General features: G+C 54.6%; 52 protein-coding genes, 1 tRNA gene and 1 pseudogene (2 of these 54 cut by a window edge). 48 read left to right on the top strand and 6 right to left on the bottom strand.

What is annotated here, in order from left to right; genetic code table 11:
- From uvrB to eno, 13 genes are all read left to right on the top strand, one after another.
- Positions 1–248 carry the end of an excinuclease ABC subunit UvrB gene (gene uvrB, locus FD19_RS03490; protein WP_054750894.1) on the top strand. The gene continues 1,756 nt to the left of window position 1, outside the view, so 248 of the gene's 2,004 nt are visible here — the last part of the coding sequence; its start codon lies off the left edge, out of view; its stop codon occupies positions 246–248.
- Positions 249–298: 50 nt separating this feature from the next.
- A complete protein-coding gene (gene uvrA, locus FD19_RS03485; protein WP_056969128.1) occupies positions 299–3,154 on the top strand; it encodes an excinuclease ABC subunit UvrA in 2,856 nt (951 codons plus the stop codon).
- A 69-nt stretch (positions 3,155–3,223) separates the two neighbouring features.
- The gene (locus tag FD19_RS03480) at positions 3,224–3,766 is read left to right on the top strand and encodes an HdeD family acid-resistance protein (RefSeq protein ID WP_235804135.1); all 543 of its coding nucleotides are present in this window, start codon (positions 3,224–3,226) and stop codon (positions 3,764–3,766) included.
- Between the two features lie 134 nt (positions 3,767–3,900).
- A complete protein-coding gene (gene rapZ / locus FD19_RS03475) occupies positions 3,901–4,785 on the top strand; it encodes an RNase adapter RapZ (RefSeq protein ID WP_056969127.1) in 885 nt (294 codons plus the stop codon).
- Positions 4,782–5,816, top strand: a complete 1,035-nt coding sequence (locus tag FD19_RS03470; RefSeq protein WP_054750896.1) for a gluconeogenesis factor YvcK family protein — start codon at positions 4,782–4,784, stop codon at positions 5,814–5,816. The genes rapZ and FD19_RS03470 overlap by 4 nt, the downstream gene beginning before the upstream one ends.
- A 4-nt stretch (positions 5,817–5,820) precedes the next feature.
- Entirely contained in the window at positions 5,821–6,765 is a 945-nt protein-coding gene (whiA, locus tag FD19_RS03465) for a DNA-binding protein WhiA (protein ID WP_056969126.1), read from the top strand.
- 102 nt (positions 6,766–6,867) lie between these two features.
- Positions 6,868–6,939: transfer RNA gene (locus FD19_RS03460), tRNA-Arg, on the top strand.
- A gap of 391 nt (positions 6,940–7,330) precedes the next feature.
- Positions 7,331–7,921 carry an ATP-dependent Clp endopeptidase proteolytic subunit ClpP gene (clpP, locus tag FD19_RS03455; protein WP_054750897.1) on the top strand — a complete coding sequence of 197 codons (591 nt, stop codon included), beginning with the start codon at positions 7,331–7,333 and terminating at the stop codon, positions 7,919–7,921.
- A gap of 437 nt (positions 7,922–8,358) precedes the next feature.
- Entirely contained in the window at positions 8,359–9,387 is a 1,029-nt protein-coding gene (locus tag FD19_RS03450; protein WP_056969125.1) for a sugar-binding transcriptional regulator, read from the top strand.
- Between the two features lie 50 nt (positions 9,388–9,437).
- Positions 9,438–10,463, top strand: coding sequence for a type I glyceraldehyde-3-phosphate dehydrogenase (gap, locus tag FD19_RS03445; RefSeq protein WP_054750898.1), 1,026 nt, complete (start codon positions 9,438–9,440; stop codon positions 10,461–10,463).
- Between the two features lie 169 nt (positions 10,464–10,632).
- Complete coding sequence (locus tag FD19_RS03440) at positions 10,633–11,823, top strand: phosphoglycerate kinase (RefSeq protein WP_054750899.1); 1,191 nt, start codon at positions 10,633–10,635, stop codon at positions 11,821–11,823.
- 64 nt (positions 11,824–11,887) lie between these two features.
- Complete coding sequence (tpiA, locus tag FD19_RS03435; protein WP_056969124.1) at positions 11,888–12,643, top strand: triose-phosphate isomerase; 756 nt, start codon at positions 11,888–11,890, stop codon at positions 12,641–12,643.
- Between the two features lie 87 nt (positions 12,644–12,730).
- Positions 12,731–14,041, top strand: coding sequence for a phosphopyruvate hydratase (eno, locus tag FD19_RS03430; protein ID WP_054750900.1), 1,311 nt, complete (start codon positions 12,731–12,733; stop codon positions 14,039–14,041).
- 364 nt (positions 14,042–14,405) lie between these two features.
- Here eno and FD19_RS09685 read toward each other — a convergent pair whose 3' ends face one another.
- Entirely contained in the window at positions 14,406–16,001 is a 1,596-nt protein-coding gene (locus FD19_RS09685; protein WP_056969123.1) for a glucosaminidase domain-containing protein, read from the bottom strand.
- A gap of 19 nt (positions 16,002–16,020) precedes the next feature.
- Between FD19_RS09685 and FD19_RS09925 the strand changes: the two genes are divergently transcribed.
- Positions 16,021–16,149: a hypothetical protein gene (locus tag FD19_RS09925; RefSeq protein ID WP_268872336.1), complete on the top strand. Its 129-nt coding sequence runs from the start codon at positions 16,021–16,023 to the stop codon at positions 16,147–16,149.
- Between the two features lie 3 nt (positions 16,150–16,152).
- A complete protein-coding gene (locus tag FD19_RS09680; RefSeq protein ID WP_056969122.1) occupies positions 16,153–16,881 on the top strand; it encodes a hypothetical protein in 729 nt (242 codons plus the stop codon).
- Between the two features lie 748 nt (positions 16,882–17,629).
- On the opposite strand, the gene FD19_RS03415 is transcribed toward FD19_RS09680, so the two are convergent.
- A complete protein-coding gene (locus FD19_RS03415) occupies positions 17,630–19,843 on the bottom strand; it encodes a LysM peptidoglycan-binding domain-containing protein (RefSeq protein WP_156639596.1) in 2,214 nt (737 codons plus the stop codon).
- Positions 19,844–20,169: 326 nt separating this feature from the next.
- Here FD19_RS03415 and FD19_RS03405 point away from each other — a divergent pair, with 326 nt between their 5' ends.
- The 7 genes from FD19_RS03405 (at position 20,170) to FD19_RS03375 (ending at position 27,965) form a co-directional block, all read left to right on the top strand.
- Positions 20,170–20,820, top strand: a complete 651-nt coding sequence (locus FD19_RS03405) for an MIP/aquaporin family protein (RefSeq protein WP_054750905.1) — start codon at positions 20,170–20,172, stop codon at positions 20,818–20,820.
- Between the two features lie 158 nt (positions 20,821–20,978).
- Positions 20,979–22,520: a ClC family H(+)/Cl(-) exchange transporter gene (locus tag FD19_RS03400; RefSeq protein WP_056969120.1), complete on the top strand. Its 1,542-nt coding sequence runs from the start codon at positions 20,979–20,981 to the stop codon at positions 22,518–22,520.
- A gap of 94 nt (positions 22,521–22,614) precedes the next feature.
- A complete protein-coding gene (secG, locus tag FD19_RS03395) occupies positions 22,615–22,851 on the top strand; it encodes a preprotein translocase subunit SecG (RefSeq protein ID WP_056969119.1) in 237 nt (78 codons plus the stop codon).
- Between the two features lie 215 nt (positions 22,852–23,066).
- Positions 23,067–23,792, top strand: coding sequence for an alpha/beta hydrolase (locus FD19_RS03390; protein WP_054750906.1), 726 nt, complete (start codon positions 23,067–23,069; stop codon positions 23,790–23,792).
- 72 nt (positions 23,793–23,864) lie between these two features.
- Positions 23,865–26,228, top strand: a complete 2,364-nt coding sequence (gene rnr / locus FD19_RS03385) for a ribonuclease R (protein WP_056969118.1) — start codon at positions 23,865–23,867, stop codon at positions 26,226–26,228.
- Positions 26,229–26,258: 30 nt separating this feature from the next.
- Entirely contained in the window at positions 26,259–26,732 is a 474-nt protein-coding gene (gene smpB / locus FD19_RS03380; protein WP_054750993.1) for an SsrA-binding protein SmpB, read from the top strand.
- 369 nt (positions 26,733–27,101) lie between these two features.
- Positions 27,102–27,965: a GRP family sugar transporter gene (locus FD19_RS03375; RefSeq protein WP_056969117.1), complete on the top strand. Its 864-nt coding sequence runs from the start codon at positions 27,102–27,104 to the stop codon at positions 27,963–27,965.
- 87 nt (positions 27,966–28,052) lie between these two features.
- Here FD19_RS03375 and FD19_RS03370 read toward each other — a convergent pair whose 3' ends face one another.
- Together FD19_RS03370 and pfkB are read right to left on the bottom strand one after the other, a co-directional pair.
- Entirely contained in the window at positions 28,053–30,008 is a 1,956-nt protein-coding gene (locus tag FD19_RS03370) for a fructose-specific PTS transporter subunit EIIC (protein WP_056969116.1), read from the bottom strand.
- Positions 30,009–30,025: 17 nt separating this feature from the next.
- Positions 30,026–30,961 carry a 1-phosphofructokinase gene (pfkB, locus tag FD19_RS03365; protein ID WP_056969115.1) on the bottom strand — a complete coding sequence of 312 codons (936 nt, stop codon included), beginning with the start codon at positions 30,959–30,961 and terminating at the stop codon, positions 30,026–30,028.
- A 111-nt stretch (positions 30,962–31,072) separates the two neighbouring features.
- Between pfkB and FD19_RS03360 the strand changes: the two genes are divergently transcribed.
- The 10 genes from FD19_RS03360 (at position 31,073) to FD19_RS03315 (ending at position 39,648) form a co-directional block, all read left to right on the top strand.
- Positions 31,073–31,834, top strand: a complete 762-nt coding sequence (locus FD19_RS03360) for a MurR/RpiR family transcriptional regulator (RefSeq protein ID WP_054750994.1) — start codon at positions 31,073–31,075, stop codon at positions 31,832–31,834.
- Positions 31,835–31,905: 71 nt separating this feature from the next.
- Positions 31,906–32,391, top strand: coding sequence for a YbaK/EbsC family protein (locus FD19_RS03355; RefSeq protein ID WP_054750995.1), 486 nt, complete (start codon positions 31,906–31,908; stop codon positions 32,389–32,391).
- Between the two features lie 7 nt (positions 32,392–32,398).
- Positions 32,399–33,010, top strand: a complete 612-nt coding sequence (locus FD19_RS03350) for a GNAT family N-acetyltransferase (protein WP_054750996.1) — start codon at positions 32,399–32,401, stop codon at positions 33,008–33,010.
- A 65-nt stretch (positions 33,011–33,075) separates the two neighbouring features.
- Positions 33,076–33,963: a Cof-type HAD-IIB family hydrolase gene (locus tag FD19_RS03345; protein ID WP_056969114.1), complete on the top strand. Its 888-nt coding sequence runs from the start codon at positions 33,076–33,078 to the stop codon at positions 33,961–33,963.
- 30 nt (positions 33,964–33,993) lie between these two features.
- Positions 33,994–34,503 carry a hypothetical protein gene (locus FD19_RS03340; RefSeq protein ID WP_056969113.1) on the top strand — a complete coding sequence of 170 codons (510 nt, stop codon included), beginning with the start codon at positions 33,994–33,996 and terminating at the stop codon, positions 34,501–34,503.
- Positions 34,504–34,593: 90 nt separating this feature from the next.
- Entirely contained in the window at positions 34,594–35,286 is a 693-nt protein-coding gene (locus FD19_RS03335; protein WP_054750998.1) for a uracil-DNA glycosylase, read from the top strand.
- Positions 35,287–35,350: 64 nt separating this feature from the next.
- The gene (gene pta, locus FD19_RS03330) at positions 35,351–36,334 is read left to right on the top strand and encodes a phosphate acetyltransferase (protein ID WP_056969112.1); all 984 of its coding nucleotides are present in this window, start codon (positions 35,351–35,353) and stop codon (positions 36,332–36,334) included.
- A complete protein-coding gene (gene tsaE / locus FD19_RS03325; protein ID WP_054750999.1) occupies positions 36,327–36,800 on the top strand; it encodes a tRNA (adenosine(37)-N6)-threonylcarbamoyltransferase complex ATPase subunit type 1 TsaE in 474 nt (157 codons plus the stop codon). The genes pta and tsaE overlap by 8 nt, the downstream gene beginning before the upstream one ends.
- A 50-nt stretch (positions 36,801–36,850) precedes the next feature.
- Entirely contained in the window at positions 36,851–37,681 is an 831-nt protein-coding gene (locus FD19_RS03320) for an aldo/keto reductase (protein ID WP_056969111.1), read from the top strand.
- A 62-nt stretch (positions 37,682–37,743) separates the two neighbouring features.
- Positions 37,744–39,648 (top strand): M13-type metalloendopeptidase, encoded by a 1,905-nt coding sequence (locus FD19_RS03315; RefSeq protein WP_054751000.1) that lies wholly within the window; start codon positions 37,744–37,746, stop codon positions 39,646–39,648.
- A gap of 61 nt (positions 39,649–39,709) precedes the next feature.
- Here FD19_RS03315 and FD19_RS03310 read toward each other — a convergent pair whose 3' ends face one another.
- Both FD19_RS03310 and FD19_RS03305 read right to left on the bottom strand, forming a co-directional pair.
- Positions 39,710–40,243 (bottom strand): 3'-5' exonuclease, encoded by a 534-nt coding sequence (locus FD19_RS03310; RefSeq protein ID WP_054751001.1) that lies wholly within the window; start codon positions 40,241–40,243, stop codon positions 39,710–39,712.
- Positions 40,244–40,245: 2 nt separating this feature from the next.
- On the bottom strand, positions 40,246–41,013 hold the full coding sequence (locus FD19_RS03305; RefSeq protein ID WP_056969110.1) for an exodeoxyribonuclease III: 768 nt from the start codon (positions 41,011–41,013) through the stop codon (positions 40,246–40,248).
- 471 nt (positions 41,014–41,484) lie between these two features.
- Between FD19_RS03305 and murB the strand changes: the two genes are divergently transcribed.
- The 16 genes and pseudogenes from murB to purH all read left to right on the top strand — a co-directional run.
- Positions 41,485–42,420 (top strand): UDP-N-acetylmuramate dehydrogenase, encoded by a 936-nt coding sequence (murB, locus tag FD19_RS03300; protein ID WP_056969153.1) that lies wholly within the window; start codon positions 41,485–41,487, stop codon positions 42,418–42,420.
- Positions 42,421–42,445: 25 nt separating this feature from the next.
- Complete coding sequence (locus tag FD19_RS03295) at positions 42,446–44,590, top strand: cation:proton antiporter (protein WP_056969109.1); 2,145 nt, start codon at positions 42,446–42,448, stop codon at positions 44,588–44,590.
- Positions 44,591–44,652: 62 nt separating this feature from the next.
- The gene (locus tag FD19_RS03290) at positions 44,653–45,741 is read left to right on the top strand and encodes an ABC transporter ATP-binding protein (RefSeq protein WP_056969152.1); all 1,089 of its coding nucleotides are present in this window, start codon (positions 44,653–44,655) and stop codon (positions 45,739–45,741) included.
- A 3-nt stretch (positions 45,742–45,744) separates the two neighbouring features.
- Entirely contained in the window at positions 45,745–46,569 is an 825-nt protein-coding gene (locus FD19_RS03285; RefSeq protein ID WP_056969108.1) for an ABC transporter permease, read from the top strand.
- Positions 46,562–47,368: an ABC transporter permease gene (locus tag FD19_RS03280; protein ID WP_056969107.1), complete on the top strand. Its 807-nt coding sequence runs from the start codon at positions 46,562–46,564 to the stop codon at positions 47,366–47,368. Before FD19_RS03285 ends, FD19_RS03280 begins: the two co-directional genes overlap by 8 nt.
- Position 47,369: 1 nt before the next feature.
- Positions 47,370–48,418: pseudogene (locus FD19_RS03275) on the top strand (ABC transporter substrate-binding protein).
- A gap of 197 nt (positions 48,419–48,615) precedes the next feature.
- On the top strand, positions 48,616–49,104 hold the full coding sequence (gene purE, locus FD19_RS03270) for a 5-(carboxyamino)imidazole ribonucleotide mutase (protein ID WP_056969106.1): 489 nt from the start codon (positions 48,616–48,618) through the stop codon (positions 49,102–49,104).
- Complete coding sequence (gene purK / locus FD19_RS03265) at positions 49,097–50,224, top strand: 5-(carboxyamino)imidazole ribonucleotide synthase (protein WP_054751002.1); 1,128 nt, start codon at positions 49,097–49,099, stop codon at positions 50,222–50,224. Before purE ends, purK begins: the two co-directional genes overlap by 8 nt.
- A gap of 1 nt (position 50,225) precedes the next feature.
- Positions 50,226–50,969: a phosphoribosylaminoimidazolesuccinocarboxamide synthase gene (locus FD19_RS03260; protein ID WP_054751003.1), complete on the top strand. Its 744-nt coding sequence runs from the start codon at positions 50,226–50,228 to the stop codon at positions 50,967–50,969.
- Positions 50,962–51,225, top strand: a complete 264-nt coding sequence (gene purS, locus FD19_RS03255; RefSeq protein ID WP_054751004.1) for a phosphoribosylformylglycinamidine synthase subunit PurS — start codon at positions 50,962–50,964, stop codon at positions 51,223–51,225. Before FD19_RS03260 ends, purS begins: the two co-directional genes overlap by 8 nt.
- Positions 51,222–51,905 carry a phosphoribosylformylglycinamidine synthase subunit PurQ gene (gene purQ / locus FD19_RS03250; RefSeq protein ID WP_056969105.1) on the top strand — a complete coding sequence of 228 codons (684 nt, stop codon included), beginning with the start codon at positions 51,222–51,224 and terminating at the stop codon, positions 51,903–51,905. Before purS ends, purQ begins: the two co-directional genes overlap by 4 nt.
- Positions 51,892–54,102, top strand: a complete 2,211-nt coding sequence (gene purL / locus FD19_RS03245; protein ID WP_056969104.1) for a phosphoribosylformylglycinamidine synthase subunit PurL — start codon at positions 51,892–51,894, stop codon at positions 54,100–54,102. The genes purQ and purL overlap by 14 nt, the downstream gene beginning before the upstream one ends.
- Positions 54,087–55,544, top strand: a complete 1,458-nt coding sequence (gene purF, locus FD19_RS03240) for an amidophosphoribosyltransferase (protein ID WP_054751005.1) — start codon at positions 54,087–54,089, stop codon at positions 55,542–55,544. Before purL ends, purF begins: the two co-directional genes overlap by 16 nt.
- Positions 55,541–56,560: a phosphoribosylformylglycinamidine cyclo-ligase gene (gene purM, locus FD19_RS03235; RefSeq protein ID WP_054751006.1), complete on the top strand. Its 1,020-nt coding sequence runs from the start codon at positions 55,541–55,543 to the stop codon at positions 56,558–56,560. The genes purF and purM overlap by 4 nt, the downstream gene beginning before the upstream one ends.
- Positions 56,553–57,122, top strand: a complete 570-nt coding sequence (gene purN, locus FD19_RS03230; protein WP_054751007.1) for a phosphoribosylglycinamide formyltransferase — start codon at positions 56,553–56,555, stop codon at positions 57,120–57,122. The genes purM and purN overlap by 8 nt, the downstream gene beginning before the upstream one ends.
- A 1-nt stretch (position 57,123) precedes the next feature.
- Positions 57,124–57,671: the beginning of a bifunctional phosphoribosylaminoimidazolecarboxamide formyltransferase/IMP cyclohydrolase gene (gene purH / locus FD19_RS03225; RefSeq protein WP_054751008.1), read on the top strand. It continues 982 nt past the right edge of the window; 548 of the gene's 1,530 nt are visible here — the first part of the coding sequence; its start codon is at positions 57,124–57,126; the stop codon falls past the right edge of the window.

The following is a 57,671-nucleotide window of genomic DNA, read 5'->3' as shown; positions in this document are numbered from 1 at the left end:
ATCATGGCATTACCCCTAAGACGATCGTCAAGCCAATCCGCGACGCCATCAGTGCGGTGGAGAAGTCGACGGACGATGATGCGGGTAAGAGTGTCACCCAGGTAGACATGGAGGATATGTCCAAAGAGGATCGGGCTGAGTTGGTCAAGAACCTGCGCGAGCAGATGCAGCAGGCCGCCAAGAAGCTCGACTTTGAGCAGGCTGCGAGCCTGCGGGATACGATCCTGGAACTGGAAGCAGCCAAGTAATCCAGAGGGCCATGCGTTGTGGTGTGGTTAGTTTGTAGAGGTAAAGGAATTTGTCAAATAATCAGATTGTTATTCACGGTGCACGTAGCCATAACTTGAAGGATATCGACGTCACGATTCCCCGGGATAAGCTGGTGGTGATGACCGGCCTGTCCGGTTCGGGTAAAAGCTCATTGGCCTTTGATACGCTGTACGCTGAAGGACAGCGGCGGTACGTTGAAAGCTTATCGTCATATGCCCGGCAATTCTTAGGGCAAATGGACAAGCCGGACTTGGACTCTATTGATGGGTTGTCGCCCGCTATTTCCATTGACCAAAAAACAACGTCCAAGAACCCCCGTAGTACGGTGGGGACGGTGACTGAAATCAACGACTACCTGCGGCTGTTGTGGGCACGTGTCGGTACGCCTATCTGTCCTAATGACGGTACCAAGATTGAGAGTCAATCGGTAGAACAGATGGTCAACCGCGTGATGAAGTTACCGGACCACAGTCGTATTCAGGTGATGAGTCCAGTCGTGCGGCACAAAAAGGGTGCACACAAGAAAGTGTTCGCCAAGATTCAGCGTGAAGGCTACGTGCGAATGCGGGTTGACGGCGAAATTGTCGATGTTGACCCCAAGTACGAGCTGGATAAGAACAAGTTTCACGACATCGATATCGTCGTGGACCGCATCGTGGTGAAGCCCGAAGTCCGTTCCCGTCTCTTCGATTCTGTCGAATCCGCCCTGCGGTTGTCCGATGGTTACGCCAACGTGGACGTGATCGGTGGGGAACCGCTGATCTTCTCCGAACACTATTCGTGCCCTATTTGTGGCTTTTCGGTGGGTGAAGTTGAACCGCGGTTGTTTAGTTTCAACGCGCCGTTTGGGGCCTGCCCGGTTTGCGATGGTCTAGGTGAGAAACTCAACGTCGATGTGGACCTGGTCGTACCCGACCGCACTCTGACGCTTGCACAGGGGGCCATTGCGCCGTGGAACTCCATCAGTACGCAATACTACCCGAGCTTACTGGAACAAGCTTGCAACGCGTTTGGCATTCCCATGGACGTGCCGTTTGCGGACCTGACCAAGGCGCAACAGAACATCGTGTTGTACGGTAACGGCCAGCACAAGTTCCACTTTCACTACAACAGCGACTTTGGTGGGGTGCGCGATCTGGACACGACCTTTGAGGGGGTCGTGAACAACGTTGACCGGCGCTACCACGCGGATAACAGCATGTTTAATACGGAACGGATGCGGATGTTCATGACCGCGTTACCATGTCCCGCTTGCCACGGCAAACGGCTTAACCGTGCCGCGCTGTCTGTAAAGGTTGAAGGCCAGGACATTGCTGAAGTGAGTGACTTGTCAATCAAGGACGCCCTCCCGTTCTTTAAGCACATTAAGCTGGGAGAGCAGAACACGGTCATTGCACAGCCCATTGTTAAAGAGGTGGTGGACCGCTTGACCTTCATGATCAACGTGGGGTTGGATTACCTCACGCTGTCCCGGGCGGCGGGGACGCTATCTGGTGGTGAAGCGCAGCGTATTCGGTTGGCTACCCAGATTGGGTCTAACCTGTCCGGGGTGCTATACGTCCTGGACGAACCATCCATCGGGTTGCACCAGCGGGACAACGACCGGCTGATTCGTTCACTGAAAAAGATGCGCGACCTGGGCAACACCTTGGTCGTTGTTGAACACGATGAAGATACTATGCGTGCTTCGGACTACATCATCGATATTGGTCCGGGTGCCGGTGAAAAGGGTGGTCGCGTCATGGCCGCCGGGACGCCGGCCGAAGTGGCCGCTAACCCTAATTCATTGACGGGCCAATACTTGTCCGGCAAGAAGTTTATTCTGGTGCCGACTGAGCGTCGCAAAGGTAACGGTAAACAGCTTGTTCTCAAAGGGGCCAAGGAGCACAACCTCAAGAACATCAACGTCAACTTTCCGCTGGGTAAGTTAGTGGCGGTCACCGGCGTTTCTGGTTCGGGCAAGTCGACACTGGTCAACAACATCCTGAAGCGGGTGCTGAAGCAGAAGCTGAACCGCAATTCCAACAAGCCTGGTGCATACCGGTCCCTTTCCGGTTGGGAAAACCTCGACAAAGTGGTGGACGTGGACCAGTCGCCAATTGGCCGCACTCCGCGGAGTAACCCGGCGACCTACACGGGTGTCTTTGACGATATTCGCGGTCTCTTTGCCCAAACGAACGAGGCGAAGTTGCGTGGCTACAAGAAGGGCCGCTTCAGCTTCAACATTAAGGGCGGTCGCTGTGAAAACTGTAAGGGTGATGGGATCATCAAGATTGAGATGAATTTCTTGCCTGACGTTTATGTGCCTTGTGAGGTCTGCCATGGACGGCGTTACAATTCCGAAACGCTCGAAGTGACCTATAAAGGCAAGAACATTTCTGAAGTGTTGGACATGACCGTCAATGAGGCCGTGAAGTTTTTTGCCCCAATTCCTAAGATTGCACGGAAATTGCAGACCATTGTCGACGTTGGCTTGGGTTACGTCTCCCTAGGTCAATCCGCTACCACTTTGTCTGGTGGTGAAGCGCAGCGGATGAAGCTCGCTAGTGAGCTGCAGAAAAAGAGTACGGGTAAGAACTTCTACATTTTGGATGAACCCACCACGGGGCTCCACACTGATGACATTGGCCGGTTAATGGGCGTTTTACAGCGCTTGGTCGATGAGGGCAACACCGTGCTGGTCATCGAGCACAACCTGGACGTCATTAAGTGTGCCGACTGGGTCATCGACCTCGGTCCCGAGGGTGGCGATGGCGGTGGTACCGTCGTGGCTACGGGGACGCCGGAGCAGATCGCCGCGGTGCCGGCAAGTTACACGGGCCAGTACTTGGGCCCCATGCTTAAGCGTGACAAAGCGCGGGCGGCAGCGCAGGCGAAAAAATAACGGAATGCGCTTGCATTTCAGCGGTTAGACGGGCACAATGCCAGTAAAGGCAAATTGGAGGTATTGACCATGATGTTTAACACGCGCAGGGCCTGGGGCTTCGACTGGGGCGAATTACTGACGGGAGTGCTGTTCATTGTCGCTGGTATTTTCTTCATCCGGCATCCGCAGATCGGTTTGGTGACGTTGACGCTACTATTCGCGAGCGTGGCGATTATCCGGGGAATCACCGTTCTGGCGGGATTCTCGCACTTACGTGAGTTTAACCGGCGCCTGTCCTGGTTGTCACTGCTTTCAGGGCTCGTGGATTTAGTCCTTGGTGTGTTGTTCCTATTCAACGTACCAGCAGGCATTGCGGGTCTGACGGCACTGTTTGCGGTGTGGTTCCTAATCGATTCGGTGGCCAACCTGCTAAACGTCGGGCACCTGCGCAACTTTGGTACTGGGTGGATGCTGGTCTCAATCGTGTTGGACGTCCTGACCTTGCTGGTCGCACTCCTGCTGTTCATGCAGCCGGTGCTGGCCGCAGTATCCTTGGCCAGCATCGTCTCCATCTACCTGATTTTGTTTGGCATTAACGCCATCCTGGTCGCGTTTGCGCGGGCACAGTAGGCGATTTCTGTTACGTATATGTATGCGCCATTACTACGGTCAGTGGTAATGGCTTTTCTTTGCACTGAGTTGGGCCCTTGGACGCGGCGTCAATTTGGTATACTGTTATACGGATAGGACGGAGGAAACTGACAATGGCGGAAAAAATGGAAATTGTCATTATTTCGGGAATGTCTGGCGCCGGCAAAACGGTTGCCATGCAGTCTTTTGAAGACCTAGGTTATTTCTGTGTCGATAACATGCCCCCGGCACTGATGCCAAAATTTTGGGAACTCATGCAGCAAACGGGTAAGGTCAGCAAAGTTGCCCTGGTAGTTGACCTGCGTAGCCGTGCTTTTTACGACCAGATGGGTGATATTCTGGTCGATATGCGCGACAAGCCGGGGTTGACCCTCCGCATTCTCTTTCTAGATGCCACCGATTCTGAACTGGTTTCCCGGTATAAAGAGACGCGGCGTGCTCATCCGTTAGCGATGGATGGTCGGCTCATGGACGGCATCACTAAGGAACGGGACCTGTTGGGCGACTTGAAGCGCCACGCTGACCTAGTGATCGACACCACCACGTTGACGCCGCGCGCATTGCGTGAACGGCTGTTTGCCGAGTTCAAGACCCAGAAGCAAACTACATTCCATGTCGAAGTCATGAGCTTTGGCTTTAAGTACGGGTTGCCAATCGACGCGGATATCGTAATGGACGTACGGTTCTTACCCAATCCCTTCTATATTCCGGAACTGAAGCAAGAAACTGGTCTGGACAAGGGTGTGTATGATTACGTCATGGGTAACCCGCTAGCCGCAAAGTTTTATCAGCAATATATTACGATGCTGGATACGATTATGCCGGCGTACGTAAAGGAAGGCAAGACTAGCCTGACGATTGCCATTGGTTGTACTGGTGGGCAGCACCGGAGCGTCGCCTTTGCCCGGCGGATTGGCGAACACCTGCGCAAGCACTACACGGTCGATATTTCGCACCGGGACGTCAATAAGCATAAAGAAGGGGTGAACCGGTCATGAGCGATTTGGAGGAGATTAAGTTGGTTCATGCGCGGCGCCCGAAAGTTGTGGTTATTGGTGGGGGTACCGGCCTACCTGTCATTGTGAAGAGTCTGCATGAGCAGGATGCTGACGTCACTGCGGTGGTAACCGTCGCCGATGACGGGGGTTCTAGTGGTATCATCCGCAATTACATTAACGTGGTCCCACCTGGTGATATTCGCAACGTCTTGGTGGCTCTGTCAGACCAGCCGCAGTTATACCGGGATCTTTTTCAGTACCGGTTTAATAGTGACGATTCGTTTTTCAGCGGTCATGCACTGGGTAATCTGGTAATCGCGGCTTTGGCCGAAATGCGCGGTGGGGTGTTTGCGGCCGTGCAGGAGCTGAGCAAGATACTCAAAGTTGATGGGCACGTCTACCCGGCGAGCAACACGCCGTTGACCCTGAACGCGCAGTTCAGTGACGGGTCGACCCTGGCTGGTGAGGCGGAAATTACGGCGGCCGGTAAGCATATCCAGCGAGTGTGGGTCACGCCTAACGATGGGGATGCTTCGCAAGGAGCGTTGCCGATGGCTGAACCCCAGGTGATTAGTGCCATTATGGATGCGGACGTGGTGGTTTTAGGCCCGGGGAGTTTGTTTACCAGCATTTTGCCGAACCTGATGATCCATAATCTGGGCCAGACGGTTTTAAAGACCAAAGCAGAAGTGATTTACATCGTTAACATCATGACCCAAAAGGGCGAGACTGAGGGCTTCACTGATGCCGACCACGTACGGGTATTGGAACGGCATTTGGGGCAAAAGTTTGTGGATACCGTCCTGGTCAACATCGAGCCGGTACCGGCTGACTATTTGGACCGTGACCGTTACGTGGAAATTTCCACACCGGTGCAGTCCGACTACGCTAGCCTCCGGGCGATGGGGTGTCGGGTGATTTCATCTGACTTCCTGAAGCTCCGCGACGGTGGGGTGTTCCACGATGGACAAAAGGTAGCACGAGAAATTTTGAACCTGGAGTTACAGGTGGGTTCACAGCGAAGGGGTTGATCCCGTGGCGAGTTTTGCCAGTTTGGTCAAAAAAGAACTAACGCAGTTAGAGGTGCACCCAGAACACGCGAAGGCCGAACTGTCGGCGTTGATCCGGATGAATGGTACGTTGACTATCATTCGCCACCAGCTGGGGTTAGACGTGGTCACGGAAAATCCGGCGATTGCGCGCCGCATTTACTCGCTAATTAAGCAGGTCTACCATCAGGAAGCTACTTTGAGCGTGCGGCGCAAAATGAAGCTGAAGAAGAATAATCAGTACGTGGTGCGGCTGGTCCAGGGCGTGCAGCCCATGCTGCAGGATATGGATATTTTGGCCGCCACGGGGTTGACGATCAACACGTCGATCTCAGACGCCATCATGTCAGAGCCACAGCGGATGCGTTCGTATTTGCGCGGTGCGTTTTTAGCGGGCGGTTCGGTCAACAACCCCGAGACCAGTAGCTACCATCTGGAGATTTATTCCCTGTATGAGGACCACAACGCCGACATTTTGACCATGATGAACCACTTTCATTTGAATGCCCGGGCGGTCCAACGCCGCAGTGGGTTCATTGCCTACCTTAAAGAGGCGGAAAAAATTGCCGATTTTCTCAACGTTATTGGTGCTACGAGTGCCATGTTGAAGTTTGAGGATGTCCGCATCATTCGCGATATGCGTAATTCGGTTAACCGGCTGGTGAATAGCGAAACGGCCAACTTGAACAAGACCATTGACGCGGCACAGCGCCAAATCGAAAACATTAACTTCCTTGCCGAGACGGTGGGATTAGACAACCTCCCACCACGGTTACGGGAGACCGCGACTTTGCGGTTGGCCCATCCCGATGTGTCACTGCAGGAGCTGGGGGAAATGGCCCCCGGCGGCGTCATTTCCAAGTCGGGTATTAACCACCGGCTGCGCAAGCTCAACGAAATGGCGGACCGGGTTCGTCATGAGGGAACGTAGACTGCGGTACGTGGTCACCAACAAAATCACGTTTGTGGAAAGTTATTCATAATACATGGTTGCATTTTTCTTGCCAGTTCGATAATATAGTTAAGTACTTTTGCGCGGTTAGTGTAATGGATCGCACGTGAGATTCCGGTTCTCGAAATCCGGGTTCGACTCCCGGGCTGCGCAGTATAGAGGTATTTAACGCAAAGTACCGCAAAGAAAAGTCTGAGCAATCAGGCTTTTTTTAGCGCAAAAAAAGTGTTTGCCTATCGTTAACGGTTTTTAGGGGACTTTCAACGCCGTTGTTTGCATGCTACCAGGGGTGGGGTCGTTTTTGCTAATCTTAGTCCTAGTTCGGTAGGTACAAAGTAGTGACAGTAAGAGTTGAGATTACCACGAGTAAAGCATTGTTTAATGAGAATGACGGATGACGGTAGAGACGCAAATATTTTGGGGCCGGGTAACGTAGGTGAGGTTTATGCCAAATTAGTTTGACCTTTGCTGACGTTTAGTGTACTCTTAGCACTGTAACCTAAATAGTGCTAAAATTAATGTATCAACCAAAGGGGGACAAACCATGCTTGTACCTACAGTTATTGAGCAAACAAGTCGGGGCGAACGTGCTTACGACATCTATTCCCGTCTGTTAAAGGACCGGATCATCATGCTGTCTGGTGAAATCAACGACCAGATGGCTAATTCCATCATTGCACAGTTGCTGTTCTTGGACGCGCAGGACAACACTAAGGACATTTACCTCTACATCAATTCTCCAGGTGGGGTCATTACTTCCGGCCTGGCGATCTTGGACACGATGAACTTCATCAAGTCCGATGTGCAGACGATTGCCATTGGTATGGCTGCCTCCATGGCCAGTGTGCTGTTGGCATGTGGGACGAAGGGCAAGCGGTTTGCTTTGCCTAACTCCGAAGTTTTGATTCACCAGCCACTTGGTGGTGCCCAGGGCCAGCAGACTGAAATCGAAATTGCTGCCAAGCAAATTCTGAAGGCTCGTGAGAAGCTGACGAAGATGCTGGCTGATGCTTCTGGCCAAGACATTGAGAAGGTCCGTGCAGATACTGAACGTGACCACTACTTGTCTGCCCAGGAAGCTAAGGATTATGGCTTGATCGATGACATTCTGGTTAACAAGAACAAGGATCAGTAATCGGATCGTTTTGATTAAGAGTAAAAGCATCGCCATTCGTTGGGCGATGCTTTTTTGTTTGCCCATTACGGCTTCAGTGATGGATGGCGGAGGGACAATTTCCGACCCATGGGGCAAGAATTGACCAATTATTAAAGTAGAATTAGTCGGTCGACGAACTTCGAACTGGCCAAGTGGGGGTAAATGGCCCTCCCTACGAGCAAAAACACGAACTTTGTTTGTGAAATGGACAGATAGTCTACGTAAAGCCGAATTTTTGGGCGCTTTTGCGCGCGTTTAACCGGTAAAAGGTTGATTATGGCGGTTGCCGTGCTATAATTATAACCGTTGGTAAGGAGAGCGGATACAGACCGGTAATCCTTAATTTTTTTGTTGACGATGGGTCACTATGTGGGCCTGTTGGCCGCATAATGTCCCACTCGAAGAAGGAACAAACGATGAACTCAGAGTTCGCATGGCTGGGATCGATCGCGCCCGATATGGTCGCGGTAGTGACGAAACGCTATCAGATTCTTCAGTACGTTAGTTGGATGGAACCGGTGGGAAGACGTTCACTTGCCGACCAAATGCACGTGTCGGAACGGATTATGCGTACGGACATTGATTTTCTGCGGCAGCAAGGATTGCTCGACAGCTCCAAAAGTGGGGTGGTGCTGACTGCGCGGGGACGGGATGTTTTCACCAGTATGGATCAGTTCATGAACGAGATGCTTGGTGTTCAGGATAGTGAGAAACAACTAGCTGAACGTTTGGGAATCGATCATGTGTTGATCGTACCTGGTGATGCCGATCAAAGTGCACGGGTTTTGGATGACATGGGTACGGCGTTAGCACAAACCATGCAAGTGATGTTGCCGTTAGGTGAGCAAATTATCGCGGTCATGGGTGGTACGACGTTAGCACGAGCTGCTAGTCGGATGAACTTCCAGTTGTCTGCCGGCCGAGAACTGACCTTTGTCCCCGCACGGGGCGGGGTTGGTGAGACGGTCGCCATTCAAGCCAACTCAGTGGCGGCGGCGATGGCCCAGTCGACCGGGGGCACTTACCGGGTGTTGTACATTCCGGAAAATGTCAGCGAGGAGACTTACCAGCCGTTACTCAATGAGCCGAGCGTTAAGGAAGTCTTAGCACTCATTGACAAGAGCTCGGTAGTCATTCATAGTGTAGGGGAAGCGTTAGCAATGGCAGAACGCCGACGGATGTCGGATGATATTTTGCAATTGCTGCGCGACCATCACGCGGTGGCCGAAGCGTTTGGTACGTTTTTTGACGCGGCGGGCAACGTGGTGTATAAGATCCCGAAAATCGGTTTGAGGATTAAGGATCTTGATCAAATTCCGTATGTCTTTGCAATTGCGGGTGGCCAGAGCAAGGCCCAAGCAATTCAGGCGTACATGCAACACGCACCTAAGCAAACGTGGTTGATCACGGATGCGGGTGCTGCACAATCGATTTTAATGGGTTAGACGCCCTTTAAAATAAAACTTTTTTATTTCCTAAAGGAGGAAATTTTAGCATGACTGTTAAGATTGGTATCAACGGTTTCGGCCGTATCGGTCGTTTGGCTTTCCGTCGGATTCACGAATTGGGTGCTAAGTCCAGCGACATTGAAGTTGTCGCTATCAACGACTTGACTACTCCAGCATTGTTGGCACACCTTCTTAAGTACGACTCAACCCACGGTACTTTCCCTGGCGAAGTTAGTGCTACTGACCACTCCATCGTTGTTGATGGTAAGGAATACCCTGTTTACGCTGAACCAGACGCAAACAACATTCCTTGGGTTAAGAACGACGGTGTTGACTACGTCCTTGAATGCACTGGCTTCTACACTTCCGAAGAAAAGGCCCAGGCTCACATCAACGCTGGCGCAAAGCGTGTTCTGATTTCTGCTCCTGCCGGCAAGATCAAGACCATCGTTTACAACGTTAACCACGACAGCTTGGATGCAAATGACCGCATTGTTTCTGCTGGTTCTTGCACGACCAACTGCTTGGCACCTATGGCTTACTTCCTGAACAAGGAATTCGGTCTTGAAGTAGGTACCATGACTACTGTTCACGCATACACTGGTACTCAGAAGTTGCTGGATGCCCCTGTACGTGGTGGCAACAAGCGTTCTGCACGTTCTGCTGCTTACAACACTATTCCTCACAGCACTGGTGCTGCCAAGGCTATTGGCCTGGTTATCCCAGAACTGCAGGGTAAGCTGCAGGGTCACGCACAGCGTGTCAGCGTTCCTGATGGTTCCCTGACTGAATTGGTATCTATCCTTAAGACTAAGGTTACTGCCGACGAAGTTAACGAAGCTATCAAGAAGCACACCGTTGACAACCCATCATTCGGTTACAACGAAGACGAAATCGTATCTTCCGATGTTATCGGTACGACGTTCGGTTCCATCTTTGACCCAACCCAGACTGAAGTTACTACTGCAGGTGACTACCAGTTGGTTAAGACGGTTGCTTGGTACGACAACGAATACGGCTTTACTTGCCAGATGGTTCGTACCCTGCTTGCCTTCGCAAAGCTTGCTGACTAATTTCGATTAGTGGCACGTTGCGTTAATAAGCAACACCGCACTGCCGAGAGCGGAGGGAGGTTTACTCCCTCCGCTTTCTTTTTTTCGGGGTGCGGGGTGTACCAACGCCCGTGTTACGCGCGGGCGGTACTTAAAACAGTTAACTAAAATATTTAGGAGGCATTATCTCGTGGCAAAATTGATTGTTTCTGACCTTGATGTCAAGGACAAGAAGGTCCTGATCCGCGTTGACTTCAACGTGCCGATCAAGGACGGTAAGATTGGTGACGACAACCGTGTTGTTGCCGCACTGCCAACCATCAAGTACGTAATCGAGCACGGTGGCAAGGCCATCCTGCTTTCCCACTTGGGTCGTGTTAAGACTGAAGAAGACAAGGCTAAGTTGAGCTTGCGTCCAGTCGCAGAGCACCTGAGCGACCTGCTGAAGAAGGACGTGACCTTCGTCCCAGCCACTCGTGGCAAGCAGTTGGAAGATGCCATCAACAACATGAACGATGGCGACGTTCTGGTTATGGAAAACACCCGTTTCGAAGACCTGGACGGCAAGAAGGAATCCGGCAACAATCCTGAATTGGGCAAGTACTGGGCTAGCCTTGGCGACCTGTTCGTTAACGACGCCTTTGGTACTGCACACCGTTCCCACGCTTCCAACGTTGGGATTGCCTCCAACATGGCACAGACGGCTGCTGGCTTCCTGATGGAAAAGGAAATCAAGTTCTTGGGCGACGCCGTTGAGAACCCGAAGCACCCATTTGTTGCTATCCTGGGTGGTGCCAAGGTTTCTGATAAGATTGGTGTTATCCGTAACCTTGTACCAAAGGCTGACAAGATCATCGTCGGTGGTGGTATGACCTACACGTTCTACGCAGCTAAGGGCCTGAAGATTGGTAACTCCCTGGTTGAAAGGGACAAGATCGACCTCGCTAAGCAGATCATGGACGAAGCTGGCGATAAGCTGGTTCTGCCTGTTGACAACGTGGTTGTGCAGGAATTCAAGAATGATTCTCCAGCCAAGACGGTTGAAGGCGACATTCCTGATGGCTACATGGCCGTTGATATTGGTGCTAAGTCCATCGAACTGTTCAAGAAGACCCTGGATGGTGCCAAGACGGTTGTTTGGAACGGCCCAATGGGTGTGTTCGAAATGAGCAACTTTGCTAAGGGTACTTACGAAGTTGGTAAGGCACTCGGTGCATTGAAGGATGCTACGACCATCATTGGTGGTGGTGATTCCACTGCTGCGGCCAAGGAATTGGGCGTTGCTGACCAGATCACCCACATTTCCACTGGTGGTGGTGCTAGCCTTGAATACCTGGAAGGTAAGGAACTGCCAGGGATCGCCGCTATTTCCAACAAGTAAGTGACATTGCGCCGCAATAACGGTGCATTGTCGGTAAACGTTAGTGAAAGGAAGTAATACATCCATGCGTACCCCAATTATTGCCGGTAACTGGAAGATGAACAAGAACCCTGAAGAAACCCAAAAGTTTCTGGATGGGGTCAAGGGCAAGCTGCCAGATGCTAGCAAGGTAGAAACTGTCATTGCTGCTCCGGCCATTGACCTGAGCACCTTGGTTGCTGGTGCTAAGGGCGAACCCCTGAAGACCGCAGCTGAGAACTCCTACTTTGAAGATGCTGGTGCCTTCACCGGTGAGACTAGTCCGAAGGCTTTGTCCGAAATGGGCATTGACTACGTTGTGATTGGTCACTCCGAACGTCGCCAGTACTTCAAGGAAACGGACGAAGACATCAACAAGAAGGCTAAGGCCATCTTCCGCAACAACATGCTGCCAATCATTTGCTGTGGCGAAACGCTGGAACAGCGTGAAGCCGGCGAAGCTGAGAGCTGGGTTGCAGGTCAGATCAAGGCTGCTCTGGACGGCTTAACTGCTGAACAGGTTAGCTCCCTGGTTATTGCCTACGAACCAATCTGGGCAATTGGTACTGGTAAGACCGCTACGGCCGACCAGGCAGAAGAGATGTGTGCACACATCCGTAAGACCGTTGCTTCTCTTTACAACGAACAGACTGCCGAGAACGTCCGCATTCAATACGGTGGTTCCGTCAAGCCTGCCAACGTTAAGGAATTGATGAGCAAAGAAGACATCGACGGTGGTTTGGTCGGTGGTGCTTCCATGGACCCAGAAAGCTTCTTGGCCCTGGCTCACTTCCAAGACTAATTTTTGGTAACGCACTGGTAGCACCTCGACTAAGTGTTGCTAGTTAGTTTAAAATGTAGTCATACTCAGAAAAAGGAGACAATATACATGTCTATCATTACAGATGTTTATGCTCGCGAAGTCTTGGACTCTCGTGGCAACCCAACTGTTGAAACTGAATTGTACACGGAAGACGGTGGCTTTGGCCGCGGCATGGTTCCTTCCGGTGCTTCCACCGGTGAACACGAAGCCGTTGAGCTGCGTGACGGTGACAAGGATCGTTTCGGCGGCAAGGGTGTGCTGAAGGCCGTTGCTAACGTTAACGACAAGATTGCCAAGGCTGTTATCGGTATGGATGTTACCGACCAGCGTGCTATCGACCAGGCTATGATCGACCTGGACGGTACCCCTAACAAGGGCAAGTTGGGTGCGAACGCCATCTTGAGTGTTTCTCTGGCTGCTGCACGTGCAGCTGCTGATGAACTGGGTCTGCCACTGTACGAATACCTTGGCGGTCCTAACAGCTACGTGCTGCCAACGCCAATGATGAACGTTATCAACGGTGGTGCACACTCCACTAACACGATTGACTTCCAGGAATTCATGATTATGCCTGTTGGTGCCAAGACTGTTCGCGAAGCCATCCGTATGGGTTCCGAAACGTTCCACGCACTCCAGGCACTCCTGAAGTCCAAGGGTGACATCACTTCCGTCGGTGACGAAGGTGGCTTTGCCCCTAACTTGAAGGACAACGAAGAAGCCTTTGAAATCTTGGTTGAAGCTATCAAGAACGCCGGCTACAAGCCTGGTGAAGATGTTGCTTTGGCCTTTGACGTTGCTTCCTCCGAACTGTACGATGCCGAGACTGGCACTTACGTTCTTCGTTGGAGCGACCCAGACAAGCACTACACCACTGACGAATTCATCGACTTGATCGCTAGTTTCGTTGACAAGTACCCAATCGTTTCCATCGAGGACCCATTGGATGAAAACAACTGGGAAGACTGGCAGAAGATCACCGCTAAGCTCGGTGACAAGGTCCAGTTGGTCGGCGATGACCTGTTCGTAACGAACACTGACTACCTGAAGAAGGGTATCGACATGGGCGTTGCTAACTCCATCCTGATCAAGCTGAACCAAATCGGTACTTTGACTGAAACCTTCGAAGCTATCGAAATGGCTAAGGAAGCCGGCTACAGCGCCGTTGTTTCCCACCGTTCCGGTGAAACTGAAGACTCCACGATTGCTGACCTGGTTGTTGCTACTAACGCTGGCCAGATCAAGACCGGTTCCATGAGCCGGACTGACCGTATCGCTAAGTACAACCAGTTGATGCGGATTGAAGACCAGCTTGGTAAGTCTTCCAAGTACCGTGGCCTTGATTCCTTCTACAACGTTAAGAATCTGAACGTAAAGTAGTCTTTACCTTGCGTTGAGCTTCAATCCTTAACGACGAACGTCCCGTTGCATTGTAGCGGGACGTTTTTTTGTACAACGAAATGGTGATGGGGGAGTTCAAACCGATGAAGAGTGATCAACCAGAGTGGCTCTCTCGTGGGGCTGGTTGCCTTTATGTGTAGGGAGTCCAATGTGACAGTCTGGTGATGATGCGTAGACGCCTGGGGGATATATATGTTGATGTGCGGTTCGCCCAACGAAAGCAGCGTAGACCTTTCTAAATGATGGTTTTGGCAAAATCAAGGTATGTTCCTAGCGGCCAAATAAAAAAGCGTCACCGCTTTATCACGGTGACGCATAATTCAAACTCTATTCAATTAATTAACTATTTTTCGTCGCGACGACGTTTGCGTGAAGCACCAAGTCCGAAGAGGGTTAACAGAACACCCACACCGGAAAGAACAGCTGCACGCGTGGTATCATCGTTAGTCTGCGGGAATGTTGCTTGATTATTTGTATTAGTAGCCGCGATGCTCTGTGCCGATGACGTTTGGCCAGTAGCACTGGTGTTAGTAGCGGGTGCTACTGGTCGTTGAGAACCATTTGCTGCCTGGCTCTGCGCACCGTTGTTAGCGGTGCTCGAGGACGCTGAGGCGGCCTTACTCCCAGCGGAACTTGTGGTTGATGCCCCTGATGCTCCTTGGCTGGTAGCAGAAGAACCAGCGGCAGAAGAACCGGTAGCAGAGGAACTAGCGGTAGAGGACGCTGCCGAATTAGTTGCCTGCGAGCCATGGTCGTTGTTTGCTTCTGACTTTGTGGTAACCATCGCGTCCGAACTAGTAGCTTCGGTTGTAGTAGCCGATGAAGTACTAGCAGAGGATACGGCAGCAGTGGTATCTTGAGCAGAGCTGGCGCTGTTCGCAGCTGCGACCGTCGTGTACGTTGCGTCAACAAATGCCTTAAACTGCGGCTTAACGGTTGTTGCAGTCGATTGAGTGGCGGTCGCTGTCGGTGTCACGGTAACCGAGGACTTGGCTGCTGTTTTGGCTGGAGCAGCCTTAGCAACAGTAGTAGTTGTGGTAGCCTTCACCGCCGTAGCTTTGGCACTAGTAGTAGCTGCGTTAGCCTGCTTAACCAACAGATTATCACCAACATGGATCAAGTTAACGTTTTTGATGTTGTTCAGGTGAGCCAAAGTGTTGACCGTTGTACTAAACTGGTTGGCAATCCCGGACAGGGTGTCACCAGACTGAACCGTGTAGTGGTTACTGTCATTGCCATTACCAGAACCAGCTGCACCAGTACCACCATTGGTAGCACTGGTCGTGGCCGAGTTAGCGTTGCTACTGCTGGAAGTGTGCCCGCTAATGCTGCTACCATTCAGAGCAATGCTATCCAGGGCGGTTAAGTTGTAGGTCTGAATCAAGCTGATTAACGAACTAGCATAGGTTGGCGAGGTTGCATAACCATCCGCCTGTAGATCTTTAGCCACTGACTGGTAGTTGGTGTTACCGAGGACGTTGGCGTAACGCGAATTGTCTTTGAGAAAGGCACCATGGTCTTCGACGCTGGCGGAGTTATTGCTATAGGCGCGGAAGTAATCATTAACGGTGACGTACCGCCCGTTGACGTACTCTTGTGTAGGGTAGTTGACCTTAGCACCCGTCCAACTGCTATTAGCTTTAATACCAAAGAGGTTGTGGGCAGCGGTTGCGAGTGAGGAGGTCCCCCAACCACTTTCCAAAATAGCCTGTGCTACCGTGACTGACGGTAGCACACCGTACTTCTGCCAGCCACTGATGGCGCCGGATTCAACACTCTCGATAAAGTTCTGCAATCTGGCAGTCGAACTAAAGGTCGGCTGCGCGGAAGTCACCGCATCATCAATGGCCACGATCTGTTGTGCTTGACCCGTGGTAGCATACGCCTTGGCTGCAGCCGACTTGGCGGCGTTCACGACGTTAATATCATCCGTAACCACTGTCTGGGTAGCAACGCTGGTGCTGGCACTCGATGCTGGGCTGGTCGTTGCACTGGCGGCGGCACTGGACGCCGGTGTGGCGGTTGCGCTAGATGTTGCACTCGACGCCGGCTTGGTCGTCGCGGTGGAAGCGGCGCTGGATGCTTGACTAGTGGCGGTGCTGGAAGCAGCACTGGATGCTGGTTTAGCAGTGGCACTGGAGACCGCGCTGGATGCTGGCTTAGTAGCTGCACTTGATGCCGCGCTAGACGCCGGCTTAGTAGTGGTACTGGAGACCGCGCTGGACGTTGATTTAGTCGTTGCACTTGATGCCGCGCTAGACGCCGGCTTGGTAGTGGCACTGGATACCGCGCTGGACGCTGGCTTAGTAGCGATATTTGACGTTGCACTGGACGCTGACTTAGTGGTTGCACTTGATGCCGCGCTAGACACTGACTTAGCAGTTGCACTTGATGCCGTACTGGACGCCGGCTTGGTAGTGGCACTGGATACCGCGCTGGATGCTGGCTTAGTAGCTGCACTTGATGCCGCGCTAGACGCCGGCTTAGTAGTGGTACTGGAGACCGCGCTGGACGTTGATTTAGTCGTTGCACTTGATGCCGCGCTAGACGCCGGCTTGGTAGTGGCACTGGATACCGCGCTGGACGCTGGCTTAGTAGCGATATTTGACGTTGCACTGGACGCTGACTTAGTGGTTGCACTTGATGCCGCGCTAGACACTGACTTAGCAGTTGCACTTGATGCCGTACTGGACGCCGGCTTGGTAGTGGCACTGGATACCGCGCTGGACGCTGGCTTAGTAGCTGCACTTGATGCCGCGCTAGACGCTGACTTAGTGGTTGCGCTGGAGGCTACATTAGTACTTGCACTGGACGCCTGACTACTTGTGGTACTTGCCATATCGCTCGTCGCGGTACTGCTTGACGTTGTAGTTGCCTGCGCATCCTTCTTATTAGTCGCAGTACTTGTAGCCTGACTGTCAGTTGTGCTACTGCTGGCACTTGTAGCCGTACTTGCGCTCTGCGCAGATGTTGCTGACGACGCAGCACTACTGTTGGTGTCTGCGGCACTCGCAGTGGTGGGAGTAGTCGCACTAGCGTTCATAGTGTGCGCGCTGACATGATTTAAACCCAACCCACTCGCAACCGCAACTGCCGCCGCAATCGTTGAAGTTGTTGCTAAGACATTCTTATCGGGCACGTGCGCATTGCCAGTGAATGCGTGTTTGTATTTTTCCATATTGATTTCCTCCTCAACACATTTCGTGTAGAAATCGTCAAAGTAATTGTACAACATCGTGCAAGATCACGTTAGTACTTTCTTAACTTTTCGACCAGATGGGCAACGAGTGTGTGTAACATGCAAGTATTTGTTCGATAAAGGGGTACATTGTGTTTTTTTAAAAATGCGATAATACCGGTGGTTATGGGCGCAAACATACGTTTTGCTCGTGAAAAAGTGTCATCAATTAGCCTAATGTTACAGTTTGGTTACAGGCGTTCAGCTAATGGTATAGCTTGTTACACAAGCGTTATTCATGCCCTTGTCTTACTCATGATGTCCTAACGTATGTACAAAAACGGACCCGTGACAATTAAGCACGGGTCCGTAAATTGAGGCTGATTAACTTAGTTTAGCCGTAAGGACTGACCAACAAGAATGAGGTTGGTGTTCTTGATACCGTTGAGCGATGCCAACTTGCTGACGGATGTACCGTACTTAGCCGCAATGCCGCTGAGCGTATCACCAGACTTGACGGTGTACGTACTACTACTGTTACTAGTATTAGTCTTAGTAGTAGCGCTGCTAGAGCCGGTCACCTTGAGTGTTTGGCCAACGCGGATGAGGTTGACGTTACTGATACTGTTCAATGATGCCAGGCTAGCGACAGAGGTTCCGTACTTAGCGGCGATGCCACTCAAAGTATCACCAGACTTGACCGTGTAAGTGGTGCCGGTCGAGGCGGTCTTAGCAGCGGTTGCGGAACTTTGCGTCGCTGTGGTTGATGAACCCTTGCTGATCAGCAGCCGCTGGCCAACCCGAATCAAGTTAACGTTACTAATACTGTTGTTCTGGGCTAACGTGTTGACCGTGGTGCCATACTTGGCCGCAATGGCACTGAGTGTATCGCCGGATTTAACGGTGTAGTAAGTGTTGGCGCTGGTCGTACTGGTAGTCGCCTTTGCCGTAGTGGTTGTGGTTGTAACGGTAGCCTTCTTGACCAGTAACTTCTGGCCCACGAGAATCAGGTTTGCGTTACTAATACCATTCCAGGAGGTGAGGGTACCAACGGTCGTGTTGTACTTGGCCGCGATGGCGCTTAACGTATCACCAGATTTGACGGTGTAGTAAGTGTTGGCGCTAGTCGTACTGGTAGTCGTAGTTGCTTTAGTGGTAGTGGCGGCCTTTTGCACGAGTAACACGTCACCCACGTGAATCAAGTTCACGTTGCTAATGCTGTTCCAACTAGCCAGCGTGTTAACGCTCGTGCTGTACTTCGCGGCGATACCACTCAGGGTGTCACCAGCTTTGACCGTGTAGTAAACGTTGGTGTTACTGGAGCCCGTACCAGTTCCGGCATTAGTGGCTGAAGTGGTGGCTGACGTAGCGGTACTCGTGCTGGTAGCGGTGTGGCCGCTGATAGTTTCACCATTCAGGGCAATGGTGTCCAAAGAGGTGAGGTTATACTCCTTGATTAAGCTCAACAGAGACTGCGCGTAACTCGGGTCGGTGGCGTAGCCGTCACTTTGCAGGTCATTGACTACGGATGTGTAGCTAGTGTTGCCAATGATATTACTATACCGGGAATTTTCCTTGAGGAAGGCCCCGTGGTCCTCAACACTGGCTGAGTTGTTGGCGTAGGCCCGGAACCGCGCGTTGACGGTGACGTAACTACCATTGACGTATTCCTGGGTTGGGTAGCTGACCGTGCTACCGGTCCAACTACTGTCAGCTTTGATACCAAAGAGGTTGTGGGCACTGGTAGATAATGATGATTGACCCCAGCCACTTTCCAGAATTGCCTGAGCAACCGTGACGGAAGGTAGGACACCATATTCAGACCAACCGGCAATGGCTCCATCTTCAACACTTTCAATGAAGTTCTGTAAACGTGCGGTACTGCTGAAGGTTGGCTGGGCAACTACGGCGGTTGCATCCGTCATGACGATCTGCTGTGGTTGGCCAGTCTGAGCGTAAGTTGCGGCTGCTGATGCTTTAGCGGCGGCTAACGATGCAGGCGCGGTGCTGGTGACCGTCACGCTGGCACTACTGCTCGTGTCACTGGCGGCAACGCTAGAAACTGACGCGGTAGATGTACTACTGGAGACAGCCGAACTGGCGGCTGAGGAAGGAGTAGCTGATGAAGCGGCACTAGTGGCCGCGCTGGTACTCGTCGCGTTACTGGAGCTGGTTGGGGCGGCTGAACTGGTAGCGCTACTTGTAGCACTGCTAGTGACCGCGGATGACGCACTTACCGAAGAATTGGCGCTACTAGTGGCGCTGTTGGCGCTCGATGCTGCTGAGCTAGCCGTGGATGTAGCCGCACTACTGTTAGCACTTGATGAGGCAATACTAGCAGTAGAGGCGGTGGTACTACCGTTGCTGGCGGCGGAACTAGCTGCACTGCTAGTGCCCTTGACCGCTAAAGTTGCGCCAGAACCCGTGACGGGAGTGGTACTTGTGCTGGCCTTAACCGTCTGGGCAGCTGGCGTTTTTAACTGACTGAAACCACCTGCCATGGTGAGTAATGCTGCCAGCGTAGTGGTTGTGGTGGCAATCTTCTTCTTATTACTAATGCGACGTCCGTGTTTGTAGAAATTGCTGTGTTTATATGTAGCCATTCGTTCATCCTCCTGTGAAACAGATCGTGCTCATAATTAATGCTATTCTCAAAATGTATACGTTTATCTTAAGACATTTTGCGGTGAATATGCCAGCATTTGCCCCAGTCTTAATCAGTTACGTTTGTTATTTAATACTGGTTATTCAAACAAATATGGCTGCCAACCGGGCTATGCGTGAATTTGGCCACATTATACCCGTGGTCAGCTGATTGTGGCTCAAAATAACGGTTCACCCTTGTGTGCAGCCAGCATAATCCGTTATGATATATGTACATACAATCACAAGGTGGAGTGGTGGTTGAACGTTGGAAGGAGTGAGCAATGTGCGTAAATTGAGCGCAGAATTTTTGGGCACCTTTTTACTGGTCTTCATTGGTACGAGCGCAGTGGTTATCGCGAATGGTAAGGTGCTGACCATTGCGTTAGCTTTTGGGTTGGCGATTACGATTTCCGCCTACGCCTTTGGCGGAATTTCTGGTGGCCATTTCAATCCCGCAGTGACCACTGCCATGCTGATCAATAAGCGTATTAGTGGCAAAGATGCGGTGGGATACATCATTGCGCAGATTTTTGGTTGTATCGTTGGGAGTGCCTTTGTAGCGCTGTTTGTTAACGCCCTGGGACAATCAACCAGTCAGTTGGGTCAAACGGACTTTACCGTGATTGAGCCCTGGATGGCGGTCGTAGTGGAAACGTTGGTCACATTCCTGTTCGTGCTGGTAATTCTCAACGTTACTAGTGTCCAGCACGGCAACGACCAGTTTGCTGGTCTGGTAATTGGCATCAGTTTGGCCCTACTAATTGTCGTTGCGCTTAACCTCACGGGTGGGTCGTTGAACCCCGCCCGGTCGATTGGTCCGGCCCTTTTTGCACGGGGTAATGCGCTGAGTGATCTGTGGGTCTACATCCTGGCACCGGAACTTGGGGGTGCTTTGGCCGCAATTGCTTCGCGTTTCTTAGGTAGTGAGGAGTAGCCGTTGTTGAAGAACGCCGTATGGATCCTGCCTCCGGGTAGGATTTTTTGCTGCGTTGAAGCACCAAGGCTTGTGCCATGTCTGTAGCAATTGATAATTGTCATTGACTAATCGTTGCGGTAAGGCATATACTGGAAACATTGAGATTTTTTAGGGGGATGAATCAGTCGATGCGACGGCTAATTGATGGATCACGATTGCACTTCATTGGTTGGGGCCTGGTAGTGGGGGCCTTAGCGGGAGCGACGGTGGCTTTGTTCAGGCTGTTCATTGCACACATGTTAGCGTGGATCCAGGGCATTTACGCGCACCCCAGCTGGCCAAGTCTCGCAGTGGTGTTGGTACTGGGCATCGTCGTTAGTATCATTGCCGCTGTGTTGTTGCGTCAGGAGCCCAACATCAGCGGTTCCGGGATTCCCCAGGTAGAGGGGCAGTTGCAAGGCACCATGGAGTTCCACTGGTGGGGGATCCTTTGGCGCAAGTTTGTCGCCGGCGTCCTGGCGATTGGTTCCGGCTTGTTCCTGGGCCGGGAGGGTCCCTCCATTCAATTAGGGGCCGCAATTGGTCAGGGGGTCGCTGCTGGCCGTCACGAAAGTGGCAGTGAACGACGCGTCCTGATTGCGGCCGGAGCAGCTGGTGGGTTAGCCGCGGCTTTTAACGCACCCATTGCGGGTGTGATGTTCGTTTTGGAGGAGGTTTACCATAACTTTAGCCCGTTGGTGTGGATGAGTAGCCTGGCGTCTGCGGTGGCCGCCGACTACGTGTCCATGCGGGTCTTCGGGCTCACACCGGTGCTCCACATCACTTATGCGCATAGTTTGCCGATGAATCAATACTGGCACCTGGTAGTGTTGGGAATCATCTTGGGGTTGTTGGGCTTGCTCTATAACGCCACGTTGCTTTCACTGCCACGCTGGTATGGCCACTTACCCATTCCCCGCGTGGCGCAGGGCGTTGTACCGTTGTTGCTGATCATTCCGCTAGGATTTTGGATGCCCCAGGTACTGGGTGGTGGCAACGGGGTGATTCTCAACCTTGGTGGTCAGATACCCGTCCTTTCGGCGCTGTGCCTCCTGTTTGTCGTGCGCTTCGTCTTTTCGATGATGGCGTACGGTTCCGGACTGCCTGGGGGGATTTTTCTTCCTATCTTGACGTTAGGGGCGGTGCTTGGTGCGCTGTATGGTGTGGCCATGGTGCGGCTAGGACTCTTACCCCAACAGTACGTGGTTAACTTGATGATTTTCGCGATGGCTGGTTACTTTGCGGGTATTAGCAAGGCACCATTTACGGCCATTCTGCTCATCACCGAGATGGTGGGCAACCTCGGTCACTTGCTACCGCTGGCAGTGGTGTCGTTGGTAGCGTACGTCACCACGGATATCTTTGGCGGCCAGCCAATTTATGCGGCGCTATTGAACCGGATGACGGTGCCAGAAAGTTTAAGCCAATTGCACCACCCGGTGACGTTCGAAGTACCCGTCTTTGCCGGTTCGACGTTGGACATGCACCAGGTGCGTGACTTTACGTGGCCAACGGGGAGCCTGCTGGTCGAAATTCGTCGGGGTGAGCGCCGGTTGGTCCCACAAGGCGCGGCCATGATTCGCGCGGGGGATACCCTCGTGGTGATGACTGACGGTAGTCGCCAGGCGCGGGTACGAGCGGTGATCGGCGGCGCGGCGGCGCGCCCACTCACCGAGTAATATCGATGGGACTAAACTGCAGTTAACGCTATGCAATTGAAGGCTTTTGTGGTAGCATATCATTAGTATTTTGAACGGACACGGAGGAAGAATCGTGCAATCACTATTAACCACGTTGCTAATCGCAGACTCAGTGCTGATCATCATTGCGGTGATGATGCAGCCATCCAAGCAACAGGATGCTCTGAGCGCACTATCAGGCGGGTCCATGGATCCGTCTGGTCACACCAAGTCCCGGGGCTTTGAAGCCTTCATGGAAAAGGTCACGTTGGTTTTGGGTGTGGTCTTCTTCGGGTTGGCCATTGCGTTGGCATACATTGCTTCGCACTAAATAGAGCGCCACGACCGAAGTCTCCCGGAATTTGCGGGGGACTTTTGTTATACTGGCGTTGTTATGTGGCTGCCGTCGGGCTGGACGTGCAGTTTGTTCTCAATATTACTGGTGGGTTGTTGAAGAAGGGTTGTTGGTCGATTATCTGGGTTCAACCCGTGTGGTGACGATAACCGCCATACAGGCAACAATGGTGCATCGAAAGGAGTTACCCTGTGCTCAGATATCCGCAACCAATTACACTGCCGGGCCGTAAGGACTTGCCCGGAGTGGTCTTACTACATTCGTTTACGGGTAGTAGCCGTGATATGCGGTTACTGGCCAATGATCTAAACGCGGCGGGTTACGCCGTGCAGGCACCCATCTTTAGTGGCCACGCCGACAAGACGCCGTTGGGGCCATTGAGTTTTGGCCCTGACCGGTGGCTGGCGGAGACCCAGGCAGCGGTGCGCGCGATGCGGCGCGAATACGGTCGTGTGGTGACGTTCGGTCTTTCCATGGGTGGCAACTTTGCCCTGCGCGCCCTCGAAACGATGGCGGGGGTCGTGGCTGGCGGTGCGTTTGCCACGCCACTGGTGGACGGTTCGCCGCACTTTGCGCGGACGGTACACCGGTACATGGACTACATTGTGCGCGAGTCCGACCAGCAAGCGGATTTTGGGGCCGCGCAGGGCGCAATTGAGCATCAGCGCGCTGCGTTGCGTCACCTAGCGCATCTAACCATTGCCGCGGCACCATCCGTTCACGTACCGGTCTTGTTGGCACAGGGTGGACAGGACACTGTGATCACACCGCAGACAGCGTTGAGGTCTCTGGCGTTATTCCGGGGCGCCCCCGCGTCATTGGCGTGGTACCCGGAGGCCAACCACATTCTGACTGCGGATCCCCACAGCCAGGCCCAGTTGAGTCGCGACGTGTTGGCATTTTTGGCCCGGCTCTAAAATTGTTAATTAATAAATCTAATTAAAGAAGAAGTGGGGTCGCGCTGGGCGCACCCCATCTGGAGGTAGAACATGACCACTGTTGGTCACATACGTAATGAATTATTAGGGTTGTTTCGGCGCAATGCCAAGGTGAACTACTCCGTGGCGTCATTGCAACGGGCACTGAAGCTAAGGGATAGTGCCGACATTAAGAACATGGTGACAGCGTTGAACGGCCTGATGAAGGAAAGCTTTATTCATCAGAACGAGCAGGAGCAGTACTCGTTGGGTGCCCCGAAGGCTGTCATCGTGGGTACTTTCCGTGGTAACGATAAGGGTTTCGGCTTTGTGAGCGTGGATGATTCCACCGACCCGGATGTGTTTATCGCCCCACCAAACACGAAGCACGCTATTGACGGGGATACGGTTGAAATCAACATCCTGCACCCAGCCAAACCGGGTGATCCGCGGGGGGCTGATGGCGAAGTAACCAAGGTCACGGGACACAAGTACACGTCATTAGTAGGTGAATTTCAGCCGTTTTCGGACAAAGAAGCGCGGCAAACCGGCTTCATTGGTACGGTGACGAGTCCCGAAAAGAAGATCCACAAGTACCCCATCATGGTGGAGGATACGGGAATGCATCCCCAAGCCGGGGACATGGTGATGGTGGAAATTACCCACTACCCAGATAACCTGCATCCAGCCAGCATGACGGGGATGATGAGTCAGAACCTCGGAAACAAGAACGACCCAGGTGTAGATATCATGAGTATCGTGATGTCCAACCACATTAAGTCCGAATTTCCACCGGAAGTATTAGCGCAGGCGCAAAATATCCCCGACCACGTGTTGGACAGTGACCGGACCGGTCGGCGCGATATTACCGACCAGGCCGTGGTGACGATTGACGGTGATGACTCCAAAGACTTTGACGATGCCGTCACGGTTTGGCGCTTGGACAACGGTAACTACCATTTGGGTGTCCACATTGCCGACGTTTCGTACTATGTGCGTCCGGGGACACCGCTTGATGATGAAGCGTATGACCGGGGCACGTCAACTTACCTGACGGACCGGGTCATCCCGATGTTGCCATTCCGGTTGAGTAACGGGATTTGTTCCCTGAACCCTGACGTTGACCGGTTGGCAATGAGCTGTGATATGGAAATTGATGGGCAGGGCCACGTGGTCAATCACGACATCTACCCAAGCATCATTCGTTCACATGGGCGCTTGACGTACAACAACGTCAACAAGGCGCTTGACGGGGATGCTAGTGCGTTAGGTGACCGCCAGGAGTTGTTGCCGATGCTCCAAGACATGGCCCAGTTGCACCAGATTTTGTACAAGATGCGGCATGAACGTGGCGCAATCGACTTTGAAGAACATGAAGCCAAGATCATTGTGGACGATGTGGGTCACCCCATCGATATCGTCCTTCGCGAACGTGGCACCTCGGAACGGATGATTGAAAGCTTCATGCTTGCAGCTAATGAAACGGTCGCTAAGCACTACTACGATGCCCACCTGCCATTCCTTTACCGGGTGCACGAGCAGCCCGACAAGGATTCCATGAAGGAATTTATGGACTTCCTGGCGACCTTTGGCATTCAGATTCACAACGTGAAGGGCAAAGACGTCACGCCACGGATGTTGCAGCAAGTAGTGACGGACGTCGCCGGGACCCCAGAAGAAGCCATGGTCAACGTCAAGCTCTTGCGGAGCCTGCAGCAGGCCCGGTACTCACCGGACCCACTGGGCCACTTTGGGTTGGCCGCGAAGTACTACTCGCACTTCACCTCGCCAATTCGGCGTTATCCTGACCTGGTGGCGCACCGCATGATTCGTGAATATGCGCACAGCACCAGTGATGACGTGAAGGCGAAGTGGAAGCAGGTCTTGCCGGACATCGCGGTGCAAACCTCCACGGCCGAACGGCGGAGTGTGGACACTGAACGCGCCGTTGATGACCTGAAGAAGGCTGAGTACATGGAGGACAAAGTCGGCCAGGAATTCGACGCGGTGGTTTCCTCTGTACTGAGTTTCGGGATGTTTGTCGAGTTACCGAACACGGTTGAGGGGCTGGTGCACATCAGCAACATGACTGATGATTATTACCAGTTTGTGGAACAGCAGATGGCTCTGGTTGGTGCGGGTTCACACCGGATGTATCGGATCGGTCAGCCTGTGCGGGTACGGTTGGAAAACGTTGACGTGGAGCAGCACAACGTCGACTTTGTCATCGTTGACCCGGACCAGGCACCAGCCGCTAACTTTGATACCAGCGACATCAAGAAGCCCCAGCCGCGGTCGAATAACAGCCATGGTGGTAAGCCCAGCTTTGGTGGCCGGAACCATCAGGGTAACGGGCGCGGTGGTAACCGGCACCCGCGTGGGGGCCAAAAGCACGGCAAGCAGCCGTTTAACCAGATTCACATGAAGCGTAAGTAGTACGTACGTTGCCAGAAGGGAGGCGTCAACATGGCTAAAAAGCATCGGCAGAAGCCGGCAAACTTGCTGGCGCAAAACAAGAAGGCACGGCATGATTACAACATCGGCGATACCTACGAGGCCGGCCTGGCGTTGACCGGGACCGAAATCAAATCGGTGCGGGCTGGCAAGATGAACCTGAAGGACGGGTTTGCGCGCATTCGCAACGGTGAGGCGTGGCTAGAAAATGTCCACATTAGTCCCTACAAGGAGGGGAATGTGTTCAATGTCGACCCGTTGCGCAACCGTAAGCTGTTATTGCACAAACAGGAGATTCGGCGGCTCGATGAAGCCACCGCGGGCAAGGGTTTAACCATTGTTCCGCTACGGGTGTACTTGAAGCACGGTTATGCTAAGGTGCTGTTAGGCATTGCTTCCGGGAAGCATAACTACGACAAACGGGAAACGCTCAAGCGGCGTGACCAGGACCGAGAGATTGCACGGGCCATTAAGGAACGGTACTAAATACTACGTTTGATGGTGGCCAACAGCAGGCATTTGGTTGCGGTTGACTGACAAATAATCCCGCCATGACTGGGCGATGAATTGTATTCATTCATCGGCTAATCATGGCGGGATATTTTGTTGGTTGAACTAAAATAATGGGGTGACATTACATATAAAATAACGTTACCGTTACATGCTAAGCAAAAAAAGAATTGATTGGTCCGCACCTTTTGCGTAGAATGGTATAGTTAACTGCTTACAAAGCACCTAATATATCGTTGGTAAACAAATTCATAATGTGACACCACGGCCAGCAAGCCGACCCAGTGTGTACATTGACGTTACTGTTAATGGCAAAGTGATTACAGAAAGGATGACAAAGTTCAAATGAATATCCTCATCGCATTGATCCCGGCAATTGGCTGGGGCATCCAGCCCATGATTATTAGCAAGATGGGTGGTCGTGAGACCAACCAAATTCTCGGTACCGGGCTCGGTGCATTACTCGTCGGCGCAATTACCCTCATCATGACGCGCATGGTGACCGGGGCGGCCTTCTGGCTGAGCCTCGTGTCCGGTGCTTTCTGGGTGATTGGCCAAACTGGTCAGTACATCAGCTTTGGGCGCATTGGGGTGTCCAAAACGATGCCACTGTCGACTGGTTTCCAACTGGTGGGGACCTCGTTAATTGGGGTGCTGATGTTCGGTGAATGGCAGGGCAGCCTCGCCCGCGTGTTGGGCTTTGCCGCCATTGCCTTGATCATCATTGGCGTGCTGTTGACGACCGTTGGAGAAAAGTCTGATGGCCATACCCACAGCATCTGGGGCCCAGCCCTGACGACGCTGTTGCCTACGTCCATTGGTTACTGGGTGTACAGTGCCTTACCGAAGATTCCGTTGTTGGCTGATAAGAGTGGGATGAGTTACTTCTTCCCGCAGATGCTCGGCATCTTCTTGGGTGCGTCCGTGTACGCACTGGTGGTGTCCAAAGGTAAAGCGTTCAGTGAAGCCACCACTTGGAAGAACGGTCTGGTTGGCATCGTGTTCAGCATTTCGGCTTTGGCCTACATTTTTTCCGCCAAGGCCAACGGTGTGGCCACTGCATACGTGATCACACAGCTGAACGTGGTTATCTCCACGCTGGGTGGCATGTTCATTCTGCACGAAGCACGCCGCGGCCGGGCCATGACGTACACGTTGCTGGGGCTGCTACTGGTAGTCGTAGGGAGTGTCGTGACGGCGTTCCTGTAAGGCCTGTTAGTTGAGCAATTCAAAGGGCGTCACACTGAGGTGTGGCGCCCTTTCTGTACCGTTAAATTGAACACAAACGGCTATGCATTATTCTTTGAACAACGTGAGGATCTGCATTGGCGTGTGGGCGGCCTTCAATTGCTTGATGAAGGTCTGGTGCGTCAACAGCTTTGCGGTGTTGCTCAGGTAGTGCAGGTGCGCACCGTTATCGTGCTCCGGAATTAGGAAACTAATCAACGTGTCGACTGGCTGGTTATCGAATGTTTGCCATTTGACTGGCTGTTGTAGCCGCACGACCAACATGGCGGAGTGCTTGATGGATGCGTCTTGGGCGTGCGGGATCGCGATACCTTGTTCCATCCCGGTCGAGCTTTCGCCTTCACGGTGTAGGTACTTTTGGTAGACCGCTTCTGCGTCCGTGGCGATGCCGTTTTTAACGGCCAACTCCGCCAACTGGTGCAAGGCATCATCCCGCGAGGTCGCGGTGGCATCTAGGACAATGTTATCGTCGGTTAAAATGTCACCTAGGTTAGCATCATCATTACTGGTAGTGGTGCCTTGGTTCGAAGCGGCAGTAGCGTCTGGTGCAATCGCGGCGACCGCTTCATCCCCGGTCAAACCGGCTAACGAGACGGACGACTGGGTGACGCCGTGCTTGCGGGCGGAGTGTCCAGCAATCAGGGCTAGTAGGACGCCGGAGGCCGCGGCACCAATTAGAATGTACACGACCCAAAGAATTGGGTGGTTAACCAGCGGCAAAATGATGAAGCCACCGTGTGGTGCTGGGACCTTGATTTTGCTCATGTAGGTGAGAATCGAAGCAATGGCCGACCCAATCATGAAGCTAGGAATGTTTAGTAGCGGGTTCTTGGCGGCAAAGGGGATGGCCCCTTCGGTAATGTGGGTTGAACCCAGCAGGAAGTTAACGTAACCCGCACTCCGGTCGTCCTTAGTGTAAGCTTTGGGGTTGAGCAATACGGCAATCCCAGTAGCGATTGGTGGAGCGATACATGCGGCCGAAACCCCAGCCATGAACAGACTGTTGCCTTGAGCGAGTAGGGCAGTCCCGGTTAAGTAAGCCGCCTTGTTAATGGGACCACCAAAGTCAGAAGCACACATAATACCAACAATCAGACCCAGAATAATGGGATCAGAGTTTTGCATGCCCTTCAGGAAACTCATCATCCCGGTGTTAATGCCGGCCATTGGTTTAGTAATGACCCACATGATGACCCCGGCAATGAACACGCCCAGTACTGGGTAAAGGAAAATCGCCTTGAGGCCGCGGAACTCCTTGTCAGGTAGGGGCTTCAGCAGGTGTTGCAGCAGAATGATGACACCCCCGGCAACGTAGCCACCGACGATCCCGCCAAGGAAACCAGTCCCACCAGTGAAGGCAATCATGCCGACCGCAAAGCCAACAATCAGACCGCTACGCTTAGCAATCGCTTCAGCAATGTAGGCACACAGTACGGGGACCATCAGGTTCATCGTCGTGCCACCAATCGAATTGAGCATGGCGGCAAAAGCGTTGAACTGGTCACTCTTGGGGTCAGCAGAATAGATGCCCCAGAAAAACGAGATGGCGGTGAGCACACCACCAGCCACAACGACTGGTAGCATGTGCGAAACCCCGTTCATCAGACTGGTGTAGATCAGGTGCCACAGGCCACCACCCTGCTCGTTGTCACTAGCAGCGGCTTTGGCAGTGGTATTGGCTTTATAGATGGGTGCATCTTTGGCCAGCGCCTCATCAAACAATTTACCCGGATCACGAATGCCAGCAGCAACTGGCACCATGATCAGGGGCAAACCGGCGAACCGGTCCGCGTCTACATCGATGTCTGACGCCACAATGACGGCCCGGGCGTTGTCAATTTCCTCTTGGGTCAGCGGGTCATCCACGCCGGTTTGTCCGTGGGTTTCCACTTTAATAGTCAGACCCCGGCGCTTGGCTTCCTGTTCCAACGCCTCCTGGGCCATGTAGGTATGCGCAATCCCAGTTGCGCAACCAGTCGCAGCAATTAAATCGTACTTTGCCATAATGTTTGCCTCCTCCATTAATACTGCGAATGCTTCACTTCTGTCACGTTGATTTGCGCCGCCAATTCCGGAACGTGCTGGAAGTCGGTGATCCAAGCACTGCGGGCGGTGTCACTGCCGGCAGCCAGTGCCATTTGTAGGTTGGCCGCTGGTGCCTTGCCGGTGACCATGCCGGCAACAAAGGTGCCCAGCATGGTGTCCCCAGAACCAGCTGAATTGAGAACGGTGATGGTCGGAGCCGTACCCGTAAAGACACGGTCGCCGACGAGGATGGCACCCGCGCCCCCACGAGAGATGAGGACGTTCTGGGCACCACGTCGACGGAGCTCCTGGCCTAGCTCAATCAGGTGGTCGGCGTCGATGTCGGCCGGTTGATCAAACCAACTGGCTAGTTCGACGTTGTTAGGTTTGACCAGTAACGGGTGGTATTGCAGGGCGTCGAGCACTTCCGGGTATGATGTATCGATCACGAACTGGAAGTGCTGGCTGGCGGCTTGCTGACCGATGGTACCGATGAAGTTAGCGGGGATGCCTTGCGCAAAGCTTCCCGAAATAATCAACGTATCGTCCCGCCCCAGTTGTTCCAGCTTAGTCAGCAGCTGTTGTCGGGCTGTGGGGGTGACCTGCGGGCCCGGATTAACGAGCTTGTATTCGCGGGGCCCGTCCTGAACGTGTGCGAACACGTTGATGCGGGTAATGCCGCCACCGTCGACAAAGTCGTTGGTGATCCCGGCCGCTGAAAGCTGTTGCTGAATGTAGGCTAGGGTGAAGCCACCACCGATCCCTAACGCCTGGTTCGGTACGTGCAGGCGTTGTAGAATAAAAGAAACGTTGACACCCTTACCGTTGGCCTGGACGTCGTAACTATTGGTACGGTTGACCACGTCGGCGTCCAGCCGTGGTGTATCAATAAATAAATCAATTGCTGGATTCAAAGTGAGTGTATAAAGCATGCGTTGTCCTCCTCGTCTACAAGAAGAGCATAACGCAGCGATGCCTGAAAATGTTTTCTAATTAGTTTGGCCGATGACGTCAAAATTGAAAAAGTTTACGGGAGGCCCCAAGTGAGTAAATTTAGTGCTAGTGAGCAGTACGTGGTGGATCTGATCCACCGGCAGCGGGATCATATTATGGGCATGTCCATCGTGGAGTTTGCGGAGTTTGCGAACGTGTCCACAGCCACGATTGTGCGCACGATGAAGAAACTGGGTTATTCCGGGTACACCGATTTTCGGCATTCTGTCAGTCGCCAACATGAGGTGGAGCCGGCGGTGTTGCGGGAAGCGGATAGTAATATTCGGCAGGTCATCACCGCCAATCTACGCGAGGTACAGCAGACTATCAACCAACTAGACATCGCCACGATTGAAGATAGCGTGCAGCAATTTGCCGGTGCGCAGATGCTGTACATTTTTGCCCGTGGGTTGTCGGAAATGATTGCCGACGAAATGGCGTTAAAGTTTCAGTTGGCGGGGAAGTACACGCAAACCCTGCACGATCCCAACATCATCATGACGTTAGCCGAGCGCGTGCCCACCACGGCGTGCGCCATCTTTATTTCGCTGAATGGGGAGACTCCAGAGCTGGTGACGGCCGCCCGTAAATTACGGGCGCACGGCGTACCCATCGTTACCATCACCACCAACGCGGACGCCTCGCTGGCCCAGTACACCGATATTTTGTTGACCGGATATAAGTCGGCTGAATCCTACTTTCCTGATTATGAGGTGCACTCACGATTACCCGTCCAGGTGATCAGCCGTATCTTGCTGGACGCCTACGTGGTTCGGGTGCAGGAACAACACGACCAGGGTCACGGAGAGTAAAGTCCGACTTTGGCCCGTTGACCCTGTTGCCGGGTTGGTCGACAATGGAAGGCAAAGGTGGAATGAGGCAGATGGCTTTACCAAAGCAATATCTTCAACGGTTAGATAGTTTGCGGATTCACTATGAGGTGGTCGGGTCGGCGGCGGCGTCACCAACTCCCACTGGAACCAAAGTAATGGTTGTTAGTAACGAGTGCTTGGCGGTGCAGGGCCAACCCGTCCTGGTGCTACAAGCTGCACGCTACCAGGTAGACAGGCACAAGTTAGCCACGATTTACGGGGTGGACGCTGATAGTATTCAGCCAGCTACTCCCACACAATTGACAGCAGTCGGCGCGACGTCGGGCCACGTTAGTGCGTTGACGTTACCCGAGGACACGCACGTGCCGGTGGTATTGAGTCGCCAGTTAGTGGGGCGGGCTGCCCTTGCTTTTGACTTGGGCGCTGCCGACCAGCTGGTGGTCATCAGTTCAGCAGACTTACTGCGGTTCTTACGGAATTTGGGGGTTGCGCCGCGCATTACTAGCGTTGAAGGTGTAGCCGTACAGGAGGATTAATATTAATATGCAAATTCGACCAGCAACACCTGCCGATGGCGTGCAGGCGGCACCGCTGATCAAAGTAGTGTTTGACGAAATGGAAATTCCTACCATCATGGCGATGACGGATGCGGCGGTGAATGCCGTCTTTGCGGATGCCTTTCGGGTCGGTGCGTACCGCTACAGTTATGCTCACAGTTTGGTGGCGGTCACAGGTGACGAGCTCGTGGGTATCTGCGTGGGTTATCCGGCGGCAGCCGAAGCGCACATTGACGACGCCTTTGCCCCGTTTCTACCGCGCGTCGGCATCACTGATGGTCGGGACCTCTTTCCTGACCGCGAAAGTTTTCCCGGGGAGTGGTACTTAGACCTATTAGCGGTAAAAAGTAACGCGCGGGGGTGCGGCGTGGGTACGCAGTTGTTACGCGCCGCCAAGCAGCAGCGCCAGCAACACGGCGACCAGCGGATCGGGTTGCTGTGCGACTTGGTGAATCCGCGCGCCGCGGCGTTATATGCACGAGAAGGTTTCACGGAGGATGGTCGGGTGCGGTTGTTCGACCACGAGTACCGGCACATGCGCCAAGACTTACGGTCAGCTACCGTCACGGTGGCTAGAACCGGGCAATCCGGGCGCTAGCGCTGTTCCGGTAACCGCATTCATGCTAAAATGAACGTAAATGCGCGAATGAAGGGGACGCTTAAATGATTAAAATTATCGCTTCCGACATGGACGGCACCTTGTTGAACAACAAAATGCAGGTTTCCGACGCGAACGCCGCGGCCATCCGGGCGGCACAAGCGCACGGCATTGAGTTCATGGTGGCGACGGGTCGCGGCCTCACCGAAGCCAAACCGTTACTACAGGAGCAACAACTGCGGACAGCGTACATTACGCTGAACGGTGCGCAGGTGTTTGATGAGGACGGCCGGTTGGTGGTATCAGTGCCACTGGCTGACGACATGACGGAACTGGCCATGAAGACGCTGGATGACCGGAATTTGTACTACGAACTGGTCACCGACCACGGCATTTTTTCCAACAGCCGCGTCCGGCGGATTCAGAACGTGGCTGATTTGCTGGTCAATCTCAACCCCGATACGGATTACAAAATGGCGGTGGCGTTGGCCTCAGCCCGGTTGGAAATTATGAACATCAATTACGTCACGGATTATGGTGAAATCGTTGGGGATGAAAACGTCCACGTGATGAAGATCATCGCCTTCAACACGGCCGACCCGGTGGCGTTGAGTGAACCGAAGAAGTTGTTGCTGGCTACGGGGAAATTAATGGTCACTAGCAGCTCGCGCAACAACATCGAAATCAATAACATTAAATCCCAAAAGGGGCTCGCGGTAGCGGCCTATGCGGCGAAACGTGGCCTAACTATGGACAACGTCATGGCTATCGGTGACAACTTTAACGACGAGTCGATGATTCGTGACGCCAAGTACGGTGTGGCAATGGGGAACGCCGTACAACCCATCAAGGAGTTGGCGTGGTTTGAAACTGAGTCGAACGTGCATGACGGCGTGGCCAAAGCAATTTATCGGGCCATTGAGTTGAACGACCAGGAAGTAGCAACTAAGTAGTGATATGTTCGTGTGAGGAGGCGATTATGCGTGGACTTGTATTTTGAAACTGCACCGTTACAATCTGGGCGGATTGCAAGCGTACGTGACGTAGACAACCACACGTTGTTGGGCGTGCGGCGTAGTTTCGGCACGGCCATTGGTTTTCGGGCGTTTTCGTTTCCCGAACATGAAGTGATCGGTACGATCAGTGCGGACGAAGAACAGGCAGCCCGCTTTGAATTACGGGTGGGCGAGGAAAGTAACACCTTAGTACGGGTCGCGCGCGGTGGTGGCCACCCGCTGTACTTGTTGCGGCATGGTGGGTGGCTCATCGCTGGCACCGAAAAGAGTGACTCTTACCGCGGCTTTCAGGGGTTTAGCTTCGTCTTTGGCATGGCACCCGTGATGACTAGTGGCGGGCGCACCCTGCGTGTCCAGGTGGATAAAGAAGCCGACAGCGTCACGGCGGTGTTAGTGGCTGCAGCGTTGGACCGCGTTCGGGTCGTGACGAATGCACAAAAAAAGCCGCCACTACAGTACTCGTTTGGTAGTGCCTAGTCCTTAATGGGCGGCCAAAAACGATCACTAGTGGCGCACCAGGGCAGTGAGGCCACTATTTTATGATGGTGAGCGGAAGGATGGTGTCTTGTGACCAAAACAATTATTCACAATGACTGGCAAGAAGTGTTAGCACCCGTCTTTGCTGGCCCTACATATGCCCGGTTGCACCAGTTTTTGCGGAGCGAATACAGCAACCAGACCATTTACCCAGACATGTACCATATTTTTCAGGCGTTTGAATGGACGCCGTTTAGTCAGACCCGCGTAGTTATTTTGGATCAGGACCCGTACCATGAGGAGCATCAGGCCGTCGGGGCCAGCTTTGCCGTGGCTCCGGGCGTGCAGATTCCGCCGTCGCTGGTGAACATTTACCAGGAGTTGCAGGATGACTTGGGGATCCCGCCAGTGAACCACGGTTACTTGCGGGCCTGGGCTGAACAGGGGGTACTGCTACTCAATGCGGTGCTGACGGTGCGGGCCCACCGCGCCAATTCCCATCGTGGTAAGGGGTGGGAAGAATTAACCGACGCCGCCATCAAGGCGTTATCTGCTCGCGGCGGGGTGGTATTCATTCTCTGGGGCCGGTCCGCGCAAAATAAACGGCCCCTGATTGATGAAAGCAAAAACGTGGTGATTGCGTCTGCCCACCCGAGTCCACTCTCGGCCTACCGCGGTTTCTTTGGTAGCAAGCCGTTTTCACGCACGAACGCAGCCCTGGAACGCATGGGCGAGCAACCCATTGATTGGCGGTTGCCCGAACACGTGGAACGGACGGACTAGGGCGGTTGGTTTTGTACACCAGCCTTGTTAAAATGAAGTATCGCAAACAATAGGGGGTATCATCGTGGACTTATTCGCAACTTTGGAACAGAACGTCAAGGGTAAAGGCGTCACCATCGTCTTTCCTGAGGGCACTGAACCACGGATTCTGGGCGCCGTGGCTAAGTTACAGTCGCGCGGGGTGATCAACGCCGTGCTGCTGGGTGACCCGGCGGCCATTCAGCAGGTAGCTGCCGCGCATGATTTTGACATTACCGGCGTAACGATCCGCAACCCAGAAACCGATCCCGACCTAGACCAATTAGCCGCCGCTTTCTTGGCACGCCGCCATGGTAAGGCCACGCCAGAGCAGGCAGCGAGTGCCGTCCGCGACGCCACGTACTTTGGCACCATGCTGGTGTACACCGGTGCAGTCGACGGCCTGGTCTCCGGTGCCGTCCACTCCACGGCCAACACCGTGCGGCCAGCGCTGCAGATCATTAAGACCAAGCCGGGTGTTTCGCGTACGAGTGGTGCGTTCATCATGCAGCGTGGGGATGAGCGCTACCTGTTTGCGGACACGGCGATTAACATTGACCCATCCGCCGACGAGCTGGCCGAAATTGCGGTGGAGTCTGCCGCCACGGCCAAGGCGTTTGGTATTGACCCCAAAGTGGCCATGTTATCCTTCTCCACGAAGGGTTCTGCGGCTGGAGACATGGTGACGAAGGTGCAGGAGGCCACGCGCAAGGCGCAGGCCCTCGCGCCAGACGTACCCATCGATGGTGAGCTCCAATTTGACGCGGCCTTTGTGCCGAGTGTTGGGGCCCAGAAAGCACCAGACTCAAAGGTGGCTGGGCACGCAACCGTCTTTGTCTTCCCTGAACTGCAGTCGGGGAACATCGGCTACAAGATTGCGCAACGGCTTGGCGGCTTTCAGGCGGTGGGTCCGATTCTCCAGGGCCTCAACCAGCCAGTGTCCGACCTGTCCCGTGGGGCGTCTACGGACGACGTTTACCAGACCGCGCTCGTGACGGCCACCCAGGTATTGGCCAGCCGTCATGACTAAAACGTGGACGTTTGATAACGAGCAGGCGTTGCGGGCGTTTGCCGGTCACATCGCGCCGCTACTGCAGGCGGGCGACGTGTTGTTGCTCGACGGCGACTTGGGCGCGGGTAAAACCAGCTTTACTAAGGGGCTCGGTAAAGCACTTGGCATCACGCAGCCAATTAAAAGCCCGACGTTTACCATCATTCACGAGTATCCGGAGGGACGCATTCCGCTCTACCACATGGATCTTTACCGGCTCGAAGGTGGTGGCGCCGAGGACCTCGGGCTTGAGGAATACTTTGATGGTGATGGTGTGAGCGTCGTCGAGTGGCCAGACTTTTTGGGTGCCAGTGCGCCATACGAGTACGTCACGTTGCACTTTCACAAAGATGAACAAGACGACAACCGCCGCACCATCACCGCTGAAGGTGAAGGTGACCGCGGACAAGTGTTGCTAGCAGCCATTAACGGACTGTCTGCATAAGTAACAAGGAAAATGTGACGGTTGAGGCCGTTACGGAAAGGGGTTTGCACATGGAATATTACCGGTTACGGGATGGATTACAGTTGCCCAAAGTCGGCTTTGGTACTTACAAGCTGAACGGTACTAACGGGGTACGGGCTATTGAGAGTGCCATCAACCAAGGTTACCGTTTGATCGACACGGCTTATAACTATGAAAACGAGGGGACGGTCGGGGCCGCCATTCGCGGCGCCGGCGTACCACGTTCGGAACTGCTCGTGACTTCTAAGCTACCAGGGCGTTATTACCACCGGGCGGCGGCGATTGATGCACTCAAGGAGAGCTTGTACCGCGCGGGTCTAGACTATTTCGACCTGTACTTACTTCACTGGCCTAACCCCCGCAAGGACCTGTACGTTGAGGCCTGGCAGGCACTGATCGATGCCCAGCAGTTCGGGTTGGTGCGGTCCATCGGGGTCTGCAACTTCCTACCCGACTACCTGGACCGTCTAGACCGTGAAACCGGCGTGCTGCCGGTGGTCAACCAAATTGAGTTGCATCCGCACTTCAACCAGGCTGATCAGCGTGCTTACGATGAAGCGCACGGCATTTTGACGGAGGACTGGAGTCCATTGGGCCGGGCTAGTGACGTGCTCCAAAACCCAGCAATCAAAGCGGTGGCGGCAGCGCACAACAAGGGCGTGGGCCAGGTCATCTTGCGCTGGGCCGTGCAGCTAGGGACGCTACCAATTCCGAAGTCCCAGCACGCCAGCCGGCAACGGGAAAACCTTGATATTTTTGACTTTAATCTGAGCGATGACGAAATGGCAACGATCAACGCTCTGAGCACCCCTGACGGGCGGTTGAAGAATCAGGATCCAAGTAAATACGAAGAGTTCTAATGAAAACTTGGTGGCTGCTGTGAAAACGGTGACCACCGTTTTCATTAGGAGGAGGAAAATAGATGACGGTAAGACCAGCAGACGATTTATACATGGCGGTTAACGGTGCTTGGCAGGCCCAGACCGTGATTCCACCGGACAAAGCCCAGATTGGTGCCGATAGCGATTTGGGTGATGAGATTCGCGCCAAGCTGGTGCGGGACCTGCGCGCTATTAATGCGGGCACCATCGCCACAGCAGATCAGTCCCTATTAGCGGCGGCGCGGCTATTCGTGTTGGCGGATGACCGTGAGGCCCGGAATCGGCTTGGTGTGGCGCCGATCCGAACGCGGGTGGATTATTTAATGAGCCTGCAAGATGTTGGTGCGTGGCGGGCCGCGTTACCCACGTTGTGGCGGGAACAGTACCCGTTGCCACTGAGCACTTTTGTGATGGCCGATTTTCACGACGCTACGGTCAACATGCTCAATGTTAGTGGTCCCGACCCCATTTTGCCGGATGCTGCTATGTATCAGGAGACCAATGCCGATAATGATGCGATGTTCGCCGCGTGGAGTCAGATGGCGCGCACCCTGCTGGCGGCGGTCGGCATTACTGGGCGTACTGCAGACCGTTACGTGGACGACGCCCTGAACTTTGATCGGCGGGCCGCAGCGTTGCTACCCACTAACGAAGAGTTCGCCGTTGATACTAATTGGGATCACCCACTATCTTGGCAGGACTTTGCCGAGGTCACCGCCGACACTACGTTGGCCACCGCGTTGGCTACGGTGCTGCCCAACCAGCCGGTGCGCATCAATACGCCGACACCACGGTACGTGGCCGCGTTGGACCGACTGGTGACGGCGGACAATTACGGCCAGTGGCAACACATGGCGGTGATTCAGGAACTGATCGATCACAGCCGGTATTTGAGTGATGAGCTCCGGCAGGCTGCAGGGGCCTACCAGCGCTATTTGTCTGGCCAACCCCAACCGACGGAGTGGCACAAACACGCCTTTGCCGTGGCTAATGAATACCTCGCCGAACCAATCGGCATTTACTATGGGCGGACTTACTTCGGTGCTGCGGCGAAACGGGATATCACTGGGCTGGTGCGTGAGTTGATCGCGCAGTATGAGGTGCAGTTGCAAAATAACACGTGGCTGAGTCCATCCACCCGTGATCAAGCGATCGCCAAGCTCAAAACCATGCGCATCAAAATGGGGTACCCGGACCACGCAGCGCCGGTGTATCAACACCTGCATGTGGATCCGGATGCTGATTTGTTGGGCGCAATGGTCCGGCTAGAACGCGAGGAAACGGCGTACCGGTGGTCCACGGTGGGTCAGCCGGTCGACCGCAGCGAGTGGCAAATGCCTGGGCACCTGGTGAACGCTTGTTACGACCCGTCGATGAACGACATCACGTTTCCGGCCGGAATTTTGCAGCCGCCATTTTACGCCCTATACTGGAGTCGGGCCGCTAAACTCGGTGGCACGGGGGCCACGATTGGGCACGAAATTTCGCACTCGTTTGACAATAATGGGGCCATGTTTGATGAGCATGGGACCATGAACAACTGGTGGCAAGAAGCGGACAAAGTCGCGTTTGACCATATCGTGGACGCCGTTGCGCAACAGTTTGACGGGCGCCATTACGAAGGGGTGCCCGTTAACGGTCGCCTCACGGTCAGTGAGAACATGGCCGATAATGCGGGAATGGATGTTGCGCTAGCCGTGCTCGGTCCCGATGCCAGCGTGGCGGCACTACGGGAATTCTTTACGGCGTATGCCCGGTCCTGGGCTACCAAGATGCGGCCAGAGCGCGCTAAAACCGTGTTGCGGCAAGATGTACATGCGCCCGCAACGCTGCGCGTCAACGTGCCAGTGATGAACTTCAGCGAGTGGTACCGTGCGTATGGCGCTCAACCTGGTGATGGGGAATACCTGCCGCCAGCGCAACGCGTCGTGATTTGGGACCGTTAGGACAGCAAAAACCCGGTGCTTTGTGTTTATTCACAAAGCACCGGGTTTTTTGAACGCATAATTAAGCTAGTTTAATAAAATTATTCAGGGCCTGACTGCCAAACTGCGCTTTTTCGGACATCAAGATGCGCGCACAGGCGTAAGAATCCGCGAGGGCGTTGTGGTGGTTGTTCAGCGTGATGCCCAACGCGTCACTCACGGTGTCGAGCTTGTGGTTCGCTAGTGACGGCAAGAAGCTCCGCGAGGTCGCCACGGTATCGATGTATTGGTATTGAGGGGTGGGGAGACCGTAGCGTTCCAGTGATTTACGCAAGACGCTGACGTCAAACTGGGCGTTATGCGCGGCGACTAGTTGCGTGCGCGTAAATAGCGGGGCAATGTGGGGCCACAGTTCGGGAAAGGTGGGTGCATTGGCCACCATGTCCGGAGTAATGTGGTGGATACGGATGTTAAACGGCGAAAAGGGGGTCTCGGGGTTGATCAGGTTGTAGAACGAATCCACTACTTTGTCGTTACGCACCACCACGATGGCGACAGAGCAAGCGGAGGCCCGCTTGCCACTGGCGGTTTCGTAATCCATGGCGATAAAATTCACAATTATGCCTCCAGTAGGTTAGTGGTATCCAACTCCACGGGACAATGGTCAGAACCCATAATGTCGGTGTGGATCTGGGCGTCAGTCAGTTGCGGCTGCAGGTCATTACTGGTGACAAAGTAGTCGATACGCCAGCCGGCGTTGCGTTTGCGGGCGCCAAAGCGGTAGCTCCACCAGGAGTAGATGTCCTTTTGGTCAGGGTAAAAGTAACGGAAGGTGTCAGTAAAGCCTGCGTCTAGTTGTGCGGTAAAGTCCGTCCGTTCTTCGTCGGTGAAGCCGGCGTGATGGTGGTTGCTAGTGGGGTTCTTCAGGTCGATCGTCTGGTGCGCCACGTTGAGGTCACCGCAGTAAATCACTGGCTTATCGGCAGCCAGCTTGCTGGTGTACTCCCGGAAGGCCACGTCGAACCCCTGACGGAAGTCCAGCCGCTTCAGCTCACTGCCAGAGTTGGGGACGTACACGGTGATGACGTAGAAGGACGGGTAGGATAGGGTGATCACCCGGCCCTCAGTGTCGTATTCCGGTACGCCAATGCCGTAAGTGACGGCGTCTGGTTCGTGTTTGGTCAAAATAGCGGTCCCGGAGTAACCTTTGCGTTCGGCGTAGTTGAAGTACTGGTGGTAACCAGGGAGGTCCAGTTCAGCCTGACCAGCCTGCATCTTGGTTTCCTGGAGGCAGAACCAGTCGGCATCGAGCGTCTGGATGACCTCGTAAAAGTTTTTCTTCAACACGGCCCGCAGACCATTAACGTTCCAAGAAATAAATTTCATTATGCACCCCTTCTTGTGTCCACTCAGCGCGGCAACAACGTTACCCTAATTTTAACGAACCTCACCGGTAGTGTCCACGCCAGTTCGTATCGTGGTGGTCTGTGTTTTTTGGGCACGGGTAGTGGCGGCAAAAAAATATACGTATCATCACCCACACTGGTATGGCGAACATAACGTTGCCTGGTTCCAAAACTCGGTCGTGGTTGTTCCGTATTGGCTATTGAATCGATAGGTAACGAGTGTGCTGCATCATGCCGGAAATGGGCTCTACTGGGCCAGTTGCAGGGGTGCGTCCGGGCAGCGGTCATCATGAGTGGTTCACCAAGGCGTAGGGGGCTAGCACACGCGCCAATATCCAGTGGTAATGGTGCCACCGCGGTGCTACACGCTGAGCGTCATCTATGTTAGAATTTCATCAGTATGGACACCCGCTCGCGGGCGCCCACGAACATTTTGGAAACGGACGTGATGATGGTGTCAGTAGCAACAAAAACAGTCGCCGGTTTGCCGGTGATGGTGGACGAACCTTTATCCAACTATACCTTTACCAAAACGGGTGGCCCAGCCGATCTGCTGGCCTTCCCCGAAACGGTGGCGCAAGTTCACGCCCTGGTGGATTACGCGCAAATCGAGCGCATACCCCTAACCGTAATTGGCAACGCCAGTAACCTCATCGTCCGTGATGGCGGCATCCGCGGCCTGACCATGATCCTGACGCATATGCATGATATTCAGGTGACGGCTAGTGGTGTCACTGCGGCTGCCGGCGCCCGTATTATTGATACGGCCGATGCGGCCGCATCCGCGGGCCTATCTGGCCTGGAATTTGCAGCCGGTATCCCCGGCTCCGTTGGTGGGGCGGTCTTTATGAATGCTGGAGCCTACGGTGGTGAAGTCAAAGATTGTTTGGCCACCGTTGACGTGCTGACCCGTGATGGCCAGTTCAAGACGTACACTAACAGCCAAATGGACTTTGCTTACCGGCACTCATACGTGCAACAAACTGAAGATATTGTGTTAAGTGCTACTTTTGCCCTGACCCCGGGTGATGCCCAGGCCATTCGTGCACGGATGGACGAATTGAACGCGCGACGGGCGGCTAAACAGCCACTCGAATACCCGTCCTGTGGCAGTGTTTTCCGGCGGCCAACGGGACACTACGTTGGGCCGATGATTCAAAAAGCTGGGCTACAGGGCCACATTATTGGTGGGGCACAGATTTCGACCAAGCACGCGGGGTTCATCGTTAACATTGACCACGCTACCGCGACCGATTACGTGGACATGATCCACTACGTACAGGCGCACGTGGACCCAATGTTTAACGTGGACTTACAGCCTGAGGTCCGTATCATTGGGTCAGAACCGGCTCACCCTGAACACCACGCGGGGCGCGACCCAGAATAAACAGTTGGAGTGAGGAGGGACAACCATGGAGTTAATTGAAAGTATCATGGCAATGGTTGCCCTGGTCATCCTGGGTAGTGTCATCAACCGTTACCTGGTGGTGGTCCCTGTAGCTTTGATTCAGGCCGCTTTGGGTTTGATTGTGGCGCTGGCGTTTCGCATTCAGCTCCAGGTCAGCACGGATTGGTTCATGTTGCTGTTCATGGCCCCCCTGCTGTTTAACGATGGGCGACATTACCCTAAACGCCAATTGTGGTACCTCCGGGGCCCCATTTTGGGTAACGCCGTCCTGTTGGTGTTGGCCTCAACCGTGGTGGGTGGGTACGTCTTGCACTGGGTAGCTCCGGGTATTCCCTTGGCGGCCACCTTTGCGTTAGCCGCAATTTTATCCCCAACGGACTTAATCGCCGTGCAGGGGTTGGCGGCGCGAATCCACCTACCGAAGAACGTTTTAAACTTGGTCGCCGGCGAAAGCATGATTAACGACGCCAGTGGGCTGATCAGTTTTAAGTACGCGGTGGCGGCCGCGGTTTCGGGCGCGTTCGTTCTGCGGAACGCGGTACGCGACTTTGCCTACGTCACCGTCGTTGGGTTACTCGTGGGATTCATACTGATTACGTGCATTAATGCGTTACGGCGTTGGCTATTGAAGCAGGGTATCAACGACTACGCCCTGCACACCGCACTACAAATTTTAACTCCCTTTGTGGTTTACTTTGTTGCTGACGAGTTGTTGCACGCGTCGGGGGTCATCGCGGTCGTCATTGCAGGGTTACTGAGTAACGGCCAAACCAGTCTCCAAAGTTCGGTCCTACCGGAATTACGGTTGGTTTCGGAACGCACCTGGGACATCGTGGTGTACTTGCTGAACGGAATCATTTTTGTGCTGTTGGGAATGGAATTGCCCATGGCAATGGGGGCGACCATTCGCAGTGAACAGGCTAGCACCATCCAGGCGCTGCTCCTGGTCGGGTTGATGTACGTGCTGCTACTTGTGGTCCGGGTGGCCTGGCTGTACGGCAATTTGGTACTAACCGCCCGCCGCACCCATAACCCTAGCCAGCCCTGGCGGTGGCCCTCGGTGCAACAAGCGTTGGTTGCCGGTATTTCCGGTGTGCGTGGTGCTATTACCCTGATTGGGGTGTTGTCACTCCCAGCAACGGTGGCCAGCGGAGCGGGATTTCCGTCGCGGTCACTGATTCTCTTTGTCGCCGCCGGTGTGGTTATTTTGAGCTTGGTCATGGCGTCCGTTGCGCTCCCGCTGATTACGCGGGAACGGGTCGTGGTTCAGGGCCGTGGTGATTCCGCAGCCCTAGCCGCGTCCGATCAGAATGACGACGATGATGATGACGACGCCGTGGTTGCCGCCCAGTTGACGTACCCAGAGGCGCAAAGTTACACCCTCCAATCGGCCGTGCGGATGATCGAGTCCGAACGGCGGACGGACAACCAGAAACCCGCCTTGGACCTGTTAGCGGAATACCAAGACCGCATTCGGCGTCTGGCGTACATCAACGCCGACGCCCCCGATGACGCCATTCCGCCACTGTTAGCGGACGAGCTGAATTTGCGGCGCATCGGCTTAGTGGGCGAGCAACGGGCGCTCACGCAACTGTGGCGTGATGGTCGGATTTTGGCGGATACTTACCTAGCCACCCGCGAACGTATTCAACAGCGGGTCGAAGACATTGACCGGTCGTTGACCCACGCCGGGCGGCGCAGCCCGTCCGCGTGGTTGCGGCACCGGTGGCGACGCGTTAAACGGAGTATGGCGCATCTGCGGCTGGGCGACCGCCGAGCTGGTCATCACTACAATGAGCAGTTGCTGGTCGAGAAGGAGACGGCCAAAGGGGGTCTGAAACACCTGAGTGCCGTGATGCGCCAACAGCCGGCAGCGGCGGCGCAGTACGACCGGCAGATGGTGTACGCACAAGTGGTGCACTACCGCAACCGTATTGCCAGCGCAAAGGCGGCCGGGCAACAACGCAATACCGAATATGATGATGAATTACGGCGGCTACGACTGCTCGGCTTTGCGGCCGAACGGTCAGCCATTCGGCGCTTAATGGATAATGGTTACATCACGACGCGCATGGCGACCAAGCTGAGTGCGGACGTGAGTTACAGTGAAAACGCGGTGAACCTGGCCGACGCGAACGATGCGTCCTAACGCACGATCAATTACAGGTACACCCCACGGGTTGGGGTGATACATATATGGGGGAAAACGCCTTGACAACACCAATCGTTGAATTGCGTCACGTGTTTAAGAACTACGGGGACACGACCGTCCTCAAGGATATCGACATTAGTTTGGAGGCGGGGAAGTTCTATACCCTGCTCGGACCTTCTGGGAGCGGTAAGACCACCATCCTGCGGGCAATTGCGGGCTTTTTGAGCGTGAGTGGTGGTGACGTCATGATTGCGGGGCAGCGGGTCAACGATATTCCCGCCAACCAGCGCGACGTTAATACCGTGTTTCAGGATTACGCCCTGTTTCCACACATGGACGTTTTTGATAACGTGGCGTACGGCCTGCGCATTCGCAAGGTCGACAAAGCTGCCATCATGACGCGGGTGCAGGACGCCCTTCACATGGTGCGGTTGGATAATCTCGGTGACCGCATGATTGGTGAACTATCCGGAGGGCAGCAGCAACGGGTGGCCATTGCCCGTGCCATTGTGTTGGAACCCAAGGTCTTATTGCTCGACGAACCACTTTCGGCCCTGGACGCCAAGTTGCGGCAGGACATGCAGTACGAGTTGCGGGAGTTGCAGCAACGGCTGGGCATCACGTTCCTCTTTGTGACCCACGACCAGGAAGAAGCACTGGCGTTGTCTGATGAGATTTTTGTCATGAACGACGGCCAGGTACAGCAAAGTGGCACGCCCGTGGACATCTACGACGAGCCCATCAACCACTTTGTGGCGGACTTTATCGGTCAAAGCAACATTGTGCGCGGCCGTATGATTGCCGATTACCAGGTGCAGTTCAACGGGAAAACCTTTGAGTGTGCAGACGCGGGGATGCGGCCGAACGAAGCCGTGGAAGTCGTTTTACGCCCGGAGGACCTCGACATTACGGCGTTGGCACAGGGGAAAGTCGCAGTACGGGTCGACACCCAGTTGTTCCGTGGGGACTACTACGAAATTGTGGCCTATGACGATGCAGATAATGAGTGGCTGATTCATTCGACCAACCCGGCGCCGGAAAAGGGCTTGGTGGGTTTGTACTTTGACCCGGAGGACATTCACGTGATGCGCTTTGGCGAGTCGGAGGAAGACTTTGATGCCCGGTTGGAGAGTTACGAGGAGGAGTAAACCATGCGTAAAACCGTTAATGCGGGTTACTACATCCCGTACTTCCTGTGGTTGACGTTGTTTGTGGTCGCCCCGGTGGTGCTGATCTGTTACCAAAGTTTTTTTGACACCAACGGGCACTTTACCCTGACTAATTACGTCGAATACTTCCAATCCGGCACCTACCTAGCCATGACGTTCAACTCGGTGTGGTACGCCCTCATCATCACGGCGGTGACGCTATTGGTGAGTTACCCGGCGGCGTACTTTTTGCACTACACCAAGCACAAGCAGCTGTGGTTACTGTTACTGATCATGCCGACCTGGATCAATCTGTTACTAAAGGCGTACGCTTTTATCGGCATCCTGGGCAAGCACGGTGCCCTCAACAACGTGTTGGGTGTGCTGGGGCTGGCACCGCATCAGTTCCTATTTACTGACGCCGCGTTTATTCTCGTGGCGGCGTACATCGAAATTCCGTTCATGATTTTACCCATCTTTAATGCCATTGAGGAACTCAACGAGGGTCTGATCAACGCTAGTAAGGACCTGGGGGCTAGTGGCTGGCAAACGTTTACCCGCGTTGTGCTGCCCCTGAGTATGTCAGGGGTCAAAAGCGGTGTGCAAGCCGTCTTCATTCCCAGTCTGAGTCTCTTTATGCTGACCCGGCTCATTGGTGGTAACCGCGTGATTACGCTGGGGACTGCCATTGAGGAACATTTCCTCACCACGATGAACTGGGGCATGGGTTCGACCATCGGCGTGGTACTTATTGTCGCCATGGTGATCATCATGCTACTGACGAGTGAGCGGCAACACCGGAAAGGGCGGGTGATTCACCGTGCGTAAATTTAAGTGGTCCCACCTTTATCTGCTGTTAACGTTTGTGGTTTTGTACCTGCCCATTGGCTACCTGATCCTCTACTCGTTCTCGGAGGGGGAACGGATGACCAACTACCACGGGTTTACTTGGCAGCACTACCAGGAGCTGTTTGCTGATCCACGCATGATTCAAATCGTGCTCGATACGTTGATTGTGGCGCTGTTATCAGCGCTAGTTGCGACGATCATTGGCACGCTGGGGGCACTGGCGATTAACAACACCACGCGGCCGTCAGTTAAGAACACGATTTTATCGCTCAACAATATTTTGATGGTGAGTCCGGACGTGATTATTGGTGCCAGCTTTTTGATCTTCTTCACGGCGTTACGGGTACCCCTGGGGTTCATGTCGGTACTGCTCAGTCACATTGCGTTTTCCATTCCCATTGTTGTGTTGATGGTGTTACCAAAATTACGGGAACTGTCGGCCAGCCTGATTGACGCGGCGCGTGATATTGGTGCGTCCAATCTGCAGGTGTTGAAAGACGTGATCATTCCGTTCATTACGCCGGGGATTTTTGCCGGATTTTTCATGGCGATGACCTACTCACTGGATGACTTTGCGGTGACCTTCTTCGTGACTGGGAACGGTTTTGAGACCTTGTCAGTGGAAATTTACGCGCGGGCTCGCCAAGGTATTAGTCTCGAGATCAACGCACTGTCGGGCATCATGTTTATCTTTGCCCTGGTATTGGTTGTGGGTTATTACTTTGTCCAGCGCGGGCAGAGTGCGCGGAAGACCAAAAAGCGGGGGGTGACCCGGTAACATGAAAAAGCTGATTGCTTTAGCAATGGCCATTATCGTGGCCTGCTTGGGTTTGGCCGTTGGTAGTCACCGGTTGTCCGCGTCCACGGGCGATACCGGGCGCAATGTGCTTAACCTCGCTAACTGGGGAGATTACATTGACCCCAAACTAATCACTAAGTTTGAGCGGGAAACGGGTTACCACGTTAATCTGGAAACCTTTGATAGTAACGAGGGGATGTACACCAAGATCAAGCAGGGTGGCACCGACTATGACCTGACGGTGCCCAGCGAGTACATGGTCGCTAAGATGCGCAAAGAGGGGCTGCTCCTCAAGTTAGACCGGTCGCGCCTGCATGGCCTGCACAACTTTGGGTCAGCCTTCATGAACCGTAGCTTTGATCCGGGCAACAAGTATTCCATCCCGTACTTCTGGGGCACACTCGGCATCATTTATAACGATAAGTACGTCAAACCCGGAGCTATCCAGCACTGGAATGATCTGTGGTCGCGCCGGTATCGGGGTGACATTATGCTGATTGATTCGGCACGAGACATCATGGGGATGAGCTTGGTGTCGTTGGGAAAGTCGATGAACACTACCGACCAACCGCCTTCACGTTGACCCCAAACGTGAAGGCGGTTGTCGCTGACGAAATCAAAATGTATATGGAGCAAGATGAGGCCGCCATTGCGGTGGACTGGTCAGGTGAAGCCAGCGAAATGCTCGCCGAGAACAAGCACTTGCACTACGTGGTACCGAGCGAGGGGAGTAACTTGTGGTTTGACAACCTGGTCATTCCACGGACGGCGAAGCACTTCAAGGCTATTTACGCTTTCCTGAACTTCATGATGCAACCGCAAAACGCGGCGCAAAACGCCGAGTACGTCGGGTACGCGACGCCGAACAACCGGGCCCGGGCACTTTTGCCAGCCTCGGTGCGCAACGACCGCCAGTTTTACCCGGATGCTGCTACGATGCGGCACCTAGAAGTCTATGACGATTTGGCACCCAAAGTAGTGGGCGAATACAACGACCTGTTCCTTGAATTTAAGATGTACCGCAAGTAATTTGGCGCCGTTAAAGACGGTCAACCTGCACGGCATGTAGCCGCGGGCTGGCCGTCTTTTTTGGTTGGCAAGAGTGCTTAGACATCAGCAAAACACGAACAATAAAAATACGAACAATAAAATTGTTCCCTTTTAGCGTTGAACGGTCCATAATTCCGTGCTACACTCATGGCAACAACGGGAAAAGGAGATTACCGATGACGAAGGTAGCAGTGGTGATGGGCTCGACTTCAGATTGGCCCACAATGCAGTTAGCAACACAACAGTTAACGGAACTAGGTATTGCCTATGATAGCAAGGTTATTTCGGCTCACCGGATGCCGGACACCTTGGCAAAATTTGGTCGTTCTGCCCGGGCCGCGGGGTACGCAGTCATTATTGCTGGTGCGGGTGGTGCCGCGCATTTACCGGGGATGTTGGCTGCCAACACCACGTTGCCGGTGGTGGGCGTGCCCATCAAAACACGAACATTAAACGGAATGGATTCGTTGCTGTCGATTGTGCAGATGCCGGGTGGCGTCCCGGTCGGTACGATGGCAATTGGCGCAGCGGGAGCCACCAATGCGGCCCTTTTTGCGGCAGCCATCCTGGCGGTCACTGACCGCCAGGTAGCCGGGCGTCTGGAGGCTTTTCGCACCGCGCAGACGCAGCGTGCCACGGAAAGTGAGGCCACCATTGATGAATAAGCCGATTTTGCCGCCGGCCACCATTGGCATCGTGGGCGGGGGTCAGTTAGGCCGGATGCTGGCACTTGCGGCCCGCGCGATGGGATATCGGGTCGGCACGTTGGAGCCCACACCGGATTCGCCCACCAGCCAGGTGGCTGATTTCCAGATCACGGCCCCGTATGATGATCAGGACGCCTTGATGACCTTGGCCCAGCGGAGCGACGTGCTGACCTATGAATTTGAAAATGTGGATTTAACGGCTTTGACCCGCGCCGCTAGCGTGGCCGCCCTGCCCCAGGGTACGGAGTTACTAGCCATCACCAGGGACCGGTTGCGGGAAAAGTCGTTTTTGCGGGACGTCGTTGGGGTGCCAGTCACCGACTTTGCCAGTGTACCGGATCCAGACGCTTTGCCTGCGGCCGTTACGCGGGTGGGTTACCCCGCGATTTTAAAGACAACTACTGGCGGGTACGACGGGCACGGACAGCAGGACGTGAATGGTCCCGACGACCTCCCCGCAGCGCGCCGGTTGGCGGCGCAGGGTCCGTGCATTTTGGAACGGCGTTGTCAGTTTGAGCGGGAGTTGTCGCTGATGGTGACCCGCGACGGTCGCGACTACGTACGCACCTTTCCGGTCGTCGAAAATCGGCACGCACAACATATTTTGCACACCACGATTGCGCCTGCTCCTAACTTACCAGCAGCGGTTCATGCGCAGATCGACCGGCTGGCGGCGCGTATCGCGGTGGGGCTTGATCTGCGCGGCGTCCTGGGCATCGAACTATTTGCGACTGCGAACGGCGTGCTGGTCAACGAACTGGCACCGCGACCACACAATTCGGGTCATTACAGCATCGAAGCGTGCAACGTGTCGCAGTTTGCGGCGCACATCCTGAGTATTTGTGGGTTACCCATTCCGCCGGTCCGGCTGGTAGAGCGCGCGGTCATGCGCAATTTGCTGGGCGATGATCTGCTGGCAGCCCGGGCGCAGTGGCCAGCCCACCCAGAGTGGCACGTGCATGATTACGGCAAAGCCGCGATCCGACACGGGCGCAAAATGGGGCACCTCACCGTGACCGCACCATTAACCGATGAACAAACGCACTTGTTGGCACAGGTCAAGTTAGGAGGCCAGTAACGTGAAACAGGACGTTAAGCAAGGAGTTTTACTGTATGCCGGGAAGGCTAAGCAAGTCTTTAGTACGGATGACCCGGAGTTATTGTGGGTGTACTACCTGGACCAGGCAACGGCCCTCAACGGTAAGAAGAAGGTGGCAATTGACGGCAAAGGCACGTTAAACCTGCATATTTCGGGCTTGCTATTTAAGGAGCTGGCGGCAACTGGGTTCCCCACGCACTTTGTGACCGACATGGATAACCAAAACATGTTGGTGCGGCGGGCCAAGATGATTCCACTCGAGGTGGTGGTACGCAACCGCGCTTCCGGCCACTTTGTGAGTCGGTTTAACGTGACGCCATTACGGGTGCTCGATCCCGCCATTCATGAGTTTTACTACAAATCCGACGCATTAGACGATCCGTTCATGAACGATGAACAGATTGTCGCTTTAGGGATTGCCCCTCGCGCAACACTGGACACGTTACGGACCATGGCGGATCAGGTCAACACCTGGCTGACCGCGCGGTGGGCCCGTGCCGGAATCGAGTTGGTAGATTTTAAGCTTGAATTTGGCCGGCTCGCTGATGGCACGTTGGTGCTCGCTGACGAACTGTCGCCGGATAACATGCGGTTAATTGACGCTCAAACCCATGCATCGTTGGATAAGGACGTTTTTCGTCAGGATGAAGGGCCACTGGTGCCGGTCTACGCGGAGGTGTTACGGCGTTTACAAGCGACTCAACAGGAGGTGCACCATGTATAAGGCCAAGATCTTTGTCAATTACAAGCCGTCCGTTTTGGATCCCCAAGCCCAGGCAATCCATAAAGCTTTAGTCCGTTTGGGTGATGACAACGTAGCGACGGTGATGATGGGTAAGTACTTCGAGTTGACCCTGACCGCCACTGATGTTGACGCAGCCACTGCACAGGTGGACCGCATTTGTGACCGCCTGTTGGCCAATGTCAGCATGGAAACCTACCATTTCACGGTGACTCCAGTTGGGGAGGCCACAGTATGAAGGCGGCGGTACTAAGCTTTCCGGGTTCGAATTGTGATCAGGACTTATTGTGGGCGACGCGCCTAGTAGCTGGGGCGACTGCCGAACTCGTACCGGCAAGTGCCAGGACGCTGACTGGCTTTGACGTCGTCATGATTCCGGGTGGCTTTTCCTACGGTGACTATCTCTGCAGTGGGGCCATTGCCAGCTTGGCACCCATTATGGCGGCGGTGCAACGGTTCGCTGCGGCCGGTGGGTACATTATTGGCATTTGCAACGGGTTTCAGATATTGACGGCGGCAGGGTTATTGCCCGGAGCCTTACAAAGCAACGCCCAGTTGGACTTTGTGTGTGCACCGGCCCCCCTGACCGTGGTGAATAACAGCACCGCGTTTACCAACGCGTACGCCGACGGGGCCCAGATCACCTTGCCCATTGCTCATGGTGAGGGTAACTACTACGCGGATGCGGATACGCTTGCGTCGCTGGAGCGGCACCACCAGGTGGTTTTCCGGTACCAACACAATCCGAATGGGAGTGCGCATGATATTGCCGGCATTACCAACCGTGCTGGTAACGTGCTGGGCATGATGCCCCACCCGGAACGTGCCGTGGAGGCCATTTTGGGCGGTACTGACGGGTTGGGTGTGTTTACCTCGTTATTGACAGCAACGAAGGAGGCAGCTTATGCGGGTCGTTGAATTAACTCCAGAAGCAGTCCGGCAGCAACAACCCTACCTGGACTGGGGACTCACTGAGGATGAATACCAGCGAATGGTATCTAAGCTGGGCCGGTTGCCTAGTTTCACCGAAGTGGGCCTGGCATCAGGAATGTGGAGTGAACACTGCGCCTATAAGTACAGCAAGCCGGTCTTGCGCCAATTTTGGACGCACAACGACCGGGTGTTAATGGGCCCCGGTGAGGGTGCTGGGGTCATCGACATTGGTGAGGGCAAGGCGGTGGTGTTCAAGGCCGAAAGTCACAATCATCCTAGCGCGGTGGAGCCGTACGAGGGTGCAGCGACCGGGGTCGGGGGGATTATTCGGGACATCTTTTCCATTGGCGCAGAACCGGTGGCCATTTTGGATTCCTTGAGCTTTGGCGAACTGAATGACGCGCATGTACGGCACCTGGTGGACCGGGTTGTGGCTGGTATCGGCGGTTATGGCAACGCCATCGGGATTCCCACGGTCGGTGGGGAGACGAATTTCGACGCTACCTACGCCCAGAATCCGCTGGTGAACGCAATGTGTGTCGGGGTGATGGACCGCGACGCTATTCAGCGGGGCCGGGCGGCCGGGGTTGGCAACGCCATTATCTATGTAGGAGCGAAAACTGGTCGGGATGGTATTAACGGGGCCAGCTTTGCCTCCGCCGAATTTAGCGCCGCGGGTGACGCTGACTGCGCGGCAGTGCAGGTCGGTGACCCGTTTATGGAAAAGCTGTTGACGGACGCTTGCTTGGAGGTCTCCCGCGCACACCGGGCGGTACTAGTGGGCATCCAGGACATGGGGGCGGCCGGGTTGGTCAGTTCCAGTGTGGAGATGGCGGACAAAGCAGGTGCGGGCATGCGCCTCGACCTCGACCGGGTACCGCAGCGTGAACCGGGGATGACACCCTACGAAATTATGTTGTCGGAGTCCCAGGAACGCATGTTGCTGTGTGTTCAGGCGGGGGCTGAACAAGAAGTAATGGACGTCTTTACCCAGAACGGGTTGGATGCCGTGGCCATTGGCCGCGTCACGGCCGGGCACCAGTACCAGTTGGTGCAGCACGGACAGGTGGTTTGCGACGTGCCGGTAAGTTTGTTGACCGACGACGCACCCATCTACCATCAGGTGGGGGTACGGCCGGCCCGTCTCGCTAAACCGGCCAGTGATTTTACGCCCACGGTCACCGATATACGGGCCACCTGGTTAGCGCTGATGGCCCAACCCACGGTCGCTAGTAAGCGCAGCCTGTACCAGCGGTATGACGCCCAGGTCAAAACGAACACGATGGTGCTCCCCGGTGGTGATGCTGGCGTTATTCGCGTCCGCGGCACCCACCGGGCGCTAGCACTGACGACCGATAGCAATGGCCGGTACCTTTACCTGGACCCAGAACGGGGTGGAGCCATGGTGGTCGCGGAGGCGGCTCGTAACTTGGTTGCCACCGGGGCAGAGCCATTAGGGGTGACTGACTGCCTGAATTATGGGGACCCGACGAACCCTGAACACTTTTACGAACTAGCCGCATCGGCGAAGGGCATTGTGGCCGCCACCAAGGCGCTGAACACGCCGGTCGTTTCCGGTAACGTGTCGCTGTACAACGAGACCGATGGAGCGGCGATTTACCCAACGCCAATGATTGGAATGGTGGGGCTGATCAGGCACCTAACCGACGTTACCCCCAACTACTTTCGGGAACCGGGTGAGGTGCTGTACCTGGTGGGGACCACTGGCACGGACTTTAACGGAACGGAATTGCAAAAGATGCTGACCGGTGGCGTGCGGGGGCGGTTGTTTGGTTTAGATTTAGCGACCGAGCAACGGCGCCAGCAAGTCGTCTTAGCCGCAATTCGTCAGGGTTTAGTGACAGCCGCCCATGACCTGAGTGTTGGTGGCCTGGCTGCGGGGTTAGCCGAGATGACCTTTACTCGGGGCATCGGGGCGACGGTCAATTATGCTGTGCCGAATAGCCTGTGGTTTGCCGAGACGCCCAGCCGGTTTTTGGTCACGGTCGCCCCAGACCAAATTGCGGCGTTTGAGCAATTACTTGGTGAAGAGGCCTGTTATTTGGGTACCACCACCGCGGCGAACACACTCGCAGTCACCACGCAGGATGAAACGATCGACATACCGGTAGCAGAGTTGCAAATACAGTACGAGGAGGCGATTCCGTGTCTGATGAAATAAAAGGGTTAAACGAAGAGTGCGGCCTGTTTGGCGTCTGGGATGATGACCATGCCGCCGATATCACTTACCTGGGGCTACACATATTGCAGCATCGGGGCCAAGAAGGTGCCGGCATCGTGGGTCTGACCGACGCGGGGATGGTGCGTCATCGCGGCCTGGGGTTACTGGCCGAAGTGTTCACCAAACCCCAGCAGTTAGCTAGCCTTCGCGGCCGTGCCGCCCTGGGACACGTGCGTTATTCGACGGCCGGTGGGCGCGTTTTGGAGAATATTCAACCCTTACTGTTCCGGTTTACCACCACGGGGGACGTGGCGTTGGCTCACAATGGCAACCTCACCAACGCCCGTTCCCTGCGCGCCCAGCTGGAAGAAGGAGGCGCCATTTTCCAGTCGTCGTCGGATACGGAAGTGTTAATGCACCTGATTCGCCGTAGTCATCAGACCACCTTTGTGGCGCAACTCAAAGATGCGTTGAACCAGGTCCACGGCGGCTTTGCCTTTATGTTGTTAACGGAGCACGGTTTATATGCTGCTAGTGATCCCAACGGGTTTCGACCGCTGGTGGTGGGCACCCTACCTGACGGTGGCACGGTCATTTGCAGTGAGACCGCGGCGCTCAACGCGGTGGGGGCAACCTTCGTCCAGGACGTGGCTCCAGGTGGGCTAGTCATCGTGGATCAGAGTGGCGTCCGTTTTGACCACTACACGACGCACACGCAGCTGGCTGTGTGCTCCATGGAGTACATCTACTTTGCCCGGCCCGATTCCGAGATTCATGGGGTCAACGTGCACCAGGCGCGGGTGCGCATGGGCCGGCGCTTGGCGCAAGAACAACCGGTGGCGGCCGACATCGTGTGCGGAGTTCCCAACTCGTCGCTTTCTGCGGCCATGGGTTACGCGCAGGAGTCCGGCATTCCCTACGAAATGGGGCTAGTCAAAAGTCAGTACGTGGCCCGGACCTTCATCCAGCCGACCCAGGCGTTGCGCGAACGCAGTGTCCGAATGAAGCTGAGCGCGATTCGTCCAGTTGTCGCTGGCAAACGCGTCGTACTGGTGGATGACTCACTAGTGCGCGGCACCACGGCCCGCCAAATCGTTAAGTTGCTGCGGGACGCGGGGGCCAAGTCAATTCATCTGCGTATTAGTAGCCCACCGTTGCGGTTCCCGTGTTTCTACGGTATTGATATCCAGTCGACCCACGAACTCATGGCGGCCAATCACAGTGTGGCGGCCATGCGCACGCTGTTAGGCGTGGATTCATTAGCCTTTTTATCGGTCGCGGGGTTGGAGCAAAGTGTGAATTTAACCAGTACGGCCCCACACCACGGGCTGTGCGTGGCGTACTTTACGGGGGAATACCCCACGCCATTAGACGATTATGATGCGACGTTGCGGTCAGAATTGGCCCAGTTATACATTAACGTGGGGGAGGTCAGCGCATGACGGATGCATATCGTGAAGCGGGTGTAGATATTGCAGCTGGTGCCGCAGCGGTGCGCCAGTTTGGTCCACTTGCCGCCAGGACCCATAATGAGCACGTATTGTCCCGTTTGGGTGGCTTTGCAGCCGCCTATTCGTTACCGGACGTCGCCCACCCAACGCTACTAGCAGCGACGGATGGAGTCGGCACCAAAGTCCTGTTGGCGCAAGCGGCTGGGACGGTTGACGGGTTGGGCGTGGACCTGGTCGCCATGGTGGCCAATGATCTGTTGGCGGATGGCGCCCAACCCCAGTTTTTCCTGGACTACATGGCGGTGGGGCACCTCGAGCCCGCTCTGGCAACTAAGCTGGTAGCGGGTATTGCGGATGGCTGTCGGCAGGCGGGCATGGCGCTCATTGGTGGCGAAACGGCCGAAATGCCCGATATGTATGAACATGGTCACTTTGATCTCGCGGGGTTCGGCGTCGGTATTGCTGACCAAAGGCGGTTACTGCCGCAAGGTGTGGCCGCAGGTGACCTGCTAGTCGGTTTCCCCAGTAGTGGCGTGCACGCTAACGGCTTTTCGTTGGTGCGGCAACTATTACGGCGGACGGATCTGGGTAACGCACGCCTTTCGGACGGCCGGAGCATGACCACGGCGTTGCTGATGCCGACCCGCATCTATGTGTCTTCCTTGCTACCGCTGGTCCAAGGAGGATTGATCCACGGGTTGGCGCACATCACGGGCGGCGGGTGGACCGAAAACGTGCCCCGCATGTTGCCGGCCACCCTGACCGCCAGCGTGGATCCCCAAGCGTGGCGCTGGCCGGAGCTGTTCCAGCGGTTACAAGCCGCTGGTCAGCTAGACGTGGCGGAAATGCGGCGGACCTTTAACCTCGGTATGGGGATGGTGGCCGCCATTGACCCGGTAACGTGGCCAGCGGTGGTGGCTGCTTGCCCCACCGCGGTGCGGGTCGGTCGCGTTGTCACGCGGGGCCAGCAGGCACCTATTGTGTGGCAGGAGGCGGCACATGAGTAAATCAATTGCCATTTTTGCTTCTGGCACCGGCTCGAACTTTCAGGCCCTGGTCAACGCATTTGCCGGCCGCACCGATATCGTTATCCGTGCACTGGTGTGTGACCATGCCGATGCGCCGGTGGTGGCCAAAGCCACTCGGGCGCAAATACCAGTGATTGTGGTTGACTACCGCACGGCGGGCAGCAAGACTACGGCGGAACGCCGTATTTTGGCCCAACTACCCCCAATCGATCTGATCGTACTGGCAGGATACATGCGCATTTTAGGGCCCACGCTTTTGAACGCGTACCCGCAACGTATCATTAATTTGCACCCGGCGTTGTTGCCTAGTTTTCCCGGCCGCACCGGCATCGAAGACGCGTGGCACTACGGCGTGAAGGTGACCGGGGTCACTGTCCACTACGTTGACGCCGGCGTAGATTCTGGGCAGATCATTGCCCAGGTGCCGGTACCAATTACTACCGGGATGAGTCTTGAGGATTTAACCGCCCAAATTCACCGGGTGGAGCACCAATTGTTGCCAGCAACCGTGCGTCAGTTAGTTCAAGGAGGAACAATCTAAGATGAAGCGTGCATTACTCAGTGTGTCCAATAAGCAGGGGCTAGAGACATTCGCTCAGGGACTAGTGGACCGTGGTTTTGAAATTGTGGCGACTGGTGGTACGGAACAACAATTAGTTGCTGCGGGTATCGCGGTGACCAGTGTGGCTACGGTGACGGGGTTCCCCGAAATGCTCGGGGGCCGCGTGAAGACCTTACACCCGCGTATCCATGCGGGCATTTTAGCCCGGCGTGACCAGCTGGACGACATGGCCGCTTTGGCTAACGCGGAGATTACTCCGATTGATGTGGTGTGCGTGAACTTGTACCCGTTTGCGGCGACCATTCAGCGGGCAGGAATCACGCGGACTGAGGCCATCGAACAGATCGATATCGGCGGGCCTTCAGCGTTACGCGCGGCCGCGAAGAACGCCGATAGCGTATGGGCGGTGGTTGATCCGGCCGACTACCCCAAGGTTTTAGCTGGTTTGGATCAAGATGATCAGGCCATGCGTCGTGAACTGGCGGCCAAGGTGTTCCGCACCACCGCTGCGTATGATGCCCAAATTGC

It is taken from the genome of Lacticaseibacillus thailandensis DSM 22698 = JCM 13996 (assembly GCF_001436135.1).
Classification (GTDB): domain Bacteria; phylum Bacillota; class Bacilli; order Lactobacillales; family Lactobacillaceae; genus Lacticaseibacillus; species Lacticaseibacillus thailandensis.
This window is presented reverse-complemented; position numbering and strand designations above follow the sequence as displayed.

Coding starts and splice junctions, on each gene's coding strand:
- FD19_RS03480 (WP_235804135.1), top strand. CDS start 3,224: ATGATGTTTAACACGCGCAGGGCCTGGGGCTTCGACTGGGGCGAATTA.
- rapZ (WP_056969127.1), top strand. CDS start 3,901: ATGGCGGAAAAAATGGAAATTGTCATTATTTCGGGAATGTCTGGCGCC.
- FD19_RS03470 (WP_054750896.1), top strand. CDS start 4,782: ATGAGCGATTTGGAGGAGATTAAGTTGGTTCATGCGCGGCGCCCGAAA.
- clpP (WP_054750897.1), top strand. CDS start 7,331: ATGCTTGTACCTACAGTTATTGAGCAAACAAGTCGGGGCGAACGTGCT.
- FD19_RS03450 (WP_056969125.1), top strand. CDS start 8,359: ATGAACTCAGAGTTCGCATGGCTGGGATCGATCGCGCCCGATATGGTC.
- gap (WP_054750898.1), top strand. CDS start 9,438: ATGACTGTTAAGATTGGTATCAACGGTTTCGGCCGTATCGGTCGTTTG.
- tpiA (WP_056969124.1), top strand. CDS start 11,888: ATGCGTACCCCAATTATTGCCGGTAACTGGAAGATGAACAAGAACCCT.
- eno (WP_054750900.1), top strand. CDS start 12,731: ATGTCTATCATTACAGATGTTTATGCTCGCGAAGTCTTGGACTCTCGT.
- FD19_RS03415 (WP_156639596.1), bottom strand. CDS start 19,843: ATGGCTACATATAAACACAGCAATTTCTACAAACACGGACGTCGCATT.
- FD19_RS03400 (WP_056969120.1), top strand. CDS start 20,979: ATGAATCAGTCGATGCGACGGCTAATTGATGGATCACGATTGCACTTC.
- rnr (WP_056969118.1), top strand. CDS start 23,865: ATGACCACTGTTGGTCACATACGTAATGAATTATTAGGGTTGTTTCGG.
- smpB (WP_054750993.1), top strand. CDS start 26,259: ATGGCTAAAAAGCATCGGCAGAAGCCGGCAAACTTGCTGGCGCAAAAC.
- FD19_RS03375 (WP_056969117.1), top strand. CDS start 27,102: ATGAATATCCTCATCGCATTGATCCCGGCAATTGGCTGGGGCATCCAG.
- FD19_RS03370 (WP_056969116.1), bottom strand. CDS start 30,008: ATGGCAAAGTACGATTTAATTGCTGCGACTGGTTGCGCAACTGGGATT.
- pfkB (WP_056969115.1), bottom strand. CDS start 30,961: ATGCTTTATACACTCACTTTGAATCCAGCAATTGATTTATTTATTGAT.
- FD19_RS03355 (WP_054750995.1), top strand. CDS start 31,906: ATGGCTTTACCAAAGCAATATCTTCAACGGTTAGATAGTTTGCGGATT.
- FD19_RS03350 (WP_054750996.1), top strand. CDS start 32,399: ATGCAAATTCGACCAGCAACACCTGCCGATGGCGTGCAGGCGGCACCG.
- FD19_RS03345 (WP_056969114.1), top strand. CDS start 33,076: ATGATTAAAATTATCGCTTCCGACATGGACGGCACCTTGTTGAACAAC.
- tsaE (WP_054750999.1), top strand. CDS start 36,327: ATGACTAAAACGTGGACGTTTGATAACGAGCAGGCGTTGCGGGCGTTT.
- FD19_RS03320 (WP_056969111.1), top strand. CDS start 36,851: ATGGAATATTACCGGTTACGGGATGGATTACAGTTGCCCAAAGTCGGC.
- FD19_RS03315 (WP_054751000.1), top strand. CDS start 37,744: ATGACGGTAAGACCAGCAGACGATTTATACATGGCGGTTAACGGTGCT.
- FD19_RS03305 (WP_056969110.1), bottom strand. CDS start 41,013: ATGAAATTTATTTCTTGGAACGTTAATGGTCTGCGGGCCGTGTTGAAG.
- murB (WP_056969153.1), top strand. CDS start 41,485: ATGGTGTCAGTAGCAACAAAAACAGTCGCCGGTTTGCCGGTGATGGTG.
- FD19_RS03295 (WP_056969109.1), top strand. CDS start 42,446: ATGGAGTTAATTGAAAGTATCATGGCAATGGTTGCCCTGGTCATCCTG.
- FD19_RS03285 (WP_056969108.1), top strand. CDS start 45,745: ATGCGTAAAACCGTTAATGCGGGTTACTACATCCCGTACTTCCTGTGG.
- purE (WP_056969106.1), top strand. CDS start 48,616: ATGACGAAGGTAGCAGTGGTGATGGGCTCGACTTCAGATTGGCCCACA.
- purK (WP_054751002.1), top strand. CDS start 49,097: ATGAATAAGCCGATTTTGCCGCCGGCCACCATTGGCATCGTGGGCGGG.
- purS (WP_054751004.1), top strand. CDS start 50,962: ATGTATAAGGCCAAGATCTTTGTCAATTACAAGCCGTCCGTTTTGGAT.
- purQ (WP_056969105.1), top strand. CDS start 51,222: ATGAAGGCGGCGGTACTAAGCTTTCCGGGTTCGAATTGTGATCAGGAC.
- purL (WP_056969104.1), top strand. CDS start 51,892: ATGCGGGTCGTTGAATTAACTCCAGAAGCAGTCCGGCAGCAACAACCC.
- purM (WP_054751006.1), top strand. CDS start 55,541: ATGACGGATGCATATCGTGAAGCGGGTGTAGATATTGCAGCTGGTGCC.
- purN (WP_054751007.1), top strand. CDS start 56,553: ATGAGTAAATCAATTGCCATTTTTGCTTCTGGCACCGGCTCGAACTTT.